This window comes from Agromyces litoreus (genome assembly GCF_040496015.1).
GTDB classification, from domain to species: Bacteria; Actinomycetota; Actinomycetes; order Actinomycetales; family Microbacteriaceae; genus Agromyces; species Agromyces litoreus.
Window position 1 is genome coordinate 1 of sequence record NZ_JBEPKA010000006.1, and the last position, 56524, is coordinate 56524.

A 56524-nucleotide genomic window follows, 5' to 3' on the forward strand; every position below is an offset into this window, starting at 1 on the left:
GCGCCCCCGGGGGGGGGGGGGGGGGGGGGGGCCCCCGGGGGCCCCCCCACGGATCCGCCGCGCTCAGGGGGAACACCCACCGGACGCGGGTATCATCGGAACATCCGACCGTCCACGAGGAGCGATATGAGCGACACGATCACCGAAGCAACCCACGGCGTGAAGCTGAGCGAGCCGGCCGCCGACAAGGTGCGCAGCCTCCTCGGGCAGGAGGGTCGCGACGACCTTCGCCTGCGCGTCGCCGTCCAGCCCGGCGGATGCTCCGGCCTGATCTACCAGCTCTACTTCGACGAGCGCCTGCTCGACGGCGACGCCGTCGTCGACTTCAGCGGGGTCGAGGTCGTCGTCGACAAGATGAGCGTCCCGTACCTCGACGGCTCCACGATCGACTTCGAGGACACGATCCAGAAGCAGGGCTTCACCATCGACAACCCCAACGCGCAGGGCAGTTGCGCGTGCGGCGACTCGTTCCACTGATCGCCCCCGAGCACACCACACGAGGGAGACCGCTTCGGCGGTCTCCCTCGTCGCGTTTCCGCCCGCCGACGGGGCGTTTCGCAGCACATCCGCCTGAACGCGCGCTGATGGTGCACGAGCCGGGGGTCGAGTCGGAGTAGGCTAGGGCTGATCAATGCGCCTCGCTGAGAGGCGCCTTCGAATCTCCCGAAAGGTCACCGGTGCGTCACAATCGCCGTCTCCGATGGGCTGCTGTTCCGATCGCAGCGACGCTCAGTCTCGTCCTCGCCGGATGCACGCAGGCTCAGCTGAACGGATTCCTTCCCGGCTTCGTCGAGGGCGAGCCGCCCACGACCAACCACGCCGAGCGAGTCTCGGGCCTGTGGGTGACGTCGTGGATCGTCCTCCTGGTCGTCGGCGTGGTGACGTGGGGCCTGACCATCTGGGCCGTGATCGCGTACCGTCGCCGCAAGGGCCAGACCGGCCTGCCGGTCCAGCTGCGCTACAACATGCCGATCGAGGTGTTCTACACCGTCATCCCGCTGATCCTGGTGCTCGGCTTCTTCGCCTTCACCGCGCGTGACCAGCAGGCGATCGAGGCGCGGTTCCCCGAGGACCAGATCGACGTGAAGATCGAGGCGATCGCCAAGCAGTGGGCGTGGGACTTCAACTACGTCAACGAGGACGTGTACTCCGCCGGAATCCAGGCGCAGCTCGACGACGAGGGCCCCGCGGGTTCGGTCAAGCAGGAGGAGCTGCCGACGCTGGTGCTCCCGGTCGGCGCGAACGTCGAGATCGCGCTCGAGGCGCGCGACGTCATCCACTCGTTCTGGGTCGTCGACTTCCTCTACAAGAAGGACATGATCCCGGGCAAGACGAACTACATGTCGTTCGTGCCGGAGCGCGAGGGCACCTACGCCGGCAAGTGCGCCGAGCTGTGCGGCGAGTACCACTCGCTCATGCTCTTCAACGTCGAGGTCGTCTCGCAGGACGAGTACGACTCCTACATCGACTCGCTGCGCGCAGACGGCAACGACGGTCAGCTCTCCAAGGAGTACGACCGGAACACCAACCTGCCCGGCACGGGCGCGCCCGAACTGGAAGAGGAGCACGAAGGCGAATGAGCACCACCACCGCACCGGCTCGCCCCACCGCGTCGCAGCCGTTCGGCGCCGCCTCGGTCGAGCGCAAGGGCAACGTCCTCGTCAAGTGGATCACCTCCACCGACCACAAGGTCATCGGGTACCTGTACCTGATCACCTCCTTCGTCTACTTCTGCATCGCGGGCGTGATGGCCCTCATCATCCGTGCGCAGCTGTTCGAGCCCGGCCTCGAGGTCATCCAGACCCGTGAGCAGTACAACCAGCTGTTCACGATGCACGGCACGATCATGCTGCTGATGTTCGCGACGCCGCTGTTCGCCGGCTTCGCCAACGTCCTCATGCCGCTGCAGATCGGCGCGCCCGACGTGGCGTTCCCGCGCCTGAACGCGTTCGCCTACTGGGCGTTCAACTTCGGTTCGCTCATGGCGGTGGCCGGCTTCTTCACCCCGCAGGGCGCCGCGTCGTTCGGCTGGTTCGCCTATCAGCCACTCGCCTCCACGACGTTCTCGCCGGGCATCGGCGGCAACCTCTGGATGCTGGGCCTGGGGCTCTCGGGCTTCGGCACCATCCTCGGCGCGGTGAACTTCATCACGACCATCGTCACGATGCGCGCCCCGGGCATGACCATGTTCCGCATGCCGATCTTCACGTGGAACACCCTCGTGACCTCGATCCTCGTGCTCATGGCGTTCCCGGTCCTCGCCGCCGCCATCCTCGCGGCCGCCGCCGACCGCGTCTTCAACGCGCACATCTACGACGCCGCGAACGGCGGAGTGATCCTGTGGCAGCACCTGTTCTGGTTCTTCGGCCATCCCGAGGTCTACATCATCGCGCTGCCGTTCTTCGGCATCGTGTCGGAGATCTTCCCGGTGTTCAGCCGCAAGCCGATCTTCGGGTACAAGACCCTGGTCTACGCGACCATCGCGATCGCGGCCCTCTCGGTCACGGTGTGGGCGCACCACATGTACGTCACCGGTTCGGTGCTGCTGCCGTGGTTCGCGCTCATGACGATGCTCATCGCGGTTCCGACGGGCGTGAAGATCTTCAACTGGATCGGCACGATGTGGCGGGGCTCCATCACGTTCGAGACCCCGTTGATCTGGTCGCTCGGCTTCCTCATCACGTTCGTGTTCGGCGGCCTCACGGGTGTCATCCTCGCCTCCCCGCCACTGGACTTCCACGTCTCCGACACCTACTTCGTCGTCGCGCACTTCCACTACGTCGTCTTCGGGACGGTCGTCTTCGCGATGTTCGCCGGCTTCTACTTCTGGTGGCCGAAGTGGACCGGCAAGATGCTGAACGAGACGCTGGGCAAGTGGCACTTCTGGCTGCTGTTCATCGGCTTCCACACGACGTTCCTCATCCAGCACTGGCTGGGCGTCGTGGCCATGCCGCGCCGGTACTACTCGTACCTGCCGGAGGACAACATCACGTGGATGAACCAGCTCTCCACCATCGGCGCGTTCATCCTCGCGATCTCGCTGATCCCGTTCTTCCTGAACGTGTACCTCACGGCGCGACGCGCCCCGAAGGTGACCGTGAACGACCCGTGGGGGTACGGAGGTTCGCTGGAGTGGGCGACGAGTTGCCCGCCGCCGCGACACAACTTCACGTCGATCCCGCGTATCCGCTCGGAGCGCCCGGCGTTCGACCTGAACCACCCGGAGGCCGGGATCCCGGTCGGCATCGGGCCGGCGAAGGACGCTCCGCACGCCCCCGTCATCGACGCCGAGACCAAGGAAGTCAAGTAGATGCGCGTAAATGTCGTCCTGTTCTGGGTCCTCGCCGGGTTCTTCGCCCTGTCGGGTGCCGTGTACATCGTCTGGACGATGATCGACAGCCCCGTCAACCAGCCGGAGTGGGTCGGCCTGGTCGCCATCCTGCTCAGCGGCGTGCTGAGCGCGTTCATCGCGTTCTACCTGGGTCGCGTTCACAACGAGCAGGGCGGTGAGCTGCCCGAGGACCGCCTCGACGCGAACATCGACGACGGCGATGCGGAACTCGGCTTCTTCAGCCCGTGGAGCTGGTGGCCGATCCTGCTCGCCGCTTCGGCGGCGCTCGTCTTCCTCGGACTCGCCGTCGGCGTGTGGATCTCCTTCCTCGCCCTCGGCCCGGCCCTGATCAGCCTCGTCGGCTGGGTCTACGAGTACTATCGCGGCAACTTCGCCCGCTGAGCCCGACAGCTCAACGAAGGCCCTCGACGCCACCGGCGCGGGGGCCTTCGTCGTGCTCAGGGTCGGGAGGCGCTGACGACGCGCCAGCGGCCCGCGCGCACGACGTCGTCGAGCTCGAGTCCCCGGGAACGGAGCGCCGCGTAGAGGTCGGCCGGCGGGTGCGCGTACCCGCGGTACTCGCGATTCCGCAGCCGCATGAGCAGGTTGCCCAACGCGACCTCGACCCGGACGACCCAGGTTCGCGGAGGATGGCTGAAGACCACGGTGCGCCGCGCGTGGGTGGCGGCCGCCGAGAGCAGTTCGGCCGCGTGCGGGTAGCAGCACACGACCCGGTGGAGGATGACGTGGTCCGCGGCCGGGAGGTGTTCGCCGCCGGCGGCGAGGTCGATCCCGACGTACCGATGCGCCCGGTCCGCGGCGCCGAGCTCGTCGAGCAGCCGCTTCGCCGTCGCTTCGTAGGCGCCCGAGAGCTCGAGGTTCGTGGTCGAGGCCGCGCCGCGCCGGAGCAACTCGAGCTGGATCTCGCCGATGCCGCCACCGACCTCGAGGATGCTCGCGTCGGCGACCCCGGCTGCCGTGATCCGGTCCACGATGCGCTGCTCGGGGGCGGTCAGTCCCTTCCGCCGGTACCTGCGCGCGAGGCTTCGTGCGAAGCGCGCGTCGAAGACGGCGGCATAGCGTGCCTGGCCGGTACCGCAGCAGTCGTCCATGACCTCAGTATGCTCCGGTCGGCCGCGACCCCGACATGACGTCGGTCACGTGGACGGGCGTCGAGGTGCAGCGCGCTCAGGCGGAGTGCGCGAATCCGATCACGTCCACGTCGACCGTCACGACGCGCTCATCGCCGGTCGTCGGCTCCGGCGCTGCAGTGGACGTCGCCGCGTGATGGGCTGTCGGGCCCATTCCGCGCAATGCGTCGCGCATGGCGCCGTCGGCCACCAGACGGTGGGTCACGTGAGCGGAGTCGACGACGTCGAGACCGGCGGGCCGGAGCTGGTCGGCGACGGCAGCAGCCTTTTCGGCGGGGATGTCGAGGAGCGTGCCCTCCTCGCGGAGCTCGGCGAGATGCGAGGCACGAGGGACGACCACGACCAGGCGCCCGCCGGGTCGGAGCACGCGTGCGAACTCGGTCGGGTTCCGGGGCGCGAAGATGTCCAGGATCACGTCGGCGCTGCCGGTTCGCAGCGGCAACGGGCGCCAGATGTCGAGGACGACGCCCGTACTGCCCGGCGCGGCCCGCAGCGCCATCCTGACGGCGTCGGGGGAGCGGTCGGCGAGGAGCAGCCCGGCCGGGGGACCGGAATCGCTCAACCGCGCCGAGTAGTACCCGGTTCCACAGCCGAGGTCGGCGATGCGGCGCGTCCCTTCGGCGTCGCCGACGGCCGCCGCAGCGGCCATCGCCGCAACCGCGTCGGCGATGGGCGAGAACGCCCCGCGGTCGAGCAGCGCCGCGCGTGCGGTGAGCATCTCGCGATCGTCGCCGATGGTTCGAGGAGCACGCGGTGGCAGCAGCGTGAGGTAGCCGTGCTTGGCACGATCGAAGCGATGGCCGGACGCGCAACCGTAGACGCGATCCGCGACCGACTCGAGGTCGAGGAGACAGTTCGGGCACCGCAGCCACGTCGAGTCGATCGACATGGCGCGGTGCCCGAACCCAGGTGCTGTGCGGATCAGTGGTGCTGCGAGTGCGCGGCCTCGAGCTCGCCCTTCGTGACCGGCGCGATGCGGTCCTCGAAGAACCAGCGCGACATGCCGGCACGCAGTCGCTGGCCGACGGTGATCTTGCCGCGCTCGTTCGGACGCAGCATCAGCGGCTCGTACGACTCGTAGCTCACGAGCTTCCAGCGGTCGTACTCATCGAGGGGCTGGTGCACCTCGATGAACTCGCCGCCGGGGAGCTTCACGATGCGTCCCGACTCGTAGCCGTGCAGCACGATCTCGCGGTCCTTCTTCTGCAGCGCGATGCACACGCGCTTCGCGACGAAGTAGGCGACGATCGGCCCGAGGATGAGCAGGGCCTGGAGCGAGTGGATCACGCCCTCCATCGTCAGCTTGAAGTGCGTCGCGATGAGGTCGGAGCTGGCCGCCGCCCAGAGCACCGCGTAGAACGTGACGCCGGCGGCGCCGATCGCGGTGCGGGTGGGCGCGTTCCGCGGACGGTCGGCGATGTGGTGCTCGCGCTTGTCGCCCGTGACCCACGCCTCGATGAAGGGGTAGATGAGCACGGTGGCGATGAACAGCCCGAGTCCGACCAGCGGCACCAGGATGTTGAACGACCAGGTGCGATCGAACAGCACGAACTCCCAACCCGGCGGGATGAGGCGCAGCGCGCCGTCCGCGAAGCCGATGTACCAGTCGGGCTGCGTACCCGCCGACACGGGGGAGGGGTCGTAGGGGCCGTAGTTCCAGATCGGGTTGATCGTGAACAGGGACGCGATCAGCGCGAGGACGCCGAACACCAGGAAGAAGAATCCACCGGCCTTCGCCGCGTAGATCGGGAGGATCGGCGGGCCGACGGCGTTCATCTGCGTCTTGCCCGGTGCGGCGTACTGCGTGTGCTTGTGCACGACGACGAACATCAGGTGCAGCGCGATGAGCGCGAGCAGGATGACCGGCAGGAGCAGGATGTGGAGCGTGTAGAGGCGCCCGACGATCGTGGTGCCCGGGAACTCCCCGCCGAAGAGGAGGAAGGAGGTCCACGTGCCGATGAGCGGGATGCCCTTGATCATGCCGTCGATGATGCGGAGACCGTTGCCCGAGAGCAGGTCGTCCGGCAGCGAGTAGCCGGTGAAGCCCTCGCCCATCGCCAGGATGAACATCACGAAGCCGATGACCCAGTTGAGCTCGCGCGGCTTGCGGAACGCACCCGTGAAGAAGATGCGGAGCATGTGCAGGCCGATGGCGGCGACGAACATGAGCGCCGCCCAGTGGTGCATCTGGCGCACGAACAGGCCGCCGCGGATGTCGAAGGAGATGTCGAGCGTCGAGGCCATGGCCACCGACATCTCGACGCCCTTGAGCGGCACGTAGGAGCCCTCGTACTCGACCTCGGCCATGGAGGCCTGGAAGAAGAACGTCAGGAACGTACCCGTGATGAGGATGACGAGGAAGCTGAACAGCGCGACCTCGCCGAGGAGGAACGACCAGTGGTCGGGAAAGGCCTTGCGGCCCAGCTCCTTGACGAACGTCGAGATGCTGGTGCGCTCATCGACGTAGTTCGACGCGGCCGCCGTGAAGGTGCGGCGCTGCGGTGCGCGGGTGGTTGCGGTGCTCAATGACGCTCCCAGAAGCTCGGGCCCACGGGTTCGGAGAAGTCGCTCTGCGCGACGAGGTAGCCCTCGTCGTCGACCGTGATGGGCAGCTGCGGCAGGGGCCGGGCGGCCGGGCCGAAGATGACCTCGCAGTGGTTGGCCACGTCGAACTGCGACTGGTGGCACGGGCAGAGCAGGTGGTGCGTGTGCTGCTCGTAGAGGGCGACCGGGCAGCCGACGTGGGTGCAGATCTTGGAGTAGGCGACGATGCCGTCGTACGACCAGGACGCGCGTTCGGGGAGTTCGTTGAGCTCCTCGGGGTTCAGGCGCATGAGCAGGACTGCCGCCTTCGCCTTCTCCTCGAGTCGGCCGTGGTGCAGCTCGGCGAGGCCCTCGGGGATGACGTGGAATGCGCTGCCGATCGTGACGTCAGCCGCCTTGATGGGCACGCCCGACGGGTCGAGGGTCAGGCGGGCGCCTTCCTTCCACATCGTGTGGCTGAGCAGCTCGACCGGGTTCTCGTCCTGCGGGGCGAGGCCTCGGAAGAGCACGACGGCGGGAAGCGGGAAGACGAGCAGCGCACCGATGAGGCTGTTGCGGATCGCCGCCCGGCGGGTGAAGCCGGACTCGCGATCGGCGTCCTGGAACACCTGCACGGCGCCCTCGCGGGCCACCTCGTTGCCGCCGATCTTGTGGCGCTCGTCGACGAGCTCGATGTCGGTCATCACGGCCTTCGCCCAGTGGACGGCGCCGAATCCGATGCCGAGCAGGGCGAGCGCGGCGCCGAGACCGATGAACAGGTTGTTCAGGCGGACGTCGCCGACGTTGTTCGACTCCATCGGGAAGAGCATGTAGGCCGCGATGGCCCAGACGCTGCCGAGGATCGACAGGTAGAAGAGCGTGTAGACCGTCCGCTGCGCCCGCTTCTCCTTCTTCGGGTCCTCATCGGTGACCCGGGGGCGGTGCGGCGGGAAGCCGGGGTTCTCGAACACGTCCGTCTGGACGAGGGCGGTGCCCGTCTTGACGGCGGGGACGGTCTCGGCGTGCGACGAGTCGGCAGCGGCGAGTTCCGTGCCGCTGTGGTCGTCCTGTGCCATGGTTCTCCTTCTTCGCTTCTTCGGGGCGGCCTAGTTGGACTTCGCCGTGATCCACACGGTGAGGGCGACGACGGCGCCGAGACCGAAGATCCAGATGAACAGACCCTCCGCGACCGGGCCGAGCGAGCCGAGCTCGAATCCGCCGGGCGAACGGTTGTCCTGCACGTACTGCAGGTAGGTGATGATGTCGCGCTTGTCTTCCGGCGTGATGTTCAGGTCGTTGAAGACCGGCATGTTCTGCGGGCCGGTGACCATGGCCTCGTAGATGTGCACGCCCGAGACATCCGTCAGCGGGGGAGCGAACTTGCCCTCGGTGAGGGCGCCGCCGGCGCCCGCGACGTTGTGGCACATCGCGCAGTTGACGCGGAAGAGCTCGGCGCCGTTGGCGGCGTCGCCGCCGCCGTTGACGAGGCTGTCGGCGGGGATGTCGGGGCCGGGCCCGAGCGAGGCGACGTAGTAGGCGAGCTGCTTGACCTGCTCGTCGGTGAACTGCACCGGCTTCTGCTCGGCCTGCGGACCCTGCATCTGCATGGGCATGCGGCCGGTGCCGACCTGGAAGTCGACCGAGGCGGCACCGACGCCGATGAGGCTCGGACCCTCCGACGTGCCCTGCGCGTCGAGGCCGTGGCAGGTGGCGCAGTTCGCCTGGAAGAGCTTCTTGCCCTCCTCGATCGTCGTCTGCGACGTCGGCGAGGCCTCAGCCTGGGCGGTCGTGGTGCTGAGGGCGGCGTAGGCACCGCCGGTGAACACGAGGCCGAGCGCGAGCAGCGCGGCGGTGGCGAGCGGGTGCCGGCGGCCGGTGCGTCGCTTCGAGCGGTTCATTGATCTCTTCCTGTTCACGGACATTGCGGGGTCTGGCGCTCCTGACACGGGCTACTTGAGGACGTAGATGACGAGGAAGAGTCCGATCCAGACCACGTCGACGAAGTGCCAGTAGTACGACACCACGATCGCGCTGGTGGCCTCCTTGTGGCCGAAGTTCTTGACCGCGAAGACGCGGCCGAGCACGAGGAGGAAGGCGAGGAGTCCGCCGGTCACGTGCAGTGCGTGGAAGCCGGTGGTGAGGTAGAACGCGGACCCGTAGGCGTTGGAGTCGAGCGCGATGCCCTCGGAGACGAGCTGGGCGTACTCGAGCGACTGGCCGGCGACGAAGATCGCGCCCATGACGTAGGTCACGAAGAACCACTCGACCATGCCCCAGTCGCGCAGCTTCCAGCTCGTGCGGTGCGGCTGCATGCGCTCGGCCGCGAACACGCCGAACTGGCACGTGAACGAGGACGCGACGAGGATCAGCGTGTTGACGAGTGCGAACGGGACGTTGAGTCGGCCCGCCTCGAAGTCCCACAGCTCGGGGGACGTCGATCGCAGCGTGAAGTAGATCGCGAAGAGGCCCGCGAAGAACATGACCTCGCTGCCAAGCCACACGATCGTGCCGACCGCGACGGTGTTCGGCCGCTTGATCGCGGGCGCGCTCGTCTGAAACGTCATTGAGGTGCTCGTCACAGACACCATTATGGCTGATCCTCGGACGTGTTTTCGGACGGGGCGGGTCCGGATCCCACGATTGTCGCCGACGAGGCCGACGTCCGGCTGGTCGCAACCCGTGAAAACGCCCGGAAACGACGCGGATAGGATCATTCCCATGCCCACCACGCGCACCTGGCCGGATGTCCTGAACGCCCTCCTCGAGGGCGAAGACCTCAGCGTGTCGGATGCCGCCTGGTGCATGGAGCAGGTCATGACCGGCGTCGCGACCGACGCGCAGCTGGCCGCCTTCCTGGTGGCGCTCCGGGTGAAGGGCGAGACCGTCGACGAGATCGTCGGGTTCCGCGACGCCATCCTCGAGCACGCGGTGGAGCTCACGGTCGACCCGATGGCGCTCGACATCGTCGGCACGGGCGGCGACCGCTTCGGCACCGTGAACGTCTCGACGATGGCCTCGATCGTCTGCGCGGCGGCGGGCGTCCCCGTGGTGAAGCACGGCAACCGCGCCGCGAGCTCGGCGTCCGGCTCGTCCGACGTCCTCGGCGCGCTGGGCGTCGACCTGACGATGTCGGCTCCCCGCGTCGCCGAGGTGCTCGACGAGGCCGGCATCACGTTCGCCTTCGCCGCGGCGTTCCATCCGGGGTTCAAGCACGCCGGCCCGGTCCGCTCCCAGCTCGGCGTCCCGACGGTCTTCAACTTCCTCGGCCCACTGTGCAACCCCGCCCGACCCGAGGCCTCGGCGGTCGGCGTGGCGCAGCTCGACCGCGTGCCGCTCATCGTCGGCGTCTTCCAGACGCGCGGTGCGACCGCGCTGGTGTTCCGAGGGGACGACGGGCTCGACGAACTGACGACCACTGGCCACAGCCACATCTGGGAGGTGTCCCGCGGCACGGTCAAGGAGCACGACCTCGACCCGCGCGAGCTGGGGATCCCACGCGCGAGCATCGACCAGCTCCAGGGCGGGGACGCGCAGCACAACGCGGCCATCGTCCACGAGGTGCTCGGCGGGGCTCGCGGGCCGGTGCGCGACATCGTCGTGCTCAATGCCGCGGCGGGCCTCGTCGCGTTCGAGCTGGCGAACGATCCGTCGCAGTTCCAGCGGACGATCCTGGAGCGGTTCCACGAGAAGATGGCCGTCGCCGAGGGCGCGATCGACAGCGGCGCCGCGGCGCGCAAGCTCGACGAGTGGGTGACCGCGACGCGGCGCTGACCCACGGGGGAGCGGCTCCGTCCGATCGGCGGGGAGCCGCCCCGCACGACGACGGGGCCCCGCCGAAGCGGGACCCCGTCGGTCAGGAGGCGATCACTGCACGTCGTCGTCCACCCAGTCGAAGGTCTTCGTGACGGCCTTCTTCCAGAGACGGAGCTGACGCTCGCGCTCGTCGGCGTCCATCTGCGGCTCCCAGCGACGGTCCTCCTGCCAGTTGGCGCGGAGGTCGTCGAGACCCGACCAGAACCCGGTGGCCAGGCCGGCCGCGTACGCGGCGCCGAGCGCGGTCGTCTCGGCGACGACCGGCCGGACGACCGGCACGCCCAGGATGTCGGCCTGGAACTGCATGAGCGTGTTGTTCGCGATCATGCCGCCGTCGACCTTGAGCTCGGTCAGGTCGACGCCCGAGTCGGCGTTCACCGCATCCAGGACCTCGCGGGTCTGGAACGCGGTCGCCTCGAGTGCCGCCCGCGCGATGTGCCCCTTGTTCACGTAGCGGGTCAGGCCCACGAGCGCGCCGCGCGCATCCGGACGCCAGTACGGGGCGAAGAGCCCCGAGAAGGCGGGCACGAAGTACGCGCCGCCGTTGTCCTCGACGGACTTCGCCAGCTCCTCGACCTCCGGTGCGCTCGAGATGATGCCGAGGTTGTCGCGCAGCCACTGCACGAGCGACCCCGTCACCGCGATCGCGCCCTCGAGGGCGTAGTGCGCGGGCTCGTCGCCCAGCTTGTACCCGAGCGTCGTGAGCAGCCCGTTCTTCGAGTGGACGATCTCGGTGTCCGTGTTGAAGATCAGGAAGTTGCCCGTGCCGTACGTGTTCTTCGACTCGCCCTGGTCGAACGCCGCCTGGCCGAAGGTCGCGGCCTGCTGGTCGCCGAGGATGCCGGCAACCGGCACCTCGCGGAGCAGGCTCGAGGACTCGACGTTGCCGTAGACCTCCGAGGAGGACTTGATCTCCGGCATCATCGAGCGCGGTACGCCGAACGTCTCGAGGATGTCGTCGCGCCAGGAGAGCGACTCGAGGTCCATGAACATCGTGCGGCTCGCGTTGGTGACATCCGTCGCGTGCACGCCGCCGTCGACGCCGCCGGTGAGGTTCCAGAGCACCCAGCAGTCGGTCGTGCCGAACAACAGGTCGCCGGCCTCCGCCTTCTCGCGCGCGCCGTCGACGTTCTCGAGGATCCACACGATCTTGGTGCCCGAGAAGTACGTCGCGAGCGGCAGGCCCACGTCCTGCTTGAAGCGCTCGACCCCGCCGTCGGCCGCGAGGCGGTCGACGATCGGCTGGGTGCGCGTGTCCTGCCAGACGATCGCGTTGTACACGGGCTCGCCCGTGTTCTTGTCCCACACGACCGCGGTCTCGCGCTGGTTGGTGATGCCCACCGCGGCGACGTCGTGACGGGTGAGGTCGGCCTTGCCGAGGGCCTGGCCGATCACCTCGCGCGTGTTCTTCCAGATCTCCATGGGGTCGTGCTCGACCCAGCCCGCCTTGGGGAAGATCTGCTCGTGCTCGAGCTGCCCGGTCGAGACGATCGAGCCCGAGTGATCGAAGATGATCGCTCGCGTGCTCGTCGTTCCCTGGTCGATCGCCAGGATGTAGTCAGCCATGTCCGATGCGTCCTCTCTGTCGCAATGGTCGGATCCGCCCGTCCGCCGGCGAGTGGCCTCGTCGGGACGTCCGGGCGTGAACGGGGACCGGTCAGGCGACCGGCCCCCGGCGAGGTCAGGTCAGGACGGGGAGGGCGATCAGGGCCACCCACCCGGCCAGCACGCCGCCGATGATCGGGCCGACGACGGGCACCCAGGAGTAGCTCCAGTCGCTGCCGCCCTTGCCCGCGATCGGCAGGATCGCGTGCGCGATGCGCGGGCCCAGGTCGCGGGCCGGGTTGATCGCGTAGCCGGTCGGGCCACCGAGGGAGGCGCCGATGCCGATGACCAGCAGCGCCACGGGCAGCGCGCCGAGCGCGGCCAGGCCCGAGGCGTCGCCGTTGCGGCCGAAGCCGATGACGACGAACACCAGCACGAACGTGCCGATGATCTCGGTCACGAGGTTCCACGCGTAGCTGCGGATCGCAGGACCGGTCGAGAACACCGCGAGCTTGGTCGCCGGCTCGGGCTCCTCGTCGAAGTGCTGCTTGTACGCGAGCCACGCGACCACCGCGCCGAGGATGGCGCCGATCAACTGCGCGCCGATATAGGTGAGCACCGTGAGCGCATTCACGGGAGCGGTCGTCCCGAGTCCGGCGTTGCCGAACTCGGTCGCGCCGTTGGCGACCAGTCCGAGCGTGACGGCGGGGTTGATGTGCGCGCCCGAGGCGTAGCCCACGATGACGCCGGCGAAGACCGCGAGGCCCCAGCCGATGTTCACCATCAGGAATCCGCCGTTGAAGCCCTTGTTCTTGACCAGGGCCACGTTGGCCACGACTCCGCACCCGAGGAGCACCAGCATCGCGGTGCCGACGAGTTCGGAGAGGAACAGCACTCCGAGATTGTCCACGTTGACCTTCCCATCCTTTTCGCCACTGCCCGAGGGCCGCGCCCAAGGGCGGATCTGCGGCCCACCCTACTCGCGCGGTGGAGACGCACGGAAGGGCACACGGCAAAAGGCGGAGAGCCCTTTCATCATCGCCACGGCCCGGAGTAGCGTGGCCGCGGAGTGCCGTGTCGATGTCGACGCCGACTTGCCCGACGCGCGCGGCCAAGGGGAAGGGACCAGTTCGTGAAGAAGATCATCAACGATCCCAAGCACGTCGTGGACGAGTCCGTCGCGGGGTTCGGCCTCGCGCACGCCGACCTGGTGAAGGTCGAGACCGATCCGATCCACGTCGCGCGAGCCGACGCGCCGGTGTCCGGCAAGGTCGGACTCGTCTCGGGAGGTGGCAGCGGCCACGAGCCGCTGCATGCGGGCTACGTGGGCCACGGCATGCTCGACGCCGCGGTGCCCGGTGCGGTCTTCACCTCGCCGACGCCGGACCCGATCCTGGCGGCCACGAAGGCCGTGGACGGCGGCAAGGGGGTGCTGCACATCGTCAAGAACTACACGGGCGACGTCCTGAACTTCGAGACGGCGGCCGACCTCGCCGCGGCGGACGGCATCGAGGTGCGCGCGGTGGTCACCAACGACGACGTCGCGGTGAAGGACTCGCTCTACACGGCCGGACGCCGCGGCGTCGGCGGCACCGTGCTCGTCGAGAAGATCGCGGGTGCGGCGGCGGAGCGGGGCGACTCGCTCGACCAGGTCGCCGAGATCGCCGAACGCGTCAACGCGAACGCGCGCTCGATGGGGATGGCCCTGACGCCCTGCACCGTCCCGCATGCCGGCGAGCCGAGCTTCACGCTCGCCGACGACGAGATCGAGATCGGCATCGGGATCCACGGCGAGCCCGGGCGCGAGCGCATCAAGATGGAGCCGGCCGACGCGATCGTCGACCGCCTGATCACGCCGATCATCGAGGACCTGCCCTACTCCGGCGGGGACCGCGTCCTGCTCTTCGTGAACGGCATGGGCGGCACGCCGCAGATCGAGCTCTACATCGCGTACCGGCGGGCGGCCGAGGTGCTGGCCGAGCAGGGCATCACGGTCGAGCGGTCGCTCGTGGGCAACTACATCACCTCGCTCGAGATGCAGGGCTTCTCGATCACGCTCCTGAAGCTCGACGACGAGATGGTCGAGCTCTGGGACGCGCCGGTGCACACCGCAGCGCTGCGGTGGGGCCGGTAGGGCGGCCGCGGTGGGTCTGGACATCACCTGGGCGGTGGACTGGGTCAGGCGGGGAGCGGAGACGCTGTCCGAGCACCGGGTCGAGCTGATCACGCTGGACCGGGAGATCGGCGACGGCGACCACGGCGAGAACATGGACCGCGGATTCCAGGCGGTCCTGCCGAAGCTGGACGACCTCCCGGCCGGATCCACGCCGGCCGACGTGCTGAAGACCGTCGCGACGACGCTCATCTCCACGGTCGGCGGCGCGGCGGGTCCGCTCTACGGGACGGCGTTCCTCAAGGGGTCGATGGCGATCGGAGGCGAGTCGTCGATCGATGCGGCCGGCGTCGCCACCATGCTCGAGGCCGCGCGCGACGGCATCGTCGCGCGCGGCAAGGCCGAGTCGGGCGACAAGACCATGGTCGACGCCTGGACGCCCGCAGTCGACGCCGCTCGCACCGCTGCGGACGGCGGCGCGAGCGCCGCTGAGACGCTGCGCGCTGCGGCCGATGCCGCGGCCGAGGGCGCGGTGGCGACCGAGCCCCTCGTGGCCCGGAAGGGCCGGGCCAGCTACCTCGGCGAACGCTCGGCGGGGCACCGCGACCCTGGTGCGCAGTCCACCGCGTACCTGCTCGAGGCGGCGGCAGCTGCGGCGACGAACGGGACCAGTGCCTGACATGGGGTCGGACCCTCGGGTCGGCATCGTCGTCGTCTCGCATTCGGAACTCATCGCTCGGGGCGTCGTCGAACTGGCCGGCCAGATGGCCGAGCACGTTCGCATCGAACCGGCGGGCGGAACCGACGACGGACGGATCGGAACGAGCTTCGACCGGGTGACGGCCGCCGTCACCGCGGCCGACGCCGGGTCGGGGGCCGTGGTGCTGTGCGACCTGGGCTCGGCGATCCTGACCACGGAGACGGCGCTGGACTTCCTCGACGACGACCAGCGCGCACGCGTGCTGATCGCGGACGCGCCGCTCGTGGAGGGTGCGGTGGCGGCATCCGTCGCCGCCGAGTCCGGGGACGACCTCGACCACGTGCTCCGGGCGGCGGAGTCGGCCGGCGGGGGAGGGGCGGGCGCTTCGGAGCCCGCCCCTCGCGCCGCCGGGCCGACCGCGTCCACCATCAGCCGGACCGTCACGCTCGTGAACGCCGACGGACTCCACGCGCGGCCCGCCGCGGAGTTCGTCAAGCTCGCGAGCACGTTCCCGCAGCGCGTCGAGGTGAACGGGATCGATGCGAAGAGCCTGCTCGCGATCATGGCGCTCGGCCTGGTCAAGGGGGACCGGATCGAGATCACGTCCGACGATCCCGACGGCGATCGCGCGGTCGAGGCTCTGGCGTCGCTCGCCGAATCCGGCTTCGGCGAGCACTGAGACGGCACGGCGATCCGCGAGCGCCGAGGGATGCTCGCGTTCGAGCGCTCCCGAGGAGTACCATCGGCGCCATGGCACGCGAAGAAGCGGGCCCCGACGCTCGAAACGCCTTCACGCGATTCTTCGATCGTGTGGACCGGGTGATGACGCCGGCGTTCGAGTCGCCGAGGATGGCCCCAGAAGAACCCGACGACCGCAGTCATTCGGGGGAGAAGCCGTGTCCGCTCTGCGGGCACCCGATGTTCGAGCACACGATCGACGAGTCGACGCCGAACGTGCTCCTCGAATGCCCGACGGAGGACCGTCTTCCCGAGCCTGCCGCGAGCGGGCCGTTGAACGAGTTCGGGATGCCGGCGAGTGAGGCGCGCAGGGAGAAGCTGAGGCGCCACGAGGACGCCTGAGGCGCACCGCGGTCGGCGCGGGCGTCGTCATCCCGCGCGGAGACGAGTTCGTCGCGCAGCAGGTCGGTGCGTATTCATCGTGAAGTCGCTTCACGATGTCGGAGCGGCGTGGTGGCGCGCCGCAGCGGCGCCGTCCGTCGCCGAGGTCCGGCCGCCGATCGTGCGGCCGCAGCCACGATGAGCGCTGCGTCGCCGGCTCGTCGGTTTGACCAGGCGCGGGCGATCGGCCACCCGCGAGGGGAGTCCGCGATCGTCGCTCCCACGACTGAACGGACATAATGTACATTATCGGCGACACTCTCGGATGCGGGATCCGACGCGATGTCACCGGGATCAGCCGGGCGACTCCGCCACGCCCGGGCCGTGCGTGGCCGCCCCGTAGGCGCGTTCCTCGGCCTGTGCGATGGACCAGGCGGCGTTCACGAGTCCGACGTGGCTGAACGCCTGCGGGAAGTTGCCGAGCAGCTCGCCGGTGCTCGGATCGACCTCCTCCGCGAGCAGGCCGACGTCGTTCACGAAGGCGATCGCGCGCTCGAACACCTCCCGGGCCTCGTCGAGGCGATCGCCCTCGGCCAGCACCCTGGCGAGCCAGAACGTGCACAGTAGGAAACTGCCCTCGTGCCCGTCGAGGCGATCGACCGAGCGACCGCTGTCGTAGCGGCGCACGAGACCGTGGTCGTCGACGAGCCCCGCCCGGACGGCGTCCACGGTCGAGCGCACGCGCGCGTCGTCCGCCGGGAGGAAGCCGACGAGCGGGAGCATGAGCGCCGAGGCGTCGAGGTCGTCGGAGCCGAACGACTGCGTGAACGCCCCGAGCCGCTCGTTCCAGCCGTCGGTCAGGATCGCCGCCCTGATCTCCTCGGCGGTGCGGCGCCATCCGTCGACCCGGTCGGTCGCCTCCAGCGACTCGGCCATCGCGATCGCCCGCTCGAGGGCCACCCAGCACATCAGCTTGGAGAACAGGTAGTGGCGCGGTTCACCCCGGATCTCCCAGATGCCGTGGTCCGGGCGCTGCCACCGGTCGGCCGCCGTCTCGGCGAGGTCGACGAGGAATCGCCGCAACTCGGGATCGAACGGCGCGAGCGTGCGCTCGAGCAGCCTGGCCGCATCGAGCAGTTCGCCGTACACGTCGAGCTGCGCCTGATCCCAGGCTCCGTTCCCGATCCGCACCGGGGCGCTCCCCCGCCATCCGGACCAGTGCGGCAGGTCGCGTTCGGTGAGCTCGCGCTCGCCCTCGACGCCGAAGACGATCTGCAGGTGGCTCGACGGCAGCGCGGCTCCCCCGGCCATCGTCACGTACTCGAAGAACTGGTTCGCCTCGTCGGGGCAGGCGGCCACCCACAGCGCGCGAAGCGTGAAACTCGCGTCGCGCACCCAGGCGTACCGGTAGTCCCAGTTGCGCTCCCCGCCGACGACCTCGGGCAACGAGGTCGTCGCGGCGGCGATGATCGCCCCGGTCGGCTGATAGCTCAGGGCCTGCAGCACCCGGCCCGAGTGGTGCACGAGCTCCATCCACGGTCCCCGGTAATGCTGGTGCAGCCTCGACCAGGCGCGCCAGCCCTCCGCGGTCGCCTCCAGCGCCGCCTCGATCTCGTCCTCCTCGAGCACTCGCGGTTCGGGCTCGGCCGTGGTGGTGAACCGAACGGCCATCGCCTCCGACTGCCCGGCCTCGAGTCGGAACCGCGCGCGGACGAGACCGTCGCCGTCATCGAGCCCGACCCTCGTCGAGAGCGTCATCACGGCGTCGCCGCCGCGCGCCCGCGCGCCGCCGACCACGCGCTCCACGTGCGGGACCACCGTCCCGTACCCCGGACGCGGTCGGAACTCCATCTCGAGCTCGACGGCACCGGACACGCATCGCGCGATGCGGATCAGGCTGTGCGGAGCCGCCTCTCCGAGTGCGTGCGGATCGCGCGACGGGCCGACGTCCAGAGCCTCGACGATCTCGAAGGTCCCGCCCTCGGTGCCATACGTGCTGCGGAGCACCATCGTCTCCGCGACGTACTCGCGCTCCACCGACATCGGCTCGGCCGAACGGATCCACCAGTGCCCGGCGTCGTCGTCGAGCAGCGTGGCGAACACCGACGGACTGTCGAAGCGGGGCGCGCAGAACCAGGCGACGCAGCCGTCGTTCGTGACGATGGCGGCGGAACGCCGGTCCGAGAGCAGCGCATGGCCGCCGATGGGCAGGTCGCTCATGCTCGCACCGCTCCCCTCGTGCGGCGCCGGGGCTTCCCGGCGCCGTGCACCAGTCTGCCCCCGGTCAGCCGACGGCGCGCCGGACGAGCGCCACGATCCGCTCCTCTGCCGATGCGGTGAGCTCCGTGATCGCGAACGACGTGGGCCATATCTCCCCATCGTCCAGGGCTGCGACGTCGTTGAACCCGAACGTGGAGTACCGCGCGTTGAACTTCGCGGCCGGCTGGAAGAAGCAGAGCACCTTCCCATCCTTCGCGTACGCCGGCATCCCGTACCAGGTCTTGGGTTCGAGCTCCGGAGCAGCCTCGGTGATCAGCGCGTGCAGCCGCTCGGCCATCTCGCGCTCGGTGCCCTCCATCTCGGCGACCTTCTCCAGGAGGTCGGCGGTGCCGTCCTTCTTCCTGCCGCGTCGGACCTCCTTGGCCCGATCCTTCATCGCAGCGCGCTCCTCGGCCGTGAAGCCCTCGCCGTCCTCCTCGCGCGTGCGGGCCGTCTTCTCAGCCATCGCCGATCCCTTCATCTCGTCTCGTTCCGGTCTCCGTGGCGGTATCCGCGACCGAGACCGCGGTACGCGTCGCCCTGGGCGTTCTGGACGACGGGGCCAGGTCGCGGGAGTACACCACTCCCCCGGCCTCGTACGCCGAGTGCAGGCACATGGTTGATCCTCTCTATACGGGGAGGGGGTATCACGCGCCGACGTAGTCGGCGAGATGCTCCCCGGTCAGCGTCGGGCGGTGTGCGACGAGGTCCGCGGGCGTGCCCTCGAAGACGATCCGCCCGCCATCGTGACCGGCCCCCGGTCCGAGGTCGATGATCCAGTCCGCGTGCGCCATGACCGCCTGGTGGTGCTCGATGACGATCACCGTCCTCCCCGAGTCGACCAGGCGGTCGAGGAGCCGCAGCAGGTTGTCGACGTCGGCGAGGTGCAGGCCCGTGGTGGGCTCGTCGAGCACGTAGACCTCGCCCGTCTCCCCCATCGCGATGGCGAGCTTGACCCGCTGCCGCTCGCCGCCCGACAGCGTCGACAGCGGCTGCCCGAGGCTGAGGTAGCCGAGCCCGACGTCCTCGAGCCGGCCGAGGATCTTCGCCGCGGCCGGGATCTTCGCCTCCCCCGTCGAGAAGAACTCGCGCGCCTTCGCGACGGGCAGGTCGAGCACCTCGGTGATGTCCAGCCCGCCGAGCGTGTACTGCAGCACCCCGGATTGGAATCGCTTCCCGCCGCAGTCCTCGCACGGCGTCTCGATCGTGTCCATGAACCCGAGCTCGGTGACGATCACGCCGGCGCCCTTGCACGTCGGGCACGCGCCCTCGGAGTTCGCGCTGAAGAACGCGGGCTTCACGCCGTTCGCCTTCGCGAACGCCTTGCGGATCGGGTCGAGCAGCCCCGTGTAGGTCGCCGGGCTGCTGCGACGGGACCCCTTGATGGCGCCCTGGTCGATGGCGACGACGCCGTCGCGGGGCGAGACGGATCCATGGATGAGCGAGCTCTTCCCCGATCCGGCGACCCCCGTCACGACCGTGAGGACCCCCAGCGGGATGTCGACGTCGACGCCCCTGAGGTTGTGCTCCCGGGCGCCGCGCACCTCGATGGCGCCCGATGGGACGCGCACCGAGGGCTTGACCGAAGCGCGATCGTCGAGGTGCCGACCGGTGACCGTGGTGCTCGCCTTCAGTTGCTCGACCGTGCCCTCGAAGCCGATCTCGCCGCCCTCCCGCCCGGCGCCCGGCCCGAGGTCGACGACGTGGTCGGCGATCGTGATGGTCTCGGGCTTGTGCTCGACCACGAGCACGGTGTTGCCCTTGTCGCGCAGTCGGAGCAGGAGCGCGTTCATGCGCTCGATGTCGTGCGGGTGCAGGCCGATCGTCGGTTCGTCGAACACGTAGGTGACATCCGTCAGCGACGACCCGAGGTGCCGCAGCATCTTGATGCGCTGCGCCTCCCCGCCGGACAGCGTGCCCGACGGGCGCTCGAGGCTCAGGTACCCGAGCCCGAGCGTGACGAAGGCGTCGAGGTTCGCACCCAGCGCCTCGAGCAGCGGACCGGCATCGGGTCGATCGAGCGTGCGCACCCACTCGGCGAGGTCGGTCACCTGCATCCGGCACGCATCGGCGATGCTCACGCCGTCGATGCTCGACGAGCGGGCCGCGTCGGTGAGGCGGGTGCCGTCGCACTCCGGGCAGCGGGCGAACGTCGCGACGCGTTCGACGAACGCCCGTACGTGCGGTTGGAGCGCCTCGAGGTCCTTCGAGAGCATCGACTTCGTGATCTTCGGGATCAGTCCCTCGTACGTCATGTTGATGTTCTGGACTCGGACCTTGCGCTGCTCGCTGTAGAGCAGGGCGTGCCGTTCCTTCTCCGTGAACTGCGCGATCGGCTTGTCGGGGTCGTAGAAGCCCGACTCGGCGAAGCCGCGCACCATCCAGCCGTCCGCCGTGTAGCCGGGCACCATGATCGCTCCCTCGCGCAACGACCGGCTCTCGTCGATCACCTGCGAGAGGTCGAGGTCCGACACCGACCCGCGCCCCTCGCAGCGCGGGCACATGCCGCCGAGGTACACGACGTCGCGGACGATCGTCTTGTCGCCGGTCGCCGAGGTCATGACCCCGCTGGCCTTCTGCGTCGGGATGTTGAACGAGAACGCGGTGGGCCCGCCGATGTGCGGTTCGCCGAACCGGCTGAACAGGATGCGCAGCATGGCGTTGGCGTCGGTGACCGTGCCGACCGTCGAACGGGGGTTCGCACCGAGTCGCTCCTGGTCGACGATGATCGCGGTCGTGAGCCCCTCCAGGACGTCGACGTCCGGGCGCGGCACCGAGGGCATGAAGCCCTGCACGAAGGCGCTGTACGTCTCGTCGATGAGCCGGCGCGATTCGGCGGCGATCGTGTCGAACACGAGCGAGCTCTTGCCGGACCCGGAGACCCCGGTGAACACCGTCAGCCGACGCTTCGGGAGCTCGACCGAGACGTCCTTCAGGTTGTTCTCGCGAGCCCCGCGCACCCGGATGCGATCGTGCGCGTCGGCCCGGACCGGCTCCGATGCGCCGCGGTTCGAGGTGGTCGTCATCGTCTCTCCATCGGTTCGGGTCGCGGGGTCGTCACGAGGGTGCGCGGCAGCGGCATCCGGCCCGCCCGTCAGGCCGCCTGCTGGATCCGGATCAGGTTCCCCGCCGGATCGCGGAACGCGCAGTCCCGGAGCCCGTACGGCTGGTCGACCGGTTCCTGGACCACCTCGGCACCCGCGGCCTCCAGGCGCGCGAACGTCTCGTCGAGGTCCGTGGCCGCGAGGTTCACGCCGAAGTAGCTGCCCTTCGCGATGATCTCGAGGATGGCGCGGCGATCGTCGTCGCTCATCCCCGGCCCGACGCCCGGCGGGTGCAGGACGATGGCCGTGTCGGGCTGGTCGGCCGGGCCCACCGTGATCCAGCGCATCCCCTCGTAGCCGACGTCGTTGCGCACCGCGAAGCCGAGCACGTCGCGATAGAAGGCGAGCGAGGCCTCCGCGTCGAGGTGCGGCAGGAAGCTCGAGTGGATCGTGATCGTCATGGCTGCCACGCTAGCCGCGCTCACCGACCCCCGCTTCTCGATTCCTGACCGGTCTGGTGACCTGCTTCGCCACGCACGGGAGCATCCCGAGGGTGGCGCCGGCGTACCGCTCGCGGTAGACGCTCGGCGGAACCCCGACGAGCTCGCTGAACCGCGTGCTGAACGTGCCGAGCGACGAGCCGCCGACCGCGATGCACACCTCGGTCACGGTGAGGTCGCCCCGGCGCAGGAGCGCCATCGCGCGCTCGATGCGGCGCGTCATCAGGTAGGAGTAGGGGGATTCGCCGAACGCCTCCCGGAACCGGCGGCTCAGGTGCCCCGAGGACATGTTCGCTCCGCGAGCGAGCGCCTCGACGTCGAGCGGCTGGGCGTGGTCCCGGTCGATGCGGTCGCGCACCCGCCGCAGCGCCGCGAGGTCGCGCAGATCGGCGTGTGCGGTGGTCACGTGCGCGATGCTGCCACGCGGGCCGGTCGAAGTCCAGCGTCGCCATGCGCGCGGGCCCGACGTCACGCGACGCGGGCGCACGCGGTGCGACAATGACGCCATGGGCACCGGGAAGGTCGCGTTCGTCCTCGGCGGAGGCGGCGTGCTCGGAGCCGTGCAGGTCGGCATGCTGCGCGCCGTGCTCGAACGCGGCATCCGGCCCGACCTGGTCGTCGGAACCTCGATCGGCGCGATCAACGGCGCGATCATCGCCGCCGACCTCGACCGGGCGCTCGAGCGTCTGGAGGCGGCCTGGAGTTCGCGCGACGCGCGGGTCCTGACCTCGGGGATGGGACTGCGCCCGGGGCGCGCGCACGTGATGTCGACCGACCCGCTCCGCCGCCTGCTCGAGGGCGGCCTCGAGGGCGCGCATCGGTTCGAGGACCTCTCGGTCGAGTTCCGCTGCTGCGCGGCGAGCGTCGAGCGCGCCGCCGAGCACTGGTTCACGGCCGGGCCGCTGGTGCCGGCGGTGCTCGCGTCGTCGGCGCTGCCCGGGGTCTTCCCGGCCGTGCGCATCGGCGACGAGCACTTCGTCGACGGCGGGATCGTGAACTCGATCCCCGTCGGCGAGGCGGATGACGCCGGCGCCACCGAGATCTACGTCATGCAGGTCGGCCGGGTCGAGCATCCGCTCGCCCCGCCGCGCACGCAGATCGACAACGCGCGCGTCGCCTTCGAGATCTCGCGGCGGCACCGGTTCGCGCGCGACCGCGCGCGCCTCGCCGACGGGACCCGCCTGCACGTCCTGCCCACCGGCACCCCGTCCGCCCGGTCGAACCGAATCTCGCGCAACCTCACCCCGGCCGCGATCCGCCGGCGGATGGAGGCCGCGCATGCCGCGGCCTCGGCCTACCTCGACGACGAGCCCGGCGTCGCCGACGGGACCGGACGGGGAGCGGGCTGATGCGCCTGCCGCCGAAATGGGTGCGCCGGGCGATCCTCGCGCCACTGGTCGTGATCGCCGCGCTGGCCCTGACGGCCCTGCTGCCGCTGTGGCTGCTCGTCGCCTCGATCCTCTCGCTCGCCGTGCGGCCGCGACTGCGCGCCCCGCGACTGTTCTGGATGGCCTACATCTACCTGCTGTGGGACGCGACCGCGCTCGTCGTGCTGTTCGCGCTCTGGATCGCCTCCGGGTTCGGCTGGCGCCTCCACTCCCCCGGCTTCCAGCGGATGCACTACCGGTTCGTGGCCCGCATGCTCGCCTGGCTGTTCTGGAACGCGCACTGGGCGCTGCGCCTCGAGATCGACGTGCGCGTGCCGGCGGGGTTCCACGACGACGACGCGCCCCGGATCATCGCCAGCCGGCACGCCGGCCCCGGCGACTCGTTCATCCTGATCCACGCGGTGCTGCACTGGTTCGACCGCTCGCCGCGCATCGTGCTCAAGGACTCCCTGCAATGGGATCCGGCGATCGACGTCGTGCTGAACCGCCTGCCGAACCGATTCATCGCCCCGCCGCCGGTCGGCGCCGCACGGCGTCCGGGCGACAGGGGCGTCCAGCAGCGCGTCCGGGAACTCGCCGCGGACATGGGCGAGCGCGACGCCCTCGTGATCTTCCCCGAGGGCGGCAACTTCACGCCGGAACGACGCGCGCGGGCGATCGACCGCCTCCGCGCCGCGGGCCTCGGCGCCGCCGCCGATCGGGCGGAGCAGCTCATGAACGTCATGGCGCCGCGGCCGGGCGGCTTCTTCGCGGCGCTCGACGCCGCGGACGACGCGGACGTCTTCCTCGTGGCGCACACGGGTCTCGACCGCATCCGGTCGATCGCGGACGTCTGGCGGGAACTGCCGACGGACAAGACGATCACGATGCAGTTCTGGAACATCCCCCGCGCCGAGATCCCGGAGGATCACGACGAGCGCACCGATTGGCTCATGGACGAGTGGCAGCGCATCGACGACTGGATCGAGGACCGTCGGCCGGACGAGGACCCGGCGGGAGCGGGCCCGGCCGTCACGGCCGGCGACGGGCCCGACCCGCGACACGCCGACTGAGGGACCAAGGGCTCCCCCGGCGCGCGCCTCGCTGGGAATAGCCTGAACCCGAGCGCGGCACCCGGGTCGCGCCGGAAGGAGTCGGAATGTCCTCTCCGCAGTCCCCCAGCATGTTCGGAGCGTTCGCGTTCGACGCGAACGAGTTGACGAAATCGACCGTGAACGCGATCCGCATCGCGCTCGGCGTCGGCGGCGTGGTCTCGCTGATCATCGGCGTGTTCATCACCTTCTGGCCGGAGCGGTCGGCCGTCGTCCTCACGATCCTCCTGGCGATCTACTTCCTCATCGCCGGACTCGCGTACGTGGGCCTCGGGCTGTTCTCACGGGGGATCTCCGGCGGCGCCAGGGCGCTCGACATCATCCTCGGCGTCCTGTTCATCATCGGCGCCGTGATCATGTTCTCGAACCCGACCGAGAGCGCGGTCGTGATCGGGATCTTCCTGGGAGTGCTCATCGGCATCCTGTGGATCATCGAGGGCGTCGTCGCCCTCGCCCAGTCGGGCAGCTCGGGCTCGCGGGGCTGGAGCATCTTCTTCGGCATCCTCAGCCTGGTCGCGGGCATCATCCTGCTCTTCTCGCCCCTCTGGGGCGCCGCGGTGCTGTTCATCGTCGCGGGCATCGCGCTGATGGTCCTCGGGATCTTCCAGATCATCCGCGCGTTCACCTTCGGAAGGGGCATCGAGCTCTCCTCGTGACCTCGTCGGACGCGACGAGGGCGGCACCGGTCCGATGGACCGGTGCCGCCCTCGTGTCGGTGCGGATCGCGAGTGGACTCAGCCCTCGCGCGAGAAGCCGGAGGTGTCGCCGACGTACCGGGTGTGATCGGCGGGGATCGGGTCCAGCGCCGCCGACGCGACCTCGGCCGCGAACTCCGAGACGTTGTAGAGGCGACCGGCGTCCTCCTTGCGGGCGGCGATCGCACCCGGGTTCGCGCGCTCGAGCAGCGTGGCCGTGATCGTGCCCTCGATCATGTCGCCGGAGACGACGACGAACTCGACGCCGCGCTCCTGGAACTCGGGCAGCTTCTCGCGGAGCGCATCCTCGCCGGCGCGCTTGGAGAGCGCCACGGGCTCGTACTCGGGCATCGTGGGCGTCGTGCGGATGAAGTGCGCCTGGTGGCTGGTGACGAAGACGATGCGCGCGCCGTCGGCCAGGTGCGGGAGCGCGTTGTCGACGACGTTGACCTGCGCATCGCGGTTGAGGCGCATGGCGTAGTCCTCTCCCATCCCGGTCTCCATGCCGCCGGAGGCGTTCAGCACGAGCACGTCGACGGGCCCGAACTCGGCGGTCGCACGCTCGAACATGGCGCGGACCGAGTCGGAGTCGGTGAGGTCGGCGCCCACCGCGATCGCCCGGCCGCCTGCCCCGGTGATCTCGCCGACGATCTTCTCGGCGCGCGGTGCCTTGCTGCGGTAGTTGATGACGACCGACGCGCCGGCCTCCGCGAGGTAGCGGGCGGTGTCGGCGCCGATGCCGCGGGACGAGCCCGTGACGAGGGCGACGCGGCCGTCGAGCGATCCGGGGGCGAGCGGGTTGGTCACGATGGGGCTCCTCAGGTGGGGACTCTGCGCGCGCGCGGGGCGCGCCGCACCGAGACTACCAACTCCCCCACCGGCCGCCCTCCCGCTGCTAGGTTGACTGGCGGGTGCCCGGTCCCGAAGGAGACGAAGTGGATGTCCTGACCCAGTACGCGTGGATCGCGTGGCTCGTCCTGATCCTCGTGTTCGCCACCATCGAGGTGTTCACCCTGGAGATGACGTTCCTCATGCTCGCCCTCGGCAGTGTGGCGGGGCTCCTCTCGGGCCTGACCGGCATTCCGTGGTGGGCGCAGTTCATCATCGCCGCCCTGGTCGCGGTCGCGCTCATCCTCACCCTGCGGCCGCCGCTGCTGCGAATGCTGCAGCGCGGTGCCGACCCGGCCCGCTCCAACGTCGACGCGTTGATCGGCGCAGCGGGCACCGTGGTCCGCACCGTGGGACCCGCCGGCGGGCAGGTCCGGTTGCGCAACGGCGACGTGTGGACGGCTCGGCTCGCCCCCGCGACCGAGCAACCGGACGTCGCGGTGGGCGAGCACATCGTGGTGACCGGGATCGACGGGGCGACGGCGGTCGTCGTCCCGATGGAGAGGAGCACGCAGGCGTGAACGACGTCGGACCCATCATCACCCTGATCGTCGTCCTGGCGATCGCGATCTTCGCGATCGTGGTGATCGCACGGTCGATCCGGATCATCCCGCAGGCCTACGCCGGCGTGGTCGAGCGGCTCGGGCGGTACCACAAGACGCTCACGCCCGGACTCAACCTCCTGGTGCCGTTCATCGACCGGCTGCTCCCCCTGGTCGACATGCGCGAGCAGGTCGTCTCGTTCCCGCCGCAGCCGGTGATCACGGAGGACAACCTCGTCGTCTCGATCGACACCGTCGTCTACTTCCAGGTCACCGACGCCCGCGCCGCGACCTACGAGATCAACAACTACCTCGGCGCCGTCGAGCAGCTCACGACCACGACCCTCCGCAACGTGGTCGGCGGACTGAACCTCGAGGAGGCGCTGACCAGCCGCGACAACATCAACGGCCAGCTGCGGATCGTCCTCGACGAGGCCACCGGCAAGTGGGGCATCCGGGTCTCCCGGGTCGAGCTCAAGGCCATCGACCCGCCACTGTCCATCCAGGACTCGATGGAGAAGCAGATGCGCGCCGAGCGCGATCGTCGCGCCGCGATCCTGACCGCGGAGGGCACCAAGCAGTCCGCGATCCTCGAGGCCGAGGGCAAGCGGCAGGCCGCGATCCTGCAGGCCGAGGGCGACGCGAAGGCGGCGGTGCTGCGCGCCCAGGGCGAGGCCGAGGCGATCCTCACGGTCTTCGACGCGATCCACAAGGGCGACCCCGACCCGAAGCTGCTCGGCTACCAGTACCTGCAGATGCTCCCGCAGCTCGCCGAGGGCGCGTCGAACAAGCTCTGGATCGTGCCGAGCGAGCTCACCGAGGCGCTCAAGGGCATCGGGCAGGCGTTCACGCCGCCGGCAGGCGGCGCCTCCTCGGACCCGCGAGCCGGCTCCCGCTGACGCGCGTGGCCCTCGACTGGTTCGCCCCGGGCAGGCCGCGCGTCCTGGCCCATCGAGGGCTCGCCCTCGAGGTGCCCGAGAACACGCTCGCGGCGTTCGAGGCCGCCGTCCGCGCCGGCGCGCGGTATCTCGAGACCGACGTCCGACGCAGCGCCGACGGCGCGGCCGTGCTGGCCCACGACGTGTCGCTCGACCGGGTCGCGGGCCGCCCCGACGCCGTCTCGGACCTGCCCCTGGCCGAGCTCCGGCGAATGGACCTGGGCGGCGGGCACGGCTTCGCGACCCTCGACGAACTGCTGCACGCATTCCCCGACGCGCGCCTGAACGTCGACGTCAAGTCCGACGACGCGGTGACGGCGACGGTCGCCGCGGTGGAACGCGCGGGTGCTCTCGATCGCGTGCTCCTGACGGCCTTCAGCGACCGGCGCCGCCATGTGCTGACCGACGCGCTGCCGGATGTCGCGACCTCCGCAGGCCGGACTTCGGTGATCCGGGCGGCGGCCGCCGCCGTGACGCGGAGCCCGGCGCTCCTGCGGAGGGCGGTGGCCGGTGCCCACGCCCTGCAGATCCCGGAGCGGGTCGGTGCCGTGCGCCTGCTCTCACGTGCGCTCCTCGACACGGCGCACGCCGCCGGCGTCGAGGTGCACGTCTGGACGGTCAACGACCCCGACGAGATGCGTCGCCTGCTCTCGATGGGGGTCGACGGGCTGGTCACCGATCGCGCCGACCTCGCGCTGGGCATCGCGGCCGGCGACTGAGCTCACGACGCCCGCCGAGGCTGGGAGTTCCCCGGCAAAACCCCAGCCCACGGGAAGCTCCTGCACAGCTTGATCGTTTATACCTGATTGACGATCGAGAGGAGTACGCCATGGCAGACCGGAGCCTTCGGGGCATGCGAATCGGCGCCCAGAGCCTGCAGAGCGAAGAGGGCGTCGTCTTCGCCGACCGCGCGGAGTACACCTACCGCTGCGAGACGTGTGGTCGTGACACCGTCATGACATTCTCGACCGAGGCCGAGCTGCCGGAGACCTGGGAGTGCAAGCACTGCGGCAACTCCGCCGTGCTGCTCGTCGACCAGAAGCCCGTCGAGGTCGACCGCTCGGGCGAGAAGTCCGCTCGCACGCACTGGGACATGCTGCTGGAGCGCCGTACGCGCGCCGAGCTCGAGGAGATCCTCGAGGAGCGCCTGCAGTACCTCCGCGCCCGCCGCGGACAGCAGAAGATCGGCGCCTAGGCGCCGTCCGACCCCTCCGCACGCCCGGCCACGGATTCGATCCGTCGCCGGGCGTTTCGTCGTCCCAGCACGCCCGCGAGGACCAGTCCCGCGAGCGAACCGACGACCACCAGGAGCGGGATCGACGCCCCGAGCACGACCGACGGCGTGAGGCCCGTGCGCAGTTCGACATCCGTCACCATCGCTCCGGGCGCGTAGGCCGGCAGCGACTCGACCGTCCGACCCGTCGGGTCGATCACCTGGCTGGTGCCGACCGTCGAGATGTTGACCACGGACCGGCCGGTCTCGATCGCCCGCAGCCGCGCGATCGCGAGCTGCTGCTCGTTCTCGTCGGTCCCCCGGAAGTCGGCGTTGTTGGTCTGGAGCATGTAGAGCTCGGCGCCTCCGCGGGCGGCCTCCCAGATCAGGTCGTCGTAGATGACGTCGAAGCAGATCGCGAGCCCGGTCGCCGTGCCGTCGAGCTCGAACACCGGTGGCTCGGTCCCCGGCGAGTATCCCCGCTGGATGAGCCCGGTGAGCTCCGGCACGATCGCGTCGTAGAACCAGCGGTCGGGGATGTACTCCCCGAACGGCACGGGGTTGCGCTTCGAGAACCGCTGCACGGCCCCCTCCCCCGCCTCCCAGAGCAGCGACGTGTTGTAGAACCGGTCGTCGTCGACCGTGACCGTGTTGAGGATGACGGGCGCCTCGAGCCGTTCGGAGAGGTCGTCGAAGATCCGGGCGACGTCGGGACTCCGCGTCGGATCGAGGTCGCTGCCGCCTTCGGGCCACAGCAGCACGTCGATGCCGGACTCGTCGAGCACGGGCTCCGTCGCGTCGAGCTGCGACCGGAGGATGTCGCCGGGCTCGCGCCGGTCGAAGTACCCGGCCGGTCCGTCGCCCTGGACGCTCGCCACGCGCAGTTCGCCGGCCGCCGTCGACGGGAACGCCGGCACGACCACGGCGAGCACGAGGACCGCCGCGACGGGGACGGCGGTGCGCAGGTCGCGCCATCCGCGTTCCCGCACCCACTCGATGGTCGCCGCGACGAGGAACACCATCACGAAGCCGAGGCCGGTCGAGCCGACCCACGAGACGACCGGTGCGAACGGGCTCTCCGACTGGCTGAGCGCCGCGCGCCCCCATGGGAATCCGCCGTACGGCAGCGTTCCGGTCACCGTCTCCCTGAGGATCCAGAGCCCGGCCACGAGCAGCGGGACGATGAGCAGGCGGACCCAGCGCGATGCACCGAGCAGCGGACCCCACCGGTACGCCAGCGTGATGAGCACGGCACCGCCGGCCACGAACAGGGACTCGAAGATCGACAGCGCCAGCCACGGGATGGGGCCGAGGTAGAGCGAGGTCCATGACACGTGCGAGAGGTAGAAGGCGAGCCCGAACGCCAGTCCGACGTGGAACGAGGACAGCAGGGAACGGCCGACGAGGGGCACCAGCGCCATCGCGATGCCGACGAAGGCGAGGGGCCACACGCTGGCCCCGGGGAAGCCCAGGTCGTAGACGAACCCGCCGAGCGCCGACACGATGAGCGCCGCCCACAACGGGAGGATCGGGCGGGTGACGGTCGGGACGGGCGCCGCGGTCGTACCGGGCTCCTCGGGGCCGCGCGCCACGTCGCGTTCCGCGCTCGGCTCCACGTCGGCTCCGGCGCTCACGATGCGGCCCCGTAGGCGACGACGCCGCGACGCACCGCGTCGATGGCGGCGCGTGCGGTCGCGCCGAGCTCGGCGTCGGCGACGATGGACACCTGGTCGAGCAGGTCGATCACCTGCTTGGCGAGCCGGACGAAGTCGCCGGCCGCGAGCTCGGTGTCATCCAGCACCTGCCCCAGCCCGGCGCCGCGCGCCCACGCGTGCATGGCCGACGCCAGCGCGGGCGAGGGCTGCTCGGTCCCCGGCAGCCGGTGGTCGCGCTCGACGTCGTCGAGCTCGCTCCACGCGTCCGTCGTGCGCTCGAAGGCGTCTCGGAACCCGCCCTTGGGCATGCGGTACTGGATGCCGCGGTCGTCGCGCCGCGGCTCGTAGACGAGCGCGGCCGCCATCGCCGCGATCGACGCCACGTCCAGTCCGTCCCAGAGTCCTCGGCGCAGCGCCTCGGCGACCAGCAGGTCGCGGTCGCCGTAGATGCGCTTGAGGGTGCGTCCGGCCGCGGTCGGCACGACCTCGCCGTCGCTCCCGCGCTCGAGGTAGCCGAGCGCCTCCAGCACTTCCGCGACGCGGTCGAACCGCTTGGCGACCTGACCCGTACGGCTGCGGATCTGCCGGGAGAGGTCGTCATGCTCGCGCTTCAGGCGCCACCACCGCTCCGCCCAGCGGGCGTGCTGCTCCCGCTCGGCGCACCCGTGGCACGGGTGGGCGCGCAGCCGCTTGCGCTCGGCCGCGAGGTCGCGCTGCATGCGCTCGCGCTGGGCATGCGTCGGATTCCCCTTCGCGGACTGCCGCTCGAGGTCCGAGATGCGGCGCCGGATGCCGGCGTACTCCGCGAAGTCGCCGAGGTGGCACCGCATCGCCTCCTCGTACCCCGCCATGGAGTCCTCCTGCTTGCGCAGCGTGCGCGCGAGGTCGACGACGGCGCGGTCGGCCTGGAACTGCGCGAACGAGAGCTCGAGCACCTGCCTGGTGCGCTCGCGACCGAACTGGTCGACCAGGTTCACCGCCATGTTGTAGGTCGGCGTGAAGCTGGAGTTCATGGGGTAGCTCCGGCGGGACGCGAGCGACGCGACCGCTTCGGGGTCCAGTCCGTCGACCCACTGGATCACCGAGTGGCCCTCGACGTCGATGCCGCGGCGCCCGGCGCGACCGGTGAGCTGGGTGTACTCCCCCGGCGTGATCGGCACGCGAGCCTCGCCGTTGAACTTCTCGAGCTTCTCGAGCACGACCGACCGCGCGGGCATGTTCACGCCGAGCGCGAGCGTCTCGGTCGCGAAGACGACCTTCAGGAGCTTGCGCTGGAAGAGGTCCTCGACGACCTCCTTGAAGGTGGGGAGCATGCCGGCATGGTGGGCGGCGACGCCGCGCTGCAGCCCCTCGATCCACTCCCAGTAGCCGAGGACGGCGAGGTCCTCGTCGCGCAGCTGGCGTGCGCGCTCCTCGACGATGGCGCGGATCTCCGCGCGCTCCTCGGTGTCGGTGAGCCGGATGCCGCTGCGCAGCACCTGCCGCACGGCCTGGTCGCATCCGGCACGGGAGAAGATGAAGAAGATCGCCGGCAGCAGGTGCTTCCCGCTCAGCAGTTCGACGACGGCGGAGCGCTCCATGCGCCCCTCCCCCGGCGAGGGGCGGTGGTACCGTCCACGGTCGCTGCCACGACGCCCCCGCTGGGACCGCCCGCGGATCGACCTGCCGCCCGCCCGCGCCAGACGCTGCAGCTCGGGGTTCACCCGATGCGTCGCGGCCTGCCCCGACGAGTCGAAGAGGTCCACGAGCTTCGCGCCGACGAGGACGTGCTGCTCGAGGGGCACGGGACGCTGCTCGGAGACGATCACGTCGGTGTCTCCACGCACCGCCTGGAGCCAGTCGCCGAACTCCTCCGCATTCGAGACCGTCGCGCTGAGGGAGACGAGCCGCACGTGCTCCGGGAGGTGGATGATGACCTCCTCCCAGACCGCACCGCGGAAGCGGTCCGCGAGGTAGTGCACCTCGTCCATCACGACGTAGGAGAGCCGGTCGAGCAGGGGCGACGACGCGTACAGCATGTTCCGCAGCACCTCGGTCGTCATGACCACGATGCGCGCGGTCGCGTTGATGTTCGTGTCGCCGGTCAGCAGGCCCACGTCCCGCGCGCCCCACGCCTCGACGAACTCCTGGTACTTCTGGTTCGAGAGCGCCTTGATCGGCGTCGTGTAGAAGACCTTCTCGTCACCCGACTGCATCGCCAGGTGCACGGCGAACTCGGCGACCGCGGTCTTGCCGGCACCCGTCGGCGCGGCCACGAGCACGCTGCGGCCGTCGTCGAGCGCCGAGCAGGCGGCGCGCTGGAACGGGTCGAGGTCGAAGGCGAGCGACGCCGCGAACTCCTGCAGCCTGGGTTGCCGTCGCTGCTGCCGGGACTGCGCGTAGCGTTCGGCCGGCGAGAGGCTCATCACCCCTCCAGCCTAGACAGCGTCGCCGAACTCCAGCTCCGCACGCCGGGCCGCGCGACGGTCGTGGAGGAACGCGATGCCGTAGGCGGCGAAGTACAGCCCGATCATCGGCACCGCGAGCATGAACATCGAGACCACGTCGGCCGAGGGCGTGGCGAAGGCCGTGAAGAGCACGATCACGAGGATGGCGATCCGCCACGACTTGATGATCGATGCCGCGCTCAGTATGCCGGCGAAGTTCAGCAGCACGATGAACACCGGCACGACGAACGCGATCCCGATCGCCACGACGAGCTTCAGGACGAAGTCGATGTACTCCTTCGCCGTCAGCAGCGTCTCGGCGCCCTCGGGCACGAAGCTCGTCATCAGCTTGACGATGTTCGGCAGCACGAACCACCCGGCCGCGCAGCCGGCGAAGAAGAGCGGGATGGCCGTCGCGAAGAACGCGAACGTGTACTTGCGCTCCTTCTTGTTCAGCCCCGGGACGAGGAAGGCGAAGACCTGGTACAGCCAGACCGGCGCGGAGATGACGATGCCGAGCGTGAACGCGATCTGCAGGCGCAGGTCGAAGGCGCTGGAGATGGTCGGGAAGATGATCCCGGCGCTCTCGGCGCCCTCACCCTGCTGCGCCTCGACGACGCGGTTGACCGGGTCCTGGATCGCCTGCCAGACGAACATGTCGGTCAGGATCCAGCCGCCGACCATGCCGACGGCGATGGCGATCGCCGAGATGAACAGGCGCTTGCGAAGCTCGACGAGGTGCTCGCCGAGCGACATCCGCTTCTCGCGGTTCTTCTCCCCGCGATCCTTCACCGCGGTCATGCGGCTCAGGCGCTCGGGCCGGAGTCCGTGCGCTTCGGCTGCTCGGGCGGTGCGGGCGTCGTCGACGCCGCGGTCGACGACGTCGTCGTGCCGGAGGCGGGAGTCGAGGAGGCGGGGGCCTCGGGGGTCGCCGTGCCGTCCGTGGAGTCGGCACCGTCGTCGTCGGAGCGGACCTCGTTCTTGAGGATCTTCATCGACTGGCCCAGGCTGCGCGCGAGCGCGGGAAGCTTCGGCGCACCGAAGAGCAGCAGGATCACCAGCAGGATGATCAGCGCGTGCCAACCGGTGAAGGCGTTTCCAAACATAAGTGAGTCGTCCATTCTGGCGGGATGGTGCGGCCAGTCTACCCGCTCGCCGGAAGCGGGTCCGCCTCGGTCCGGCTTCGTTTGCCTAACGATCGGACGATTCGTCCGGGTATCCGGCGAGGCCCGCCTCCGCCCATGCGGCGACGGCCGTGCGCGCCTCCTCGGGCGCGATCACGGTGACGAGGCCGGGCAGCCCGGAGACCAGGCGCTTCAGGCCGTGCACGTGCGCGAGGCGCAGCGTGACGCGCAGCCGACCGTCGACCTCGGTGGTCGTCGAGTCCGCGAGGTAGTCGGCCAGGAGCGGCAGGCTCTCCGGCGCGACGTCCACGACGACGTCGAGGTCGTCCGGCGAGGCCTGGAACAGGGTGTCCGGGATGGCGCGGTCCGAGTGGTCGGCGATCGGCTCGTCGGTGATCCGGAGCCCGCTCATGCGGTCGATGCGGAAGTTGCGCACGTCCTCGCGGAGCTGGTCGTACGCCTGCAGGTACCAGTCCGCGCCGAGCGACGCGATCCGGAGCGGGTCGACGCGGCGCCGGCGGTGCTCGCCGCGCGCGTTGAGGTAGTCGAACTCCAGCCGTCGGCCGGTGGCGACCGCACGGCGCACCTCGCCGAGGGTCGCGTCGGCGGCCTCCTCGGCGACGGCGAGCCGGCTCGGCTCCGCCGATGCGCCGGCGCGCAGCTTGTCGAGGAGGGCGGCCAGCGAGGCGCTGTCGGCGTTCTCGGGCGACGCCGACAGGTACTGCAGTCCCGCGATGAGGGCGGCCGCCTCGCGCGCCGACAGTCGCGGCGCATCGTCGATCGCCACGTGGTGCACGATCACGATGACGTCGTCCTCCTCGAACGCGTCCCAGTCGATGTCGAAGAGGTCGTTCGGCTGGTACGTGCCCGTCGCGCCGGGAAGGCCCGACGTCGCGATGAGCTTCACGGCGTCGCGGATGACCTCCTCCTTCACGCCGAAGTGCGCGGCGGCCTCCGACACGTCCACCACCTTCCGCTCGAGCAGGTACGGCACGAGGGAGAGCAGGAAGACGAGCTTGTCCGGTGCGCGCAGTCCCGAGGGCCGGCGCGGCGCGGGCGGGCTCATGCCGCTCCCCCGCTCCGGTGCGCGGCCACGACCGCCGCGAGTCGCTCGCGCACGGCGGTGCGCAGCGAGTCGGGGGCGAGGACCCGGACCTCCGGACCGTACGAGGCGAGCTCGTCGGCGAAGACCGCCTCGTCGGTGTAGTGCAGGTGGATGACGCCCGCGTCCTCGTCGCGGCGCGCCGCGCGCTTCCCGAGGCGCACCTCGGCGTCCGAGCCCGCCTCGACCGCGAGGTCGGCGGTGTTCGCGAGCCGCAGCGCCTGCAGGTCGGCCAGGACCCGGTCCTGCACGTCGGCCGGCGGCGGCGCGAACGGGGCTCCGGCGCGCACGTCGACCTCGCCCACGATGCGGGAGAGCAGGAACGTGCGCGGGGCGTCCGCGTCGACGTCGCGCCCGTGCAGGTGCCATCGACCCTCGTGCAGGACGACCGCGTAGGGCTCGACGGTGCGCACCCGAGGAGCCCGCTCGCCCGGCTTGAGGTACCGGAACCGCACGCGCTGCCGCCGGTCGAGCGCCTGACGCAGGGGTTCGAACGCGGCGTCCCGGACGCGCAGTCGCGGCGCGTAGCCGATCACGGGCTCGCGCGGCTCGATGCCGAGCGAACGGAGCTTCGTGAGCGCGCGCTGCGAGTCGGCCGACAGCGAGGCCTCGCGCCACACCTCGGCCGCGAGGCCGAGGAGTGCGAGCTCGTCGGGCGTGAAGCGGACGTCGACCGGCAGGTCGTACTCGCCCTTCGGGATGCGATAGCGCAGCGCCTGGTTGTCGCCGGGCCGGTCGGGCGACTCGACGGTCTCGAGCGGGATGCCCAGGTCGCGGATGTCGTCCTTGTCCCGCTCGAACTGCCGCTCGAGGTTCGCGTTGCCCCCGCGCGGGTCGTAGCGCTCGGCATAGCCGCGCACGGTCGAGAGGATCTCGGACTTCAGCAGCCCGGTCTCGGTCGCGAGCAGCGCGAGTACGAGGCTGAACAGCCGATCCTCGACCGGGATCCGCGACTCCCCCGCGGGCTTGGATGACGCCACGTCAGCGATCATACTGAAGCGCCCGCGGCGGCAGCACGGCCGCCCCGCGTCACACCACGCCGAGGATGTCGATGACGAAGAACATCGTCGCGCCGGCCGGGACCGGCCCCTGGCCGGCCTCGCCGTAGCCGTCCTCGGGCGGCACCACCACGCCCACCTGCGATCCGACCTGCTGGCCGATGATGGCCTTCGAGAACCCGGGGATGACCTGCGAGTCGGCGCCGTCGCTGACCACGAAGGACGCGGGTGCGCCGTTCTGCCAGCTCGAGTCGAAGACCTCGTTGTCGTCCCAGAGCACGCCCGTGTAGTGCACCACGACGCGGTCGCCGGACTCGACCGTCTGCCCGGAGCCCTGCTTGAGCACCTCGACCTCGGTCGTGTCGAACGGCGGGTTGTCGGGCACCGTGATCCCGGGGCGCCCGTCCGGTGCGGTCACGACCGCCGGGAAGCCGTCGCGCGTGATGCGGGGGCTTCCGTTCGCCTTCGGCAGGAACGCCTCGTGGACGTCGAGCACCATCACGACGCTGTCGTCGCCGGTCAGTCCGAAGGACGCGTTGCCCTCGTCGCCCCAGAGGTCGGCGGGCGGGACGACCGCGACCACGCGCGAGCCCTCCCGGGCGCAGGAGAGCCCCACGATCAGGCCGTCGACCGTGCCCTGTCCGAGGACCACCGGCACGGGGTCCTCGCTGCCGAAGCCGGTGGCCTGGAGCTGCTCGCCCGTCGTGCCGTTGTAGACCGCGAGGCCGACGAGCGCCTGCTGGCCCCGCTCGAGGTGGTCGCCCGAGCCCTCGACGAGCTCGGTGCACTGCGTCTCGGCAGGCTTCAGGGGCGTCGGGAAGTCCACTCGGGGCGTATCGCCGAAGTCGCCCCGGACCTCGACGAGGTCGGACGACGCGCCGGCTCCGGCCTCGGGCTCGGGGGCCGTCGCGCAGCCGGTGAGCACGAGCGCGAGCGCGGTCGCGGTGGCGGTGAGTGCGATCGGGAGGCGCACGGATCCTCGTTTCGTCTCGGGTGGAACGGCCGCAGACAGCCTAGTCGGCATCCGCGGGGTCGGCGTCCGGGGCGGGCCCGTCGCCCTCGCGCGAGCTGCGGGCGGCGGAGCTCGCGGCACGCGCGCGCTTGCGCAGGACCTTGTCGCTGACGTTGCGCTCGCCGACGGCGCCCGGCGTCCACGCCTCGACGTCCTCGTCGCTGAACTCGGCCTTCGCGGGACGGCGCTTCAGCTCGGGGAGCACCGTGCCCGGCGCGAGGCGGCGAGCGGTGATCAGGAAGCCCGTGTGCGCGATCATGCGGTGGTCCGGACGGACGGCGAGGCCCTGCACGTGCCATCCGCGGACCATGGTCTCGCTGGCCGCGGGCTCGGTGTACTCGCCGCTCGCGCGGATCGCCTCGGCCACCCGGGAGAGCTGGGTCGCGGTCGCGACGTAGCAGAGCACGACGCCGCCGGGCTTGAGCGCCGCCGACACGGCGTCGATGCACTCCCACGGGGCGAGCATGTCGAGCACGACCCGGTCGACCGAGGCCGGCGGGGCCTGCTCGGGCAGCGCCTCGGCGAGGTCGCCGAGCGTGATCGACCAGTTGCCGGGGTCGGCCCCGTGGAAGGTGGCGACGTTGCCTCTGGCCACGTCGGCGAACTCCTCGCGCCGCTCGAACGACATCAGGCGGCCGTCCGGTCCGATGGCGCGCAGCAGCCAGAGCGAGAGCGCCCCGGAGCCGACGCCCGCCTCGACGACCGTGGCGCCCGGGAAGATGTCCGCCTGGGCGAGGATCTGCGCCGCGTCCTTCGGGTACACGATGGCGGCACCGCGCGGCATCGACATGACGAAGTCGTTGAGGAGCGGCCGCAGCGCGAGGTACTCGATGCCGACGCCGTTGGCGACCACGGAGCCGTCGGGCAGCCCGATGAGGTCGTCGTGGGAGATCCCGCCCTTGTGCGAATGGAAGACCTTGCCGGGCTCGAGCGTGATCGTGTGCAGGCGGCCCTTCGGGCCGGTCAGCTGCACGCGGTCGCCCGCCCGGAACGGACCGCTCGACTCGCCGCGGCTCATGCCGTTCCCCGCTTCGCGGTCGCGACCTCGATGAGGTCCTGCAGCGTGCGGCCGTCCAGGCTCTCCCAGACGACGTCGGAGGGCGCCTCGTCGAGCGGGAGCATGTGCGGGACCCCGATCGTCACCGCACCGGCCGACGTGGCCGCCGCGAGCCCGGTGGGCGAGTCCTCGATCGCGACGCAGTCCGCGATGTCGACCCCGAGCCGGCCGGCGGCGGCGAGGTAGGGCTCGGGGTGGGGCTTGGGCGCCGCGACCTCGTCGCCGGTCACCAGGTCGTCGAAGGCCGCGAACGGGATGGCGCCCACGACGTCCTCGGCCATCGACCGGATCGACATCGTCACGAGGGCCGTCGGGATGCCGGCGTCCCGGATCTCCCGCAGGAGGTGCTGTGCGCCGGGTTGCCACGGCACGCCGTGCTGTGCGAGCTGCTCGCGCACCCGGTCGGTGAGGCGCGCGACGATCTCGTCCGCGGGCAGCTCGACGCCCGCGGCCCGGAAGACCTCCGCGGCGTCCCAGAGGCCCATCCCGACCATCTGCAACGCGTCCTCGTGGGTCCACGTGCTGCCGAATTCGGACACGAGCTCGATCTCGGCCCGCATCCAGTACGGCTCGGTGTCGACGAGGGTGCCGTCCATGTCCCACAGGACGGCGGCAGGGAGGCGCTTGGTCACAACGGGTGATTCTACGGCCACGCCCTATTGTGGAGGTGAGTCCGGACCACCCGGGCTCGGGAAGCGGGGCGGACCGAGTGCAGCAGCCGACCGGGTTCGAGGGCGGACGACTCCTCGTCGTCGCGTTCGAGGGATGGAACGACGCCGGCGAGGCGGCGACCGGAGCGGCCCGGCTGCTCGTCGAGCGCCTCGGCCTGGCCGAGATCGCCGCGGTCGACCCCGAGCTCTACTTCGACTACCAGTTCACGCGCCCGACGATCGAGGCCGAGCCCGACGGTTCCCGCCGGATCCGCTGGCCGGGCGCCGCCATCCTGGGTCCGACCGGCGAGCCGGCGTCGCCGGACGATGACGAGACGGTGACCGGCCCGGGCGCGACCAGCCTGCACGTGCTGCTCGGCGCCGAACCGGCGCGCACGTGGAAGGGCTTCGCGGCCGAGCTGATCGACGCGGCCCTCACGGCCGACATCGAGGGCATCGTGCTGCTCGGCGCCATGCTCGCCGACGCCCCGCACACGCGTCCGCTCGCCGTATACGCATCGAGCGAGAACCCCGAGGTGCGGGCCGCGCTCGGCGTCGAGCGCTCGAGCTACGAGGGTCCCGTCGGCATCCTCAGCGTGATCGCCGATCAGGCCGAGCGGGTCGGCATCCCCACGGTGTCGCTCTGGGCGTCGGTCCCGCACTACGTGCACAACGCCCCGTCGCCGAAGGCGGTCCTCGCCCTGCTCGGCAAGGTGGAGGAGCTCACGGGCCTCAGCATCCCGCGCGGCTCGCTCGAGGCGGAGGCGAGCGCCTGGGAGGCGAACGTCGACGCGCTCGCGGCCGACGACGAGGAGATGGCCGGCTACATCGCCCAGCTCGAGCAGGCCCGCGACGCGGCCGACGCCCCCGAGGCCTCCGGCGAGGCGATCGCGCAGGAGTTCGAGCGCTACCTGCGCCGGCGCGGCGACCAGCCGGGCGGCGGGGCATGGCACCCGCGCGACGGCGCCTGAGCCGCGCTGTCCGGAGCCGCACCGCCTAGAGCGGCTGAAGCACGCCCGTCCCGAGCAGGATGAAGATGGTCGTGCCGAGCGCGACCCGGTAGATCACGAACGGCAGGAAGCTGCGCTTCGAGATGTAGCTCATGAAGAACGCGATCACGACGATGGCGACGACGAACGCGACGACCGTCGCGACCGCCGTCTCGAGCGGTCCGTAGACCGCCGGCTCGCCCCAGCTCTTGAACAGCTGGTAGAAGCCGGACCCGAACACCGCGGGGATGGCGAGCAGGAAGGCGTACCGCGCCGCCGCCGCGCGCTCGTAGCCGAGCAGCAGGCCCATCGTGATCGTGCCGCCGGAGCGCGAGACGCCGGGGATGAGCGCGAGCGACTGCGCGAGGCCGAAGTAGATGCCGTGCGGGTAGGTGAGCTCGTCGAGCTTCCGCCGCTTCGCCCCCGCCCAGTCGGCGAGGCCCAGCACGACGCCGAAGAGGATGAGCATCGTCGCGGTGATGTAGAGCGAGCGGAAGACCGTCTCGATCTGGTCCTGCAGGACCAGGCCGAGCACCACGATCGGGATCGAGCCCACGATGATGAGCCATCCCATCCGCGCGTCCGGGTCGTTGCGCGGCACGCGGCCGGTCAGCGACCCGAACCAGTGCCCGATGATGCGGACGATGTCGCGCCAGAAGAACACGACCACCGCCGCCTCGGTGCCGAGCTGCGTGATGGCCGTGAAGGCCGCCCCCGGGTCCGCCGCGTTGGGCAGGAACTCCCCGAGGATCCGCAGGTGCGCGCTGGAGGAGATCGGCAGGAACTCGGTGAGTCCCTGGACGAGGCCGAGGATGATGGCTTCGAGCACGGGGGTGTATCGCCTTCCGCCCCTCGCGCGCGAAGGGCCGCAGGACCGTCGTCGGTCGTGACGTGGGTGGGCGGCGTCAGTACGCCAGGAGCAGGTCCTTCAGGACCCGCCTACCGAAGACTAGTGCGTCCAGCGGCACGCGCTCGTCCACCCCGTGGAACATCGCAGGGAAGTCGAGGCCGTCCGGAAGGCGCAGCGGCGCGAAGCCGTAGCCGGAGATGCCGAGCCGCGAGAGCGACTTGTTGTCGGTGCCGCCGCTCAGCAGGTACGGGAAGACGGATGCCTCCGGGTCGTGCTCGCGGAGCGCGCCGGTGACGGCGTCGACGAGCGGGCCGTGCGTCGGCGCCTCGAGGCCGACGTCGCGGTGGACGGTCTCGATCTCGATGTCGGGGCCGACGAGCTCGGCGATCTCGGCGAGCACCGCGTCCTCCTCCCCCGGCAGCGTCCGGATGTCGACGAGAGCCTCCGCGCGATCGGGGATGACGTTGTGCTTGTAGCCGGCGTGCAGCAGCGTGGGGTTCGAGGTCGTGCGGAGCGTCGCCGTGATGAAGCCCGAGGCCGATCCCGTCGCGAGCGCGAGCTCGTCCGGGGAGACCCGCTCGGGGTCGACCCCGAGGGCGCCCGCGACCGCGGCGAGCAGCTCGCGGGTGGTCCCGGTCAGCCGGACGGGCCACTCCCGACGGCCGATGCGGGCGACCGCCTCGGCGAGCCTGGTCACCGCGTTCTCGCGGATCAGGCGCGATCCGTGGGCGGCCGTGCCGCGCGCGATGAGCCGCACCCACACGAGCGACTTCTCGCCCGTCTGCAGGAGGTAGGCGCGCTGCCCGCCGACCGTGATGGAGTAGCCGCCGACCTCGCTGATGGCCTCGGTCGCGCCCGCGAAGAGCTCCGGGTGCTCGTCGACGAGCCAGCTCGCGCCGTACAGGCCGCCGGCCTCCTCGTCGGCGAAGAATCCCAGGACCAGCTCGCGCTCGGGCAGCCGCCCCTCGGCGAGGATGTCGCCGACGGACGTGAGGATCATGGCGTCCATGTCCTTCATGTCGACCGCGCCGCGGCCCCACAGCATGCCGTCCCGGATCTCGCCGGCGAACGGGTCGACGCTCCAGTTGCGCGGGTCGGCGGGCACGACGTCGAGGTGGCCGTGCAGGACGAGCGCCGGCTTGTCGGGGTTCGCGCCCGGCACGCGGGCGACGACGTTCGCGCGTCCGGGCGCCGATTCGTGCAGGACCGGGTCGAGGCCCATGCGGCGCAGGTGGGCCTCGACGTACTCCGCGGCCTCGCGCTCGCCGTTCGAGCGGCCCTCGCCGTGGTTCGTCGTATCGAACCGGATCAGGTCGCGTGCGATGACGGCGGTCTCGTCGAGCTCGGGGGTCGTCGGGGTCGTCTCGGCCATGGCGACCACGCTAGCGCGCGGGGTGCGATCCCATCGGGGCGACGACGGATGGATCGGGTTCGCCACCGGTTCCGGACGGGATCCGCAGCGTTCCGGGATCGGCTTTGCGGCACTGACCGGGGCCTCCGCGATGCGCGGTCGTCCGGGCGCCGCCGGGTGGTCAGCGGGTCCGGAAAACCGTGCTAGTGTCTTCTACGGCCGCTGAGCGATCAGGGCCGAGACAACGCGCGGGTGGCGGAATTGGCAGACGCGCTAGCTTGAGGTGCTAGTGCCCGGATAGGGCGTGGGGGTTCAAGTCCCCCCTCGCGCACGTGTTGTCGAGAAGGCCGGATCTTCGGATCCGGCCTTCTCGCGTTTCCGGGGTCGATCGTCTGGCTGCCTGGCGGGCGTTTCGCTTCTCAGGAGTTGTTCGGCGTGTCTGCGCGTTCGTCGGCGTGTCCTCCTGAGGAACGTCGTGATTCGCGCCGCGCCTCCTGAGGAAGGCGTGGAGTTCGATGGAGCACGCCCCTGCGATCAGGCCCGGCGAGCCATGTCGGGCGTGCCCTGCCGGGCACGCCCGAGGGCCGACGGATGCTCCTCACGCTTCCGATCGGGACGACGGCTGGTCGAGCCGGCGACCGACCCCGGGTGCGGCGACGCCGGCGGCGAGCCGGATGCGACGGAGCGGCCTCGTCGGAGGACTCGACCCCCGCTCGGGGGCATGGACGGGTGGCCTCCACGACTTGCCGTATTCGAACATGTGTTCGAACATTGAGGGGTGACGATGACCGCTCCCCGATCCGCACCGGCCGCCTCCGCGGCGCCGGAGGCGCGGATCGAACGGGTCGAGGAACTGCAGGCCCGCATCCGCGGGATGCAGTCCACCAGGCTCGACTCCAGGGCCGTGCCGACGCATCCGGCGCTCGCCTCGGTACTGCCGGGCGGGGCCCTCCGCGAGGGCGCGGTGGTGCAGGTCGAGGGATCGATCACGCTGCTGATGGCCGCGCTCGCGGGGCCCTCGCGCAGCGGGCGCTGGGTCGCGGTCGCGGGCATCCCAGAGTTCGGCGTCGAGGCGGCGGCCCGGTTCGGCATCGACCTCGAGCGGCTCGTGCTCGTGCCCGATCCGGGCCGGCAGTGGCTGACGGTCGCCGCAGCGCTCGCCGACGTGATCCCCGTGGTCGCCCTGCGTCCGGCTGGACGGCTCGCCCCGGCCGAGGCCTCGCGGTTCGCCGCCCGGTTGCGCCAGCGCGGTGCGCTGCTGCTGGTCGACGGCGCGTGGCCCGGCAGCGACGCGCGGCTCGAGCTCGAGCGCAGCGACTGGACGGGCCTCGAGCGCGGCCACGGCCATCTCGCCGAGCGCGAGGTCGTGGTCCGGGTCACGGGGCGTGGCGAAGTGGGCCGGGGCAGCCGTCGGCGCCTCCGGCTTCCGGCGGGCGACCTGGGATTCGCCGCGGTCGACGAGGCCCGGCCCGGCTCGGGCGCCATCGGTGCGGATGCCGCGCGCGCCCTCGGCTCAGCGGCATCCGACCCCGAGGCGACCGGAGTCGTGCACCGGCCCGACTTCGCCGCGAGGGCCTCGTGAGCGCGGCCGTGCGCACGATCGTGCTCTGGTGCCCCGACTGGCCGGTGCTCGCGGCGTGCCGCGAGGCGGGCCTGGACCCGGCCGGGCCCGTGGCGCTCACCGAGGCGGGCCAGGTGCACTCGTGCTCGGCGGCCGCGCGCCGCGACGGCGTGACGCGCGGACTGCGGCTGCGCGAGGCGCAGTACCGCTCCCCCGCCCTCGCGGTGCTGCCGTACGATGCGGCACTCGACCATCGCGCGTTCGAGCCGGTCGTGCGCGGCATCGAGGCGATCGTGCCGGGCCTGCAGGTGCTGCGACCGGGAACGCTGGCGATGCGCGCGCGCGGCCCGGCACGCTACTACGGCGGCGAGGAGGCCGCGGCACGGGCCCTGCTCGCCGCTGCCGCGGAGCTCGGCGTCGCCGGCGCGCGCGTGGGCGTCGGCGACGGTCCGTTCGCAGCCGAGCAGGCGGCTCGCGTGGCCGGCCCGGCCGGAGGGGGCCCGGATGCGGCGGGCGGGTCCGTGCACGTGGTCGCACCCGGCGGCTCGGCCGCCTTCCTCGCGCCGCTGCCCGTGTCCCTCGTCGCCGATGCCCGCACGACGACGCTGCTGCACCGGCTCGGGGTTCGCACGCTCGGCGAGTTCGCGGCGCTGCCGGAGGAGGACGTGCGACGCCGGTTCGGCGCGGTCGGTGCGTTCGCGCACGATCGGGCGGCGGGCCGCGAGCAGGCGCGCGTGGCGCCGCGCACCCCGCCGCCGGACTTCGAGGTGGAGCAGCACTTCGAGCCACCGCTGGAGCGCATCGACCAGCTCGCGTTCGCGTTCCGCGTGCGGGCCGAGGAGTTCATCGAGCGGATGCGGGCGAGGCGACTCGTGTGCACCGGCATCCGCGTCGAGCTCGACGACGACCGGGGCGGGCACTCGAGCCGGAGCTGGCTGCATCCGCACTGGTTCACCCCGGCCGACGTCGTCGACCGGGTGCGCTGGCAGCTGCAGGGCACGGGCACCGCCGACACCGGCCTCGAGGCCGCGATCGTGCGGGTGCGGGTCGTGCCCGAGCGCGTCGACTCCACGGGCAACCACGAGGAGGGCCTGTGGGGCGGCGGGCCCGATGAGCGCGTGCACCACGGGCTCACGCGCGTGCAGAGCATGCTCGGGCACGAGGGCGTGGTGACCGCGGCGATCGGCGGCGGGCGCATGCTCGCCGACCGCCAGGTGCTCGTGCCGTGGGGCGACCGTGCGCCCGAGCGCACCGTCGGCGAGGCGCCCTGGCCGGGCAGCCTGCCCGCACTCGCGCCGGCGAGCGTGTTCCGCGACCGGCAGGCGGTCGTGCTCGTCGACGACGGCGGTGCAGCCGTGTCGGTCGATGCGCGCGGGGCGATCTCGGCGGCACCGGAGTCGTTCGCGGTGGCGGGAGGGCAGGCGGCCTCCGTGCGCGCCTGGGCGGGCCCGTGGCCGGTCGTGGAGCGGTGGTGGGACGCCGAGCGCGCCCGTCGGGTGCACCGGTTCCAGGTGGTCGACCACGACGGCTGCGCGTGGCTGCTCGTGCGCGACGACGAGGGCTGGTGGGCCGAGGCGAGGTACGACTGATGGGCTGGAACAACCCGGAGATCCCGTGGTCCGAACTCGAGCGGCGGCTCTCCGACCGGCAGCGGCCGGGCGGCGGGCCGAACGGCATGTCGGCGGGGCGGTCGAGCGTGCTGGGCGACGGGGGCGACAGCCCGGCCTGGAGCCGGAAGCGGCATCCGTACCGACCGCCCGAGGCCGACGACCGGCCGGCCGGTCCGGTCGTGCCGTACGCCGAGCTGCACGCGCACTCGACGTTCAGCTTCCTCGACGGCGCGTCGGGCCCCGAGCGACTCGTCGAGGAGGCGCACCGGCTGGGGCTCGCAGGCCTCGCGATCACCGACCACGACGGCTTCTACGGCATCGTGCGCTTCGCCGAGGCCGCCGAGGCGTACCCGGAGCTCGAGACCGTGTACGGCGCCGAGCTGTCGTTCGGGCTCAGCGAGCCGCAGATGGGCGCCGCCGACCCCGAGGGCGACCACCTGCTCGTGCTCGCCGCGCGGGAAGAGGGGTACCACCGGCTCGCGTCGGCGATCACCGCCGGCCAGCTCGCGGGCGGCGAGAAGGGCCGGCCGGTCTACGAGCTGGAGGATCTCGCGGCGCGCGCCGACGGGCACTGGGTCGTCTCGACGGGGTGCCGCAAGGGCGCGGTGCGCCGGGCGCTCGCCGGCGAAGGCGGGGCGGATGCCGCGTGGCGCGAGCTCGACCGGCTCGTCGCGCTGTTCGGCCGCGACCACGTGGTCATCGAGCTGACCGACCACGGCGACCCGCTCGACCAGGTGCGAAACGACGCCCTGGCCGCGCTCGCCGCCAGGGCGCGCGTGCCCGTGCTCGCGACGAACGCGGTGCACTACGCGACGCCCGGCGAGCACCGGCTGGCGTCCGCGCTCGCGGCGGTGCGCGCGCGGCGCAGCCTCGACGAGCTCGACGGGTGGCTGCCCGCGACCGACGGACTGCACCTGCGCTCGGGCGCCGAGATGCTCGCCCGCTTCGGCCGATACGGCGGCGCCGTCGAGCACTCGGTGACGCTCGCGCGCGACCTGTCGTTCCGGCTGCGCAGCGCCCGCCCGCGCCTGCCTCGGCAGGAGGTCCCCGAGGGGCACACGCCCATGTCGTGGCTGCGCGAGCTCGCGTGGCAGGGCGCCGAACGGCGCTACCCGGGAGTGCCCGACCACGTGCGCGAGCGGCTTGCGAAGGAGCTCGACGTGATCGAGCAGAAGGACTTCCCGGGGTACTTCCTCATCGTGCACGACCTCGTGCAGGAGGCGCGCCGCCGCGGCATCCTCTGCCAGGGCCGCGGATCGGCGGCGAACTCGGCGGTCTGCTACGTGCTCGACATCACCGGGGTCGACTCGATCTACTACGAGCTGCCGTTCGAGCGGTTCCTGTCATCGCTGCGCGACGAGGAGCCCGACATCGACGTCGACTTCGACTCCGACCGTCGCGAGGAGATCATCCAGTACGTCTACGGCAAGTACGGGCGGCAGAACGCCGCACAGGTCGCGAACGTGATCAGCTACCGGCCGAAGGGCGCGGTGCGCGACATGGCGAAGGCGCTCGGCTACTCGACCGGGCAGCAGGACGCGTGGTCGCGGCAGGTCGAGCGCTGGGGCTCGGTCGTCGAGACCGACGAGCACGACATCCCCGGCTCGGTCGTCGAGCTCGCCGAGCAGTTGCTGACCTTCCCGCGGCACCTCGGCATCCACTCGGGCGGCATGGTGCTCACCGACCGGCCCGTCGGCGAGGTGTGCCCCATCGAGCACGCCCGGATGGAGAACCGGACCGTCCTGCAGTGGGACAAGGACGACTGCGCGTGGATGGGCCTGGTCAAGTTCGACCTGCTCGGGCTCGGCATGCTCGCCGCGCTGCAGTACACGTTCGACCTCGTGCGCGAGCACACGGGCGAGGAGTGGGAGCTCGCGACGATCCCGAAGGAGGAGCCCGCGGTCTACGACATGCTGTGCCGGGCCGACTCGATCGGGGTGTTCCAGGTCGAGTCGCGGGCGCAGATGGGCACGCTCCCCCGCCTGCAGCCCCGCTGCTTCTACGACCTCGTCGTCGAGATCGCGCTCATCCGCCCCGGCCCGGTGCAAGGCGGTGCGGTGCACCCGTACATCCGGCGCCGCACCGGCGAGGAGCAGGTCGCCTACCTGCACCCGAAGCTCGAGCCGGTGCTGCGGCGCACGCTCGGCGTGCCGCTCTTCCAGGAGCAGCTCATGCAGATGGCCGTCGCGGTCGGCGACTGCGACGCGGCCGACGCCGACCTGCTGCGCCGCGCGATGGGCTCGAAGCGCGGCGTCGAGAAGATCGAGAAGCTGCGCGCGAAGCTCTACGCGGGCATGGAGCGCAACGGCATCGACCCGGAGACCGCCGACGCGATCTACGAGAAGATCGAGGCGTTCGCGAACTTCGGCTTCGCCGAGAGCCACGCCATCAGCTTCGGGCTGCTCGTGTACGCGAGCTCGTGGCTGAAGCTGCACTACCCGGCCGCGTTCCTCGCGGCGCTGTTGCGGGCCCAGCCCATGGGCTTCTACTCCCCGCACACGCTCACCGCCGACGCGCGGCGGCACGGCGTCGAGCTGCTCCGGCCCGACCTCGCGCGCTCGGGCGTGCACGCCGGGCTCGAGGCGCTCGCGCCGGGCGGCATCCGTCGCCCCACCGGCCAGCCGGGCTGCGCCGACGCCGCCCAGCCCCCGGTGGGACCGTTCGACCGGGAGGCGGCGGACGTCTCGGCCGACCACCGCCGCGACGGGGCGTTCGCGGTGCGCCTGGGCCTGGCCGACGTGGCCTCCATCGGCGCCTCGGTCGCGGAGCGGATCGTGGCCGAACGCGAGCAGCACGGGCCGTACCGCGACATGGCCGACCTGTCGCGCCGGGCCGACCTCGACGCCACTCAGCTCGAGGCGCTCGCCGCGGCCGGCGCGTTCGCGTGCTTCGACCTGCAGCCGCGGCAGGCGCTCTGGCTCGCGGGCGAGGCCGCGCAGGACCGGGCGGACTACCTGCCCGGCGCCGTCGTCGTCGTGCAGCCCCCGCTGCTGCCGATGCTGAACGACGCCGAACAGGTGGTCTACGACCTGTGGGCGACGGGCATCTCGCCGGACGACCACCCCATCCGGCACGTGCGCGACCGGCTGGAGGCCCGCGGGGCGCTGCGCATCGACCGGCTCCACGAGGCCGAGTCCGGGCGCAGGATCGAGGTGGGCGGCGTCGTCACGCACCGGCAGCGGCCGGCGACGGCGAGCGGCATCACGTTCATGAACCTCGAGGACGAATCCGGCACGCTCAACGTGATCGCGAGCGTGGGCGTGTGGTCGCGCTATCGCCGGATCGCACGCGAGGCGCCCGCGATGGTCGTCCGCGGCATCCTGGAGCGCTCGCGCGAGGGCGTCGTCAACCTCGTCGCCGACCGCTTCGAGGCGCTGACCGTGTCGACCACCAACCGCTCGCGCGACTTCCGCTGAGCGGCGTCCCGCCCACGCGCGCCGCGAGCATGACTACGGCGCTGCCTCCGGCCGCGCGATCCGCCCCGCATCCAGCCCCACGGCCGCGACGTTGCGGATGAGCAGGATGATCCACGTGAAGACGAGGATGCCGGCCACCAGCTCCACCGCGGTCAGCGTGTACAGGCCGACCGCGAAGTACACGGCGAGCAGGAGGATCACGGCCATGAAGGCCCACCCCACGACGAGGAACGTCCGCGAGGTGCCGGGGACCCAGCGCCGGAGCGCGACGACGAGGACGAAGAACGTCACCGCCATCCCCGACGCGGCGGCCGTGTGGATCCAGAAATGCGTGTCGACCGGGAAGATCCCGACGCCCGCCAGCAGGACCCCGATGAGCACGAGGCAGACCAGGACGTTGCGACGGCCGTGCGGATGGGACGTCGAGACGGTCGAGGTGGCCCACCGCGCGAGCGTGGTCACGATGAACCCGGCCACGATGAGCGTCAGGTTGAACGCCCGCGCGGAGAGGTCGTTCGTCATCCCGAGCGCGCTCAGGTGCTCCGCCCACCAGTAGGGATCGGACGCGGTCAGCATGCTCGCGAGCATCCCCTCGACGAGGAAGACCGCGAGGACGATGGCGAGCAGCAGGAGGTCGAGGTGCGTCGCGGAGGTGAAGACCACGTAGGCGGTGACCGCGCCGGCGGATCCCGCGATCACCAGCAGCGGGATGGCGAAGACCGGCGCGTCGACGAACGCGCGCTCGAGGATCACCGAGAGCAGCGTCCACGTGAGGAGCGCGATCACGCCATGGGCGATGGCGAGCGCGACGACGTCGAGCACGTCCAGCACGCCCATCCGGTCGCCCCCGCGCGCCGTCACGCTGAACCGGCCGAGCACGAACACGACGAACGCGACGACGGCGCTCGCCACCGCCGCGTACTCCCCGATCGAGCCGGGTCCGGAGATCGGAGCGTCGCCCAATCGGAACACCGGGATCGCGATCAGTCCCACGGCGATGAACGACACCGCGCCCGCCACGAGCGCGAGCGACTCGAGCGAGCGCTCGGAGTCCAGGATCCGCTCCCAGGTCGCCCGGCGGTCGGTCGACACGGTTCCCTCCCCTCGTCGAGGGCCCTGCCACGCGCCGCCGCCGTTTCGGACGGGGCGCGGGCCGGCTGGTCCCCGAGCGCCACCGTACCGCGCCGGGCCGCGCCACGGCGACCGGCCCGCTGCGGCGGCGTGCGGGCGGCGATACGCTGACCAACGACCCGGACGCGCGACGCGCACGCGACGCGAGGAGGTCGCCGCATGAACGGAACGACGCGGGAACCGCTCTTCACGCGGCCCTTCGTCCTGCTCGCCGTCGCCGAGCTCGCGTACTTCACGGCCGCCGGGCTCGCCCTGTTCGCCCTGCCGCTCTACGTCACCGGACCGGTCGGCAGCGACGAGGCGGCCGCGGGCATCGCGGTCGGGGTGTTCGCCGTGTCGGCGCTCGTGCTGCGGCCGTTCGCGGGGCGGGCATCCGACCGCTTCGGAAGACGGCCGATGCTCGTCGGCGGCGCGCTGCTGGCGGCGGCGTCGCTGCTCCTGCTGGCGCTGACGCAGGACCTCGCCGTGATCATCGGCCTCCGACTCCTCGCGGGCGTCGCCGAGGCGGCGTTCTTCGTGTCGGTGTTCGCGGCACTCGCCGACCTCGCGCCCGCGTCGCGGATGGGAGAGGCGCTCTCGTACAACTCGCTCGGGCTCTACCTCGGCATCGCGTTCGGACCGCTGGTGGGTCAGGCGCTGCTGGATGCCGGGGGGTTCCCGGCGGTGTGGCTCGGCGGGGGCGCACTCGCAGTCCTCGCCGTGGGGCTCGCGCTCGCGATCGGCGAGACGCGAACGGCCCCGCCCGAGGTCGGAGCCCCCCTGCGCATCGTGCACCGCCCGGCGATCCCGGCCTCGATCGGCTTCCTCAGCTCGCTGGTGGCGGTCGGCGGGTTCATGGCGTTCGCGACGCTCTGGGCGGAGCGCGTCGGCCTCGCGTCGCCGAGCCTCGCGCTCTTCGCCTACGGGGCCGTCGTGGTCGTCTGCCGTATCGCCTTCGCCAGGGTGCCCGACCGCCTCCCATCGCTCCCGCTCGCGGCCGGCTCGCTCCTGCTCATCGGCGTCGGCCTGGTGGTGGCCGCGGCCTGGCAGGACGGCTGGGGGCTGCTGGTCGGGGTCGTCCTCATGGGGCTCGGCATCACGTTCACGACGCCCGCGTTCTTCGCCGCGGTCTTCGCGACGGCGGCGCCGTCCGAACGCGGGATCGCGTCGGGCACGGCGAGCGCCGCGCTCGACCTCGGTCTCGGGCTCGGGCCCATCGCGCTCGGGCTGGTCGCGGCGCCGTTCGGCATCCCGTGGGCCTTCGCCCTCGCCGCCGGCATCGCGTTCGCCGGCGCCGGCTGGACGGCCGGACTGGCACGCCGCGCGCCCGCCCGGGCCTGACACCGCGCGACGACGTGTCGCCGCGATGGTGCGTGCCGGGTTCGCTAGCCTCGTCCGGTGCCACCTGCGACGTATGACCGATCCGGACCCGACCGCTACGGCGACGATGTGCTCGCCGGCGACTGGCGCGCTGCCGGCCGCCGGACGATCCCCGAGGTGCCCGCGGCGCGGGACCTCGTCGTGGAGCTCGCCGCGGACGGATACTGCGGCGCGGTCGTGGCGGTCGAGAAGCGGACGGTCACCCTGGAGGACCGCCACGGACGCACCCGGATCTTCCCGCTCGGCCATGGCTTCCTGGTCGACGGGGAACCGGTCCGGCTCGTCGCGCCGACGGCGGCGCCGCAGGGCCGCCTCCGCACCGCGTCGGGATCGTTCGCCGCGGAGGCGGGGCGGCCCGCGAAGGTGGCGCTGCCGAGCCGGATCTTCGTGGAGGGCCGGCATGACGCCGAGCTGGTCGAGAAGATCTGGGGTGCGGACCTGCGTGCGGAGGGCGTCGTCGTCGAGTACCTGGAGGGCGTGGACGTGCTCGGCGACGTGCTCGACGAGTTCGCCCCCGGCCCCGGGAGGCGCGTCGGCGTGCTCGTCGACCACCTCGTGCCCGGCTCGAAGGAGCAGCGCATCGCGGACGCGGTGATGCGCGGACGCCATCGCAGTCACGTCCTGGTCGTCGGCCACCCCTTCGTCGACGTGTGGGAGGCGGTGAAGCCGGCGCGCATCGGTCGCGAGGCGTGGCCGGTCGTGCCGCGCGACACCTCGTGGAAGCACGGCGTCTGCGCGGCGCTCGGCTGGCCGCACGAGGAGCAGGCCGACATCGCCAGGGCCTGGCAGCGCATCCTCGGGCGCGTGCGCGGCTACGGCGACCTCGAGCCGTCGCTGCTCGGCCGCGTGGAGGAGCTGATCGACTTCGTCACGGCGCCCGCCGACTGAGGTGCAGGCCGCGGGAGGCACCGCAGCATCCCCGGCACCGGTCGGCCGGACTACGCGATCGTGGCGCCGAAGGCGAGCCCGAGCACGTACGTCACGGCCGCGGCGCCGAGTCCGATGCCGAGCTGTCGCAGCGCGCGCCTGAGCGGGGAGGCGCCCGAGAGCAGCCCGACGGTGGCTCCGGTGAGCAGCAGGGCGATGCTCACGAGCACCGTCGCGGTGACGATGGCGGGCAGGCCGGACATGCCGAGGATCCACGGGAGCACCGGGATGAGCGCGCCGGAGGCGAAGAAGAGGAAGCTCGAGATCGCGGCGCTCATGCCCGTGCCGACCGCCTCGTCGTCGTGGTCCTGGGTGCCGATCGCATCGGTCGGCGCGGGCGTGCGCTCGGCGGCCTGCACGCGCGCGAGGACGAGCGCGGCCTGCTCGACGGCGTCCTGCTCGGCCATGCCGCGCGCACGGTAGACCAGCGCGAGCTCGTTCGCGTCGAGGTCGAGGTCGCCGAGCGCCTCGCGGGCGCCCGGGTCCGGGGCAGACGCCTCGAGCAGCTCCCGCTGGGACCGGACCGAGACGTACTCCCCCGCGCCCATCGACAGCGCGCCGGCCAGCAGCCCTGCGATGCCGGTGAACAGGACGACGGGTGCGGGGACCCCGGTCGCGCCGATGCCGAGCACCAGGGCGAGGTTGGAGACCAGGCCGTCGTTCGCGCCGAAGACCGCCGCCCGGAAGGTGCCGGCGAGCCGCCGTCGGCCGCGTGCGGCGAGACCGCGAACGACTTCGCCGTGGATGCGCTCGTCGGCGGCCATGGCGGCGGTCGCGTCGGGGTCCGTCGCGTAGGGCGAGCGCGCCTCCGCGCGCTGGGCGAGGGCGAGCACGAAGATCGATCCGAAGCGGCGGGCGAGGCCGGCGAGCATCCTGGTGCGCAGGTCGGCGCGCGGGATGGCGCGGTCGTCGCCCCCGAGCAGCCGCAGCCAGTGGGCCTCGTGGCGGCCCTCCGCGGCCGCGAGTGCCAGCAGGATCTCGCGCTCCTCGCCTTCGCGCCGGGCGGCGAGCTCCCGGTAGACGGCGGCTTCGGCGCGCTCGTCGGCGAGGTACCGCTTCCAGCGGGTGCGGTCCGCTGCGGTCGCCGTGGGCTCGGGGCTCATGCTGCTCCATCCGGTGGCGGGCACCCGGTCGTCCGTCGGAGCGAGGGCGTCCGCCTCGTCGCGTGGCGGCCCGATCGGGCCTCGGACAGGCTAGTGCGAACCCGTGGCCGATCCCGGTCGCGAGGCGGAATTGGCAGCATTTCGGACGCCCGAACCCGGGAGGATTCAGCCGACGAGCTTCTGCCAGCCGTCGCCCTCGGCGTGCTCGAAGATCAGGTTCGTCTCGGTGTGCGCGACCGCCGGGTGGCCGGTGAGGTGCGCCAGGACGAACTCGCGCAGCTCCTCGGCGTCGCGAGCGGCGACGTGCAGCAGGTAGTCCTCGGCGCCGGCCATGTGGAACACGCCGATGACGCCGGGCAGGTGCGGGACGGCGTTTCGGAACGCGTCGATCTCGCTGCGGTCGTGCTTGACCAGCCGGACCGCGATCAGCGCCTGGAGCGACACGCCGAGCGAGGCGAGGTCGACGTCGACCCGGTAGCCGCGCACGGTGCCGAGGCTCTGCAGCCGGCGCAGTCGCAGCGATACCGTGGATTCCGCGACCCCCACCTCCGCGGCGAGGGCGGCGCCGGAGGCGCGGGCGTTGGCCGAGAGCGCGGTGAGCAGCGCGCGATCGACGCGGTCGAGTTCGGGCTTCTGCGCCATGATCGGATTCCCCTCGGGTTGACTCGCAGATTCTTCACTGATTCTGCCAGACAATGCAGGATCTGCGCACTATCCCCAAACGGGTGACAGATTCTGTAATCTGCTCGCATGTTGACACCGTCGTCCAACCTCGAGACCCGTGCCGTCCACTCCGGGATGGAGGGCATCCGCGAGCAGGGCTCGCACGTGCCGTCGATCGATCTTTCCACGACCAACCCGCTCGGTGACGTCGAGAACGGCGGCCTGTCCTACGAGGAGCTCGCGACGGGCGGCTGCCTGACCGAGGGGCGGTCCGCGGTGTACCAGCGGCTCTGGCAGCCCGGGGTCGCGCGGTTCGAGACCGCGCTCGCCGACCTCGAGGCCGCCGAGGGAGCGGTGGCGTTCGCCAGCGGCATGGCCGCGCTCGCCGCGACGCTCATCGCCGCGACCGGCGACGGCACGCCGCACGTCGTCGCCGTCCGACCGCTCTACGGCGGCAGCGACCACGTGCTCGAGAGCGGCCTGCTCGGCACGAGCGTGACGTGGACCGACGTCGACGGCATCGCCGGGGCCATCCGCCCCGACACGGGGCTCGTCGTCATCGAGACGCCCGCGAACCCGACCCTCGAGCTCATCGACATCCGGCGAGCGGCAGATGCCGCGGGCACGGTGCCCCTGCTCGTCGACAACACGTTCGCCACGCCCGTGCTGCAGCGCCCGATCGAGCACGGCGCCACGCTCGTCCTGCACAGCGCGACCAAGTACCTCGGCGGCCACGGCGACGCCATGGGCGGTGTCGTGGCCGGCCCGATCGAGTGGGTCGAACGACTCCGCCGCGTGCGGGCGCTCACGGGCGGCCTGCTGCATCCGATGGGCGCCTACCTGCTGCACCGCGGCATCCGCACCCTCCCGATCCGCGTGCGGGCGCAGCAGGAGACGGCCGCCGAACTGGCCACCCGGCTGCAGGCCCACCCCGCGGTCGCGCGGGTGCGGTACCCGGGCCTTCCCGGCCAGGACCCGAACGGGCTGCTCGGCCGACAGCTCGCCGGGCCGGGCTCGATCATCGCGCTCGAGCTCGCCGGCGGATACGACGCGGCGTGCCGCTTCACCGAGGCCTGCCGGCTCGTGACCCACGCGGTCTCGCTCGGCGGCGTCGACTCGCTCGTGCAGCACCCGGCCTCGCTCACCCACCGCCCGGTCGCGTCCCACGCCAAGCCGGACGGCAACGTGGTCCGCCTCTCCATCGGTCTCGAGCACGTCGACGACCTCACGGCGGACCTGATGGCCGCGCTCGATGCGGCCTCGGACGCTCAGGACCTCGGGCGATCCTCGGAGCTCGCGGAGTCGGGCGCGGACGCCCGGGCCTGACCGGACTCGCCGGGTGCGGGCGGAGGTGCCGACGTCGTCGCCTCCCCCGCGCCGGGCCCCGCGTCGGACGGGTCCGTGTCGGGGTTGCGGATGCCGATCCACGACACGATCCCGCCGACCACCAGCAGCACCGCGAGCACGATCGCGACGCGGTGGTACCCCGCCACGTCCAGTTCGCCGGCGACGATGACCCCGATCGAGGCCACCGACACGAGCCCCGCGATGCGCGCGACCGCGTTGTTCACGGCGGAGCCGATGCCCGCCCTCGACGGGTCGACGGCGCCCAGGATCGCCGCGGTCAGCGGCGCGACGGTCATGGCCATGCCGAGGCCGACGACCAGGACGCCCGGGAAGACCTGCCACCAGTACTCGACCGGCACGTCGACCGTCAGCGTGAGCAGGTAGCCGAGCCCGACCACGATCGGCCCGGCGGCCATGAAGAACCGCGGTCCGTAGCGCCCGCCGAGGGTGCCGAACCACGAACCGAGGAGCACGAGCATCGCCATGGGCGGGAGCGTCGCGACGCCGGCGAGGGTCGCCGAGAAGCCGCCGACCTCCTGCAGGAAGATCGGCAGGGCGAACAGGCCGAGCGTGAACGCGGCGTAGATGAACCACGTCGCGAGGTTGCCGACCGCGAAGTTCCGCGCACGGAACAGTGACAGCGGCAGCATCGGCGCCGGCGCCCGCCGTTCCCAGAGCACGAGCGCCACGAGCGCGATCGGCCCGACGATGCCGGGGACGAGCACGAGCGGATCGGTCCAGCCGAGCCGCCCCTGCTCGATGAGCGCGAACACCGTGCCACCGAGCCCGACGATCCCGAGCGCTCCGCCGAGCCAGTCGACCCGGGCGCGGGGCTCGACCGCCTCGTCCCGCCCCAGGGCGCGCATCATCACCAGCGCGACGGCGATCGGCAGCACGTTGATCGCGAACACCAGGCGCCACGAGCCGAGGTCGACGAGCGCACCGCCGAGGATCGGCCCGACGATGAAGGCCGCCGTCGTCCAGGCCGTCCAGCGGCCGATCGCACGGCTCTGCTCCGCGGACGGGAAGGTCGCGATGATGATCGCGAGCGAGCTCGGCACGAGCAGTGCGCCCGCAGCCCCCTGCAGCGCGCGCGCGATCACGAGCGTGGTGCCGTCCAGCGCCACCGCGCACACGATCGAGGTCGCGCCGAAGCCGTACAGTCCGATGCGGAGGATGCGGAGCCGCCCGAACGAATCGGAGAGCGACCCGGCGAGCAGGATGCATGCGCCGAGCGTGAGCAGGTAGGCGTCCACCGCCCACTGCTGCAGGGTGAGGCCGCCCCCGAGCTCCGCCTCGATGGCCGGAAGCGCGATGTTGATCACCGCGCCGTCGAGGAACGCGATGAACGCGACGACGATCGCGACGACGAGCACGCGGGTGCGGCGGTCCATGCCGGT

General features: G+C 71.5%; 52 protein-coding genes and 1 tRNA gene (1 of these 53 cut by a window edge). 24 read left to right on the forward strand and 29 right to left on the reverse strand.

The genetic code is table 11. The features are described from left to right. Window positions 1-126: 126 nt before the first annotated feature. From ABME01_RS06235 to ABME01_RS06250, 4 genes are all read left to right on the forward strand, one after another. The gene (locus tag ABME01_RS06235; protein WP_353827512.1) at window positions 127-477 is read left to right on the forward strand and encodes a HesB/IscA family protein; all 351 of its coding nucleotides are present in this window, start codon (window positions 127-129) and stop codon (window positions 475-477) included. A gap of 200 nt (window positions 478-677) precedes the next feature. Beyond that, complete coding sequence (ctaC, locus tag ABME01_RS06240; RefSeq protein WP_353827513.1) at window positions 678-1580, forward strand: aa3-type cytochrome oxidase subunit II; 903 nt, start codon at window positions 678-680, stop codon at window positions 1578-1580. Beyond that, window positions 1577-3310: an aa3-type cytochrome oxidase subunit I gene (gene ctaD / locus ABME01_RS06245; protein WP_353827514.1), complete on the forward strand. Its 1734-nt coding sequence runs from the start codon at window positions 1577-1579 to the stop codon at window positions 3308-3310. Before ctaC ends, ctaD begins: the two co-directional genes overlap by 4 nt. Beyond that, on the forward strand, window positions 3311-3733 hold the full coding sequence (locus tag ABME01_RS06250) for a cytochrome c oxidase subunit 4 (protein WP_353827515.1): 423 nt from the start codon (window positions 3311-3313) through the stop codon (window positions 3731-3733). A 56-nt stretch (window positions 3734-3789) separates the two neighbouring features. Here the strand turns inward: ABME01_RS06250 and ABME01_RS06255 are convergent, their stop codons facing one another. The 6 genes from ABME01_RS06255 to ctaE all read right to left on the reverse strand — a co-directional run bounded on the left by ABME01_RS06255 (window position 3790) and on the right by ctaE (window position 9593). After that, complete coding sequence (locus tag ABME01_RS06255; RefSeq protein WP_353827516.1) at window positions 3790-4443, reverse strand: class I SAM-dependent methyltransferase; 654 nt, start codon at window positions 4441-4443, stop codon at window positions 3790-3792. 76 nt (window positions 4444-4519) lie between these two features. Beyond that, window positions 4520-5371 carry a putative RNA methyltransferase gene (locus tag ABME01_RS06260; protein WP_353827517.1) on the reverse strand — a complete coding sequence of 284 codons (852 nt, stop codon included), beginning with the start codon at window positions 5369-5371 and terminating at the stop codon, window positions 4520-4522. Between the two features lie 32 nt (window positions 5372-5403). After that, window positions 5404-7008, reverse strand: coding sequence for a cytochrome bc1 complex cytochrome b subunit (qcrB, locus tag ABME01_RS06265; RefSeq protein WP_353827518.1), 1605 nt, complete (start codon window positions 7006-7008; stop codon window positions 5404-5406). Next, the gene (gene qcrA / locus ABME01_RS06270) at window positions 7005-8081 is read right to left on the reverse strand and encodes a cytochrome bc1 complex Rieske iron-sulfur subunit (protein WP_353827519.1); all 1077 of its coding nucleotides are present in this window, start codon (window positions 8079-8081) and stop codon (window positions 7005-7007) included. The genes qcrB and qcrA overlap by 4 nt, the downstream gene beginning before the upstream one ends. Before the next feature lie 30 nt (window positions 8082-8111). Next, complete coding sequence (gene qcrC, locus ABME01_RS06275; protein WP_353827520.1) at window positions 8112-8903, reverse strand: cytochrome bc1 complex diheme cytochrome c subunit; 792 nt, start codon at window positions 8901-8903, stop codon at window positions 8112-8114. A gap of 51 nt (window positions 8904-8954) precedes the next feature. After that, window positions 8955-9593 carry an aa3-type cytochrome oxidase subunit III gene (ctaE, locus tag ABME01_RS06280; protein ID WP_353827521.1) on the reverse strand — a complete coding sequence of 213 codons (639 nt, stop codon included), beginning with the start codon at window positions 9591-9593 and terminating at the stop codon, window positions 8955-8957. A gap of 130 nt (window positions 9594-9723) precedes the next feature. On the opposite strand from ctaE, the gene trpD reads away from it, so the two are divergent. Further along, the gene (trpD, locus tag ABME01_RS06285) at window positions 9724-10776 is read left to right on the forward strand and encodes an anthranilate phosphoribosyltransferase (RefSeq protein WP_353827522.1); all 1053 of its coding nucleotides are present in this window, start codon (window positions 9724-9726) and stop codon (window positions 10774-10776) included. 93 nt (window positions 10777-10869) lie between these two features. Here the strand turns inward: trpD and glpK are convergent, their stop codons facing one another. Then, complete coding sequence (gene glpK, locus ABME01_RS06290; protein WP_353827523.1) at window positions 10870-12384, reverse strand: glycerol kinase GlpK; 1515 nt, start codon at window positions 12382-12384, stop codon at window positions 10870-10872. Window positions 12385-12499: 115 nt separating this feature from the next. Continuing rightward, on the reverse strand, window positions 12500-13225 hold the full coding sequence (locus ABME01_RS06295; protein ID WP_436407413.1) for an MIP/aquaporin family protein: 726 nt from the start codon (window positions 13223-13225) through the stop codon (window positions 12500-12502). A gap of 270 nt (window positions 13226-13495) precedes the next feature. Between ABME01_RS06295 and dhaK the strand changes: the two genes are divergently transcribed. The 4 genes from dhaK to ABME01_RS06315 all read left to right on the forward strand — a co-directional run bounded on the left by dhaK (window position 13496) and on the right by ABME01_RS06315 (window position 16256). Then, complete coding sequence (gene dhaK, locus ABME01_RS06300; RefSeq protein WP_353827525.1) at window positions 13496-14497, forward strand: dihydroxyacetone kinase subunit DhaK; 1002 nt, start codon at window positions 13496-13498, stop codon at window positions 14495-14497. A gap of 10 nt (window positions 14498-14507) precedes the next feature. Beyond that, window positions 14508-15155: a dihydroxyacetone kinase subunit DhaL gene (dhaL, locus tag ABME01_RS06305; RefSeq protein WP_353827526.1), complete on the forward strand. Its 648-nt coding sequence runs from the start codon at window positions 14508-14510 to the stop codon at window positions 15153-15155. A gap of 1 nt (window position 15156) precedes the next feature. Then, window positions 15157-15855, forward strand: a complete 699-nt coding sequence (dhaM, locus tag ABME01_RS06310) for a dihydroxyacetone kinase phosphoryl donor subunit DhaM (RefSeq protein WP_353827527.1) — start codon at window positions 15157-15159, stop codon at window positions 15853-15855. 143 nt (window positions 15856-15998) lie between these two features. Then, complete coding sequence (locus ABME01_RS06315) at window positions 15999-16256, forward strand: hypothetical protein (protein WP_353827528.1); 258 nt, start codon at window positions 15999-16001, stop codon at window positions 16254-16256. Window positions 16257-16589: 333 nt separating this feature from the next. On the opposite strand, the gene ABME01_RS06320 is transcribed toward ABME01_RS06315, so the two are convergent. The 5 genes from ABME01_RS06320 to ABME01_RS06340 form a co-directional block, all read right to left on the reverse strand. Continuing rightward, window positions 16590-18455 carry a glycoside hydrolase family 15 protein gene (locus ABME01_RS06320; protein WP_353827529.1) on the reverse strand — a complete coding sequence of 622 codons (1866 nt, stop codon included), beginning with the start codon at window positions 18453-18455 and terminating at the stop codon, window positions 16590-16592. A 64-nt stretch (window positions 18456-18519) separates the two neighbouring features. After that, window positions 18520-18960 (reverse strand): iron chaperone, encoded by a 441-nt coding sequence (locus ABME01_RS06325; protein WP_353827530.1) that lies wholly within the window; start codon window positions 18958-18960, stop codon window positions 18520-18522. 181 nt (window positions 18961-19141) lie between these two features. Then, window positions 19142-21520 (reverse strand): ATP-binding cassette domain-containing protein, encoded by a 2379-nt coding sequence (locus tag ABME01_RS06330; protein WP_353827531.1) that lies wholly within the window; start codon window positions 21518-21520, stop codon window positions 19142-19144. Between the two features lie 68 nt (window positions 21521-21588). Continuing rightward, complete coding sequence (locus ABME01_RS06335) at window positions 21589-21999, reverse strand: VOC family protein (RefSeq protein WP_353827532.1); 411 nt, start codon at window positions 21997-21999, stop codon at window positions 21589-21591. Between the two features lie 10 nt (window positions 22000-22009). Then, window positions 22010-22444: a helix-turn-helix transcriptional regulator gene (locus ABME01_RS06340; RefSeq protein WP_353827533.1), complete on the reverse strand. Its 435-nt coding sequence runs from the start codon at window positions 22442-22444 to the stop codon at window positions 22010-22012. Between the two features lie 100 nt (window positions 22445-22544). Between ABME01_RS06340 and ABME01_RS06345 the strand changes: the two genes are divergently transcribed. From ABME01_RS06345 to ABME01_RS06355, 3 genes are all read left to right on the forward strand, one after another. Next, window positions 22545-23387, forward strand: a complete 843-nt coding sequence (locus tag ABME01_RS06345; RefSeq protein WP_353827534.1) for a patatin-like phospholipase family protein — start codon at window positions 22545-22547, stop codon at window positions 23385-23387. Next, window positions 23387-24478 carry a 1-acyl-sn-glycerol-3-phosphate acyltransferase gene (locus ABME01_RS06350; protein ID WP_353827535.1) on the forward strand — a complete coding sequence of 364 codons (1092 nt, stop codon included), beginning with the start codon at window positions 23387-23389 and terminating at the stop codon, window positions 24476-24478. The genes ABME01_RS06345 and ABME01_RS06350 overlap by 1 nt, the downstream gene beginning before the upstream one ends. 86 nt (window positions 24479-24564) lie before the next feature. Beyond that, window positions 24565-25173, forward strand: a complete 609-nt coding sequence (locus tag ABME01_RS06355; protein ID WP_353827536.1) for an HdeD family acid-resistance protein — start codon at window positions 24565-24567, stop codon at window positions 25171-25173. A 78-nt stretch (window positions 25174-25251) separates the two neighbouring features. On the opposite strand, the gene ABME01_RS06360 is transcribed toward ABME01_RS06355, so the two are convergent. After that, window positions 25252-26019 carry an SDR family oxidoreductase gene (locus tag ABME01_RS06360; RefSeq protein ID WP_353827537.1) on the reverse strand — a complete coding sequence of 256 codons (768 nt, stop codon included), beginning with the start codon at window positions 26017-26019 and terminating at the stop codon, window positions 25252-25254. Window positions 26020-26147: 128 nt separating this feature from the next. Between ABME01_RS06360 and ABME01_RS06365 the strand changes: the two genes are divergently transcribed. The 4 genes from ABME01_RS06365 (at window position 26148) to ABME01_RS06380 (ending at window position 28775) form a co-directional block, all read left to right on the forward strand. Then, window positions 26148-26621, forward strand: a complete 474-nt coding sequence (locus tag ABME01_RS06365) for an NfeD family protein (protein ID WP_353827538.1) — start codon at window positions 26148-26150, stop codon at window positions 26619-26621. A 14-nt stretch (window positions 26622-26635) separates the two neighbouring features. Continuing rightward, complete coding sequence (locus ABME01_RS06370; RefSeq protein ID WP_436407414.1) at window positions 26636-27541, forward strand: SPFH domain-containing protein; 906 nt, start codon at window positions 26636-26638, stop codon at window positions 27539-27541. Between the two features lie 5 nt (window positions 27542-27546). Then, complete coding sequence (locus ABME01_RS06375) at window positions 27547-28299, forward strand: glycerophosphodiester phosphodiesterase family protein (RefSeq protein ID WP_353827540.1); 753 nt, start codon at window positions 27547-27549, stop codon at window positions 28297-28299. 110 nt (window positions 28300-28409) lie between these two features. Beyond that, entirely contained in the window at window positions 28410-28775 is a 366-nt protein-coding gene (locus ABME01_RS06380; RefSeq protein WP_353827541.1) for an RNA polymerase-binding protein RbpA, read from the forward strand. Here the strand turns inward: ABME01_RS06380 and lnt are convergent. From lnt to ABME01_RS06425, 9 genes are all read right to left on the reverse strand, one after another. After that, window positions 28772-30427 (reverse strand): apolipoprotein N-acyltransferase, encoded by a 1656-nt coding sequence (lnt, locus tag ABME01_RS06385; protein ID WP_353827542.1) that lies wholly within the window; start codon window positions 30425-30427, stop codon window positions 28772-28774. The two genes, ABME01_RS06380 and lnt, sit on opposite strands and share 4 nt — an antisense overlap. Next, on the reverse strand, window positions 30424-32853 hold the full coding sequence (locus ABME01_RS06390) for a DEAD/DEAH box helicase (RefSeq protein ID WP_353827543.1): 2430 nt from the start codon (window positions 32851-32853) through the stop codon (window positions 30424-30426). The genes lnt and ABME01_RS06390 overlap by 4 nt, the downstream gene beginning before the upstream one ends. A gap of 12 nt (window positions 32854-32865) precedes the next feature. Further along, on the reverse strand, window positions 32866-33675 hold the full coding sequence (gene tatC, locus ABME01_RS06395) for a twin-arginine translocase subunit TatC (RefSeq protein ID WP_436407406.1): 810 nt from the start codon (window positions 33673-33675) through the stop codon (window positions 32866-32868). 5 nt (window positions 33676-33680) lie between these two features. Beyond that, window positions 33681-33995, reverse strand: coding sequence for a twin-arginine translocase TatA/TatE family subunit (gene tatA, locus ABME01_RS06400; RefSeq protein ID WP_436407407.1), 315 nt, complete (start codon window positions 33993-33995; stop codon window positions 33681-33683). Between the two features lie 70 nt (window positions 33996-34065). After that, window positions 34066-35064: a helix-turn-helix transcriptional regulator gene (locus tag ABME01_RS06405; protein WP_353827544.1), complete on the reverse strand. Its 999-nt coding sequence runs from the start codon at window positions 35062-35064 to the stop codon at window positions 34066-34068. Beyond that, window positions 35061-36080: a helix-turn-helix transcriptional regulator gene (locus ABME01_RS06410; RefSeq protein WP_353827545.1), complete on the reverse strand. Its 1020-nt coding sequence runs from the start codon at window positions 36078-36080 to the stop codon at window positions 35061-35063. The genes ABME01_RS06405 and ABME01_RS06410 overlap by 4 nt, the downstream gene beginning before the upstream one ends. A 49-nt stretch (window positions 36081-36129) precedes the next feature. Further along, window positions 36130-37071, reverse strand: a complete 942-nt coding sequence (locus tag ABME01_RS06415; protein WP_353827546.1) for an FKBP-type peptidyl-prolyl cis-trans isomerase — start codon at window positions 37069-37071, stop codon at window positions 36130-36132. 40 nt (window positions 37072-37111) lie between these two features. Then, window positions 37112-38128: a tRNA (adenine-N1)-methyltransferase gene (locus tag ABME01_RS06420; protein ID WP_353827547.1), complete on the reverse strand. Its 1017-nt coding sequence runs from the start codon at window positions 38126-38128 to the stop codon at window positions 37112-37114. After that, window positions 38125-38799 (reverse strand): HAD family hydrolase, encoded by a 675-nt coding sequence (locus tag ABME01_RS06425; RefSeq protein ID WP_353827548.1) that lies wholly within the window; start codon window positions 38797-38799, stop codon window positions 38125-38127. The genes ABME01_RS06420 and ABME01_RS06425 overlap by 4 nt, the downstream gene beginning before the upstream one ends. Window positions 38800-38876: 77 nt before the next feature. Here ABME01_RS06425 and ABME01_RS06430 point away from each other — a divergent pair, with 77 nt between their 5' ends. After that, entirely contained in the window at window positions 38877-39788 is a 912-nt protein-coding gene (locus tag ABME01_RS06430; protein WP_353827549.1) for a PAC2 family protein, read from the forward strand. 25 nt (window positions 39789-39813) lie between these two features. On the opposite strand, the gene ABME01_RS06435 is transcribed toward ABME01_RS06430, so the two are convergent. Both ABME01_RS06435 and ABME01_RS06440 read right to left on the reverse strand, forming a co-directional pair. Further along, window positions 39814-40635, reverse strand: a complete 822-nt coding sequence (locus ABME01_RS06435) for an undecaprenyl-diphosphate phosphatase (RefSeq protein WP_353827550.1) — start codon at window positions 40633-40635, stop codon at window positions 39814-39816. Between the two features lie 76 nt (window positions 40636-40711). Continuing rightward, a complete protein-coding gene (locus ABME01_RS06440; protein WP_353827551.1) occupies window positions 40712-42028 on the reverse strand; it encodes a M20/M25/M40 family metallo-hydrolase in 1317 nt (438 codons plus the stop codon). Between the two features lie 225 nt (window positions 42029-42253). On the opposite strand from ABME01_RS06440, the gene ABME01_RS06445 reads away from it, so the two are divergent. The 4 genes from ABME01_RS06445 to ABME01_RS06460 all read left to right on the forward strand — a co-directional run bounded on the left by ABME01_RS06445 (window position 42254) and on the right by ABME01_RS06460 (window position 48594). Continuing rightward, a tRNA-Leu gene (locus tag ABME01_RS06445) sits at window positions 42254-42338 on the forward strand. A gap of 453 nt (window positions 42339-42791) precedes the next feature. Beyond that, window positions 42792-43589 carry a DnaE2-dependent mutagenesis accessory factor ImuA' gene (imuA', locus tag ABME01_RS06450; RefSeq protein ID WP_353827552.1) on the forward strand — a complete coding sequence of 266 codons (798 nt, stop codon included), beginning with the start codon at window positions 42792-42794 and terminating at the stop codon, window positions 43587-43589. Next, on the forward strand, window positions 43586-45157 hold the full coding sequence (locus ABME01_RS06455; RefSeq protein WP_353827553.1) for a DNA polymerase Y family protein: 1572 nt from the start codon (window positions 43586-43588) through the stop codon (window positions 45155-45157). The genes imuA' and ABME01_RS06455 overlap by 4 nt, the downstream gene beginning before the upstream one ends. Next, window positions 45157-48594, forward strand: a complete 3438-nt coding sequence (locus ABME01_RS06460) for an error-prone DNA polymerase (RefSeq protein WP_353827554.1) — start codon at window positions 45157-45159, stop codon at window positions 48592-48594. The genes ABME01_RS06455 and ABME01_RS06460 overlap by 1 nt, the downstream gene beginning before the upstream one ends. A 33-nt stretch (window positions 48595-48627) precedes the next feature. Here ABME01_RS06460 and ABME01_RS06465 read toward each other — a convergent pair whose 3' ends face one another. Further along, the gene (locus tag ABME01_RS06465; protein WP_353827555.1) at window positions 48628-49686 is read right to left on the reverse strand and encodes a DUF998 domain-containing protein; all 1059 of its coding nucleotides are present in this window, start codon (window positions 49684-49686) and stop codon (window positions 48628-48630) included. A 198-nt stretch (window positions 49687-49884) separates the two neighbouring features. On the opposite strand from ABME01_RS06465, the gene ABME01_RS06470 reads away from it, so the two are divergent. Beyond that, window positions 49885-51045 (forward strand): MFS transporter, encoded by a 1161-nt coding sequence (locus tag ABME01_RS06470; RefSeq protein WP_353827556.1) that lies wholly within the window; start codon window positions 49885-49887, stop codon window positions 51043-51045. A 57-nt stretch (window positions 51046-51102) separates the two neighbouring features. Continuing rightward, window positions 51103-51972 (forward strand): DUF3097 domain-containing protein, encoded by an 870-nt coding sequence (locus tag ABME01_RS06475; protein ID WP_353827557.1) that lies wholly within the window; start codon window positions 51103-51105, stop codon window positions 51970-51972. A gap of 50 nt (window positions 51973-52022) precedes the next feature. Here ABME01_RS06475 and ABME01_RS06480 read toward each other — a convergent pair whose 3' ends face one another. Together ABME01_RS06480 and ABME01_RS06485 are read right to left on the reverse strand one after the other, a co-directional pair. Beyond that, the gene (locus tag ABME01_RS06480; protein WP_353827558.1) at window positions 52023-53114 is read right to left on the reverse strand and encodes a VIT1/CCC1 transporter family protein; all 1092 of its coding nucleotides are present in this window, start codon (window positions 53112-53114) and stop codon (window positions 52023-52025) included. Between the two features lie 165 nt (window positions 53115-53279). Continuing rightward, window positions 53280-53756 (reverse strand): Lrp/AsnC family transcriptional regulator, encoded by a 477-nt coding sequence (locus ABME01_RS06485; RefSeq protein WP_353827559.1) that lies wholly within the window; start codon window positions 53754-53756, stop codon window positions 53280-53282. Between the two features lie 108 nt (window positions 53757-53864). Here ABME01_RS06485 and ABME01_RS06490 point away from each other — a divergent pair, with 108 nt between their 5' ends. Then, a complete protein-coding gene (locus ABME01_RS06490) occupies window positions 53865-55103 on the forward strand; it encodes a trans-sulfuration enzyme family protein (protein ID WP_353827560.1) in 1239 nt (412 codons plus the stop codon). Here ABME01_RS06490 and ABME01_RS06495 read toward each other — a convergent pair. Beyond that, window positions 55046-56524: the 3' portion of an MFS transporter gene (locus tag ABME01_RS06495; protein WP_436407408.1), read on the reverse strand. 3 nt of this gene lie beyond the right edge of the window; 1479 of the gene's 1482 nt are visible here — the last part of the coding sequence; the start codon falls outside the window, past its right edge; the stop codon is at window positions 55046-55048. The genes ABME01_RS06490 and ABME01_RS06495 overlap by 58 nt on opposite strands.

What these genes read in the sequence shown, in the direction of transcription:
- ABME01_RS06255 (WP_353827516.1), bottom strand. Translation starts at nt 4,443, where the DNA reads ATGGACGACTGCTGCGGTACCGGCCAGGCACGCTATGCCGCCGTCTTC.
- ABME01_RS06420 (WP_353827547.1), bottom strand. Translation starts at nt 38,128, where the DNA reads ATGAGCCGCGGCGAGTCGAGCGGTCCGTTCCGGGCGGGCGACCGCGTG.
- qcrA (WP_353827519.1), bottom strand. Translation starts at nt 8,081, where the DNA reads ATGGCACAGGACGACCACAGCGGCACGGAACTCGCCGCTGCCGACTCG.
- ABME01_RS06260 (WP_353827517.1), bottom strand. Translation starts at nt 5,371, where the DNA reads ATGTCGATCGACTCGACGTGGCTGCGGTGCCCGAACTGTCTCCTCGAC.
- qcrC (WP_353827520.1), bottom strand. Translation starts at nt 8,903, where the DNA reads ATGAACCGCTCGAAGCGACGCACCGGCCGCCGGCACCCGCTCGCCACC.
- trpD (WP_353827522.1), top strand. Translation starts at nt 9,724, where the DNA reads ATGCCCACCACGCGCACCTGGCCGGATGTCCTGAACGCCCTCCTCGAG.
- ABME01_RS06380 (WP_353827541.1), top strand. Translation starts at nt 28,410, where the DNA reads ATGGCAGACCGGAGCCTTCGGGGCATGCGAATCGGCGCCCAGAGCCTG.
- ctaE (WP_353827521.1), bottom strand. Translation starts at nt 9,593, where the DNA reads ATGGTGTCTGTGACGAGCACCTCAATGACGTTTCAGACGAGCGCGCCC.
- glpK (WP_353827523.1), bottom strand. Translation starts at nt 12,384, where the DNA reads ATGGCTGACTACATCCTGGCGATCGACCAGGGAACGACGAGCACGCGA.
- ABME01_RS06405 (WP_353827544.1), bottom strand. Translation starts at nt 35,064, where the DNA reads ATGAGCCCGCCCGCGCCGCGCCGGCCCTCGGGACTGCGCGCACCGGAC.
- ABME01_RS06355 (WP_353827536.1), top strand. Translation starts at nt 24,565, where the DNA reads ATGTCCTCTCCGCAGTCCCCCAGCATGTTCGGAGCGTTCGCGTTCGAC.
- tatA (WP_436407407.1), bottom strand. Translation starts at nt 33,995, where the DNA reads ATGGACGACTCACTTATGTTTGGAAACGCCTTCACCGGTTGGCACGCG.
- ABME01_RS06315 (WP_353827528.1), top strand. Translation starts at nt 15,999, where the DNA reads ATGACGCCGGCGTTCGAGTCGCCGAGGATGGCCCCAGAAGAACCCGAC.
- ABME01_RS06350 (WP_353827535.1), top strand. Translation starts at nt 23,387, where the DNA reads ATGCGCCTGCCGCCGAAATGGGTGCGCCGGGCGATCCTCGCGCCACTG.
- ABME01_RS06325 (WP_353827530.1), bottom strand. Translation starts at nt 18,960, where the DNA reads ATGGCTGAGAAGACGGCCCGCACGCGCGAGGAGGACGGCGAGGGCTTC.
- ABME01_RS06295 (WP_436407413.1), bottom strand. Translation starts at nt 13,225, where the DNA reads ATGCTGGTGCTCCTCGGGTGCGGAGTCGTGGCCAACGTGGCCCTGGTC.
- ABME01_RS06250 (WP_353827515.1), top strand. Translation starts at nt 3,311, where the DNA reads ATGCGCGTAAATGTCGTCCTGTTCTGGGTCCTCGCCGGGTTCTTCGCC.
- ABME01_RS06485 (WP_353827559.1), bottom strand. Translation starts at nt 53,756, where the DNA reads ATGGCGCAGAAGCCCGAACTCGACCGCGTCGATCGCGCGCTGCTCACC.
- ABME01_RS06440 (WP_353827551.1), bottom strand. Translation starts at nt 42,028, where the DNA reads ATGGCCGAGACGACCCCGACGACCCCCGAGCTCGACGAGACCGCCGTC.
- ctaD (WP_353827514.1), top strand. Translation starts at nt 1,577, where the DNA reads ATGAGCACCACCACCGCACCGGCTCGCCCCACCGCGTCGCAGCCGTTC.
- tatC (WP_436407406.1), bottom strand. Translation starts at nt 33,675, where the DNA reads ATGACCGCGGTGAAGGATCGCGGGGAGAAGAACCGCGAGAAGCGGATG.
- dhaM (WP_353827527.1), top strand. Translation starts at nt 15,157, where the DNA reads ATGGGGTCGGACCCTCGGGTCGGCATCGTCGTCGTCTCGCATTCGGAA.
- imuA' (WP_353827552.1), top strand. Translation starts at nt 42,792, where the DNA reads ATGACCGCTCCCCGATCCGCACCGGCCGCCTCCGCGGCGCCGGAGGCG.
- ABME01_RS06490 (WP_353827560.1), top strand. Translation starts at nt 53,865, where the DNA reads ATGTTGACACCGTCGTCCAACCTCGAGACCCGTGCCGTCCACTCCGGG.
- ABME01_RS06480 (WP_353827558.1), bottom strand. Translation starts at nt 53,114, where the DNA reads ATGAGCCCCGAGCCCACGGCGACCGCAGCGGACCGCACCCGCTGGAAG.
- ABME01_RS06330 (WP_353827531.1), bottom strand. Translation starts at nt 21,520, where the DNA reads ATGACGACCACCTCGAACCGCGGCGCATCGGAGCCGGTCCGGGCCGAC.
- ABME01_RS06390 (WP_353827543.1), bottom strand. Translation starts at nt 32,853, where the DNA reads ATGAGCCTCTCGCCGGCCGAACGCTACGCGCAGTCCCGGCAGCAGCGA.
- ABME01_RS06320 (WP_353827529.1), bottom strand. Translation starts at nt 18,455, where the DNA reads ATGAGCGACCTGCCCATCGGCGGCCATGCGCTGCTCTCGGACCGGCGT.
- ABME01_RS06345 (WP_353827534.1), top strand. Translation starts at nt 22,545, where the DNA reads ATGGGCACCGGGAAGGTCGCGTTCGTCCTCGGCGGAGGCGGCGTGCTC.
- ABME01_RS06335 (WP_353827532.1), bottom strand. Translation starts at nt 21,999, where the DNA reads ATGACGATCACGATCCACTCGAGCTTCCTGCCGCACCTCGACGCGGAG.
- ABME01_RS06235 (WP_353827512.1), top strand. Translation starts at nt 127, where the DNA reads ATGAGCGACACGATCACCGAAGCAACCCACGGCGTGAAGCTGAGCGAG.
- ABME01_RS06460 (WP_353827554.1), top strand. Translation starts at nt 45,157, where the DNA reads ATGGGCTGGAACAACCCGGAGATCCCGTGGTCCGAACTCGAGCGGCGG.
- ABME01_RS06470 (WP_353827556.1), top strand. Translation starts at nt 49,885, where the DNA reads ATGAACGGAACGACGCGGGAACCGCTCTTCACGCGGCCCTTCGTCCTG.